At 43.1% G+C, this 57,671-nt stretch carries 42 protein-coding genes and 2 rRNA genes (1 of these 44 running past the window's edge); 16 read left to right on the top strand and 28 right to left on the bottom strand.

The window, feature by feature from the left end; all coding sequences use genetic code 11:
- The 10 genes from BACPLE_RS06590 to BACPLE_RS06545 all read right to left on the bottom strand — a co-directional run.
- Positions 1-444: the 5' portion of a glycoside hydrolase family 97 catalytic domain-containing protein gene (locus tag BACPLE_RS06590; RefSeq protein ID WP_040312544.1), read on the bottom strand. It extends 2,280 nt beyond the left edge of the window; 444 of the gene's 2,724 nt are visible here — the first part of the coding sequence; its start codon is at positions 442-444; the stop codon falls past the left edge of the window.
- Positions 445-584: 140 nt separating this feature from the next.
- Positions 585-1,493 carry a DMT family transporter gene (locus tag BACPLE_RS06585; protein WP_007560097.1) on the bottom strand — a complete coding sequence of 303 codons (909 nt, stop codon included), beginning with the start codon at positions 1,491-1,493 and terminating at the stop codon, positions 585-587.
- Complete coding sequence (locus BACPLE_RS06580) at positions 1,490-2,863, bottom strand: aminopeptidase P family protein (RefSeq protein WP_007560095.1); 1,374 nt, start codon at positions 2,861-2,863, stop codon at positions 1,490-1,492. The genes BACPLE_RS06585 and BACPLE_RS06580 overlap by 4 nt, the downstream gene beginning before the upstream one ends.
- 13 nt (positions 2,864-2,876) lie before the next feature.
- A complete protein-coding gene (locus tag BACPLE_RS06575; RefSeq protein WP_007560093.1) occupies positions 2,877-4,229 on the bottom strand; it encodes a DUF6055 domain-containing protein in 1,353 nt (450 codons plus the stop codon).
- Complete coding sequence (locus BACPLE_RS06570) at positions 4,226-6,229, bottom strand: DUF4859 domain-containing protein (RefSeq protein WP_007560091.1); 2,004 nt, start codon at positions 6,227-6,229, stop codon at positions 4,226-4,228. The genes BACPLE_RS06575 and BACPLE_RS06570 overlap by 4 nt, the downstream gene beginning before the upstream one ends.
- A gap of 129 nt (positions 6,230-6,358) precedes the next feature.
- Positions 6,359-7,354 (bottom strand): DUF4859 domain-containing protein, encoded by a 996-nt coding sequence (locus tag BACPLE_RS06565; RefSeq protein WP_007560089.1) that lies wholly within the window; start codon positions 7,352-7,354, stop codon positions 6,359-6,361.
- Positions 7,355-7,408: 54 nt separating this feature from the next.
- Positions 7,409-9,073, bottom strand: coding sequence for a RagB/SusD family nutrient uptake outer membrane protein (locus BACPLE_RS06560; RefSeq protein WP_007560088.1), 1,665 nt, complete (start codon positions 9,071-9,073; stop codon positions 7,409-7,411).
- 12 nt (positions 9,074-9,085) lie between these two features.
- Positions 9,086-12,124 (bottom strand): SusC/RagA family TonB-linked outer membrane protein, encoded by a 3,039-nt coding sequence (locus tag BACPLE_RS06555; protein WP_040312543.1) that lies wholly within the window; start codon positions 12,122-12,124, stop codon positions 9,086-9,088.
- A gap of 26 nt (positions 12,125-12,150) precedes the next feature.
- On the bottom strand, positions 12,151-14,589 hold the full coding sequence (locus tag BACPLE_RS06550; protein ID WP_040312549.1) for a glycoside hydrolase family 127 protein: 2,439 nt from the start codon (positions 14,587-14,589) through the stop codon (positions 12,151-12,153).
- A 202-nt stretch (positions 14,590-14,791) separates the two neighbouring features.
- Complete coding sequence (locus BACPLE_RS06545) at positions 14,792-16,021, bottom strand: glycoside hydrolase family 27 protein (protein ID WP_050792070.1); 1,230 nt, start codon at positions 16,019-16,021, stop codon at positions 14,792-14,794.
- Positions 16,022-16,438: 417 nt separating this feature from the next.
- On the opposite strand from BACPLE_RS06545, the gene BACPLE_RS06540 reads away from it, so the two are divergent.
- Genes BACPLE_RS06540 through BACPLE_RS06515 form a run of 6 tightly spaced genes read left to right on the top strand, consistent with a single transcriptional unit; the run spans position 16,439 to position 23,633 of the window.
- On the top strand, positions 16,439-20,407 hold the full coding sequence (locus tag BACPLE_RS06540; protein WP_007560081.1) for a hybrid sensor histidine kinase/response regulator transcription factor: 3,969 nt from the start codon (positions 16,439-16,441) through the stop codon (positions 20,405-20,407).
- Between the two features lie 41 nt (positions 20,408-20,448).
- Entirely contained in the window at positions 20,449-21,681 is a 1,233-nt protein-coding gene (locus BACPLE_RS06535; RefSeq protein ID WP_007560079.1) for a 3-phosphoshikimate 1-carboxyvinyltransferase, read from the top strand.
- A gap of 11 nt (positions 21,682-21,692) precedes the next feature.
- Positions 21,693-22,112, top strand: coding sequence for a hypothetical protein (locus BACPLE_RS06530; protein ID WP_007560077.1), 420 nt, complete (start codon positions 21,693-21,695; stop codon positions 22,110-22,112).
- Between the two features lie 14 nt (positions 22,113-22,126).
- Positions 22,127-22,948 (top strand): metal ABC transporter permease, encoded by an 822-nt coding sequence (locus tag BACPLE_RS06525; RefSeq protein WP_007560075.1) that lies wholly within the window; start codon positions 22,127-22,129, stop codon positions 22,946-22,948.
- Between the two features lie 32 nt (positions 22,949-22,980).
- Positions 22,981-23,409 (top strand): tRNA (adenosine(37)-N6)-threonylcarbamoyltransferase complex ATPase subunit type 1 TsaE, encoded by a 429-nt coding sequence (gene tsaE / locus BACPLE_RS06520; RefSeq protein ID WP_007560073.1) that lies wholly within the window; start codon positions 22,981-22,983, stop codon positions 23,407-23,409.
- A gap of 2 nt (positions 23,410-23,411) precedes the next feature.
- Complete coding sequence (locus tag BACPLE_RS06515) at positions 23,412-23,633, top strand: immunity 17 family protein (RefSeq protein WP_007560071.1); 222 nt, start codon at positions 23,412-23,414, stop codon at positions 23,631-23,633.
- Between the two features lie 74 nt (positions 23,634-23,707).
- On the opposite strand, the gene BACPLE_RS06510 is transcribed toward BACPLE_RS06515, so the two are convergent.
- The gene (locus BACPLE_RS06510; protein ID WP_007560069.1) at positions 23,708-24,310 is read right to left on the bottom strand and encodes a ribonuclease HII; all 603 of its coding nucleotides are present in this window, start codon (positions 24,308-24,310) and stop codon (positions 23,708-23,710) included.
- Between the two features lie 130 nt (positions 24,311-24,440).
- Here BACPLE_RS06510 and BACPLE_RS06505 point away from each other — a divergent pair, with 130 nt between their 5' ends.
- Complete coding sequence (locus tag BACPLE_RS06505) at positions 24,441-25,022, top strand: DUF3109 family protein (RefSeq protein WP_007560067.1); 582 nt, start codon at positions 24,441-24,443, stop codon at positions 25,020-25,022.
- A gap of 64 nt (positions 25,023-25,086) precedes the next feature.
- Here BACPLE_RS06505 and BACPLE_RS06500 read toward each other — a convergent pair whose 3' ends face one another.
- The 3 genes from BACPLE_RS06500 to dxs all read right to left on the bottom strand — a co-directional run bounded on the left by BACPLE_RS06500 (position 25,087) and on the right by dxs (position 29,771).
- Positions 25,087-26,463, bottom strand: coding sequence for a FimB/Mfa2 family fimbrial subunit (locus tag BACPLE_RS06500; RefSeq protein ID WP_007560066.1), 1,377 nt, complete (start codon positions 26,461-26,463; stop codon positions 25,087-25,089).
- Positions 26,464-26,529: 66 nt separating this feature from the next.
- Positions 26,530-27,867 (bottom strand): Trk system potassium transporter TrkA, encoded by a 1,338-nt coding sequence (trkA, locus tag BACPLE_RS06495; protein ID WP_007560064.1) that lies wholly within the window; start codon positions 27,865-27,867, stop codon positions 26,530-26,532.
- Positions 27,864-29,771, bottom strand: a complete 1,908-nt coding sequence (gene dxs, locus BACPLE_RS06490) for a 1-deoxy-D-xylulose-5-phosphate synthase (RefSeq protein WP_040312541.1) — start codon at positions 29,769-29,771, stop codon at positions 27,864-27,866. Before dxs ends, trkA begins: the two co-directional genes overlap by 4 nt.
- Positions 29,772-29,854: 83 nt before the next feature.
- On the opposite strand from dxs, the gene BACPLE_RS06485 reads away from it, so the two are divergent.
- On the top strand, positions 29,855-30,841 hold the full coding sequence (locus tag BACPLE_RS06485; RefSeq protein ID WP_007560060.1) for a GSCFA domain-containing protein: 987 nt from the start codon (positions 29,855-29,857) through the stop codon (positions 30,839-30,841).
- On the top strand, positions 30,817-33,282 hold the full coding sequence (locus BACPLE_RS06480) for a bifunctional UDP-N-acetylmuramoyl-tripeptide:D-alanyl-D-alanine ligase/alanine racemase (protein ID WP_007560058.1): 2,466 nt from the start codon (positions 30,817-30,819) through the stop codon (positions 33,280-33,282). The genes BACPLE_RS06485 and BACPLE_RS06480 overlap by 25 nt, the downstream gene beginning before the upstream one ends.
- 91 nt (positions 33,283-33,373) lie before the next feature.
- Here BACPLE_RS06480 and BACPLE_RS06475 read toward each other — a convergent pair whose 3' ends face one another.
- From BACPLE_RS06475 to topA, 8 genes are all read right to left on the bottom strand, one after another.
- Positions 33,374-33,976: a LysO family transporter gene (locus BACPLE_RS06475; protein WP_007560056.1), complete on the bottom strand. Its 603-nt coding sequence runs from the start codon at positions 33,974-33,976 to the stop codon at positions 33,374-33,376.
- On the bottom strand, positions 33,973-34,251 hold the full coding sequence (locus BACPLE_RS06470; protein ID WP_007560055.1) for a LysO family transporter: 279 nt from the start codon (positions 34,249-34,251) through the stop codon (positions 33,973-33,975). The genes BACPLE_RS06475 and BACPLE_RS06470 overlap by 4 nt, the downstream gene beginning before the upstream one ends.
- A 189-nt stretch (positions 34,252-34,440) precedes the next feature.
- Positions 34,441-34,920 (bottom strand): hypothetical protein, encoded by a 480-nt coding sequence (locus BACPLE_RS06465; protein ID WP_007560053.1) that lies wholly within the window; start codon positions 34,918-34,920, stop codon positions 34,441-34,443.
- Entirely contained in the window at positions 34,910-35,419 is a 510-nt protein-coding gene (locus BACPLE_RS06460; RefSeq protein ID WP_007560051.1) for an RNA polymerase sigma factor, read from the bottom strand. Before BACPLE_RS06460 ends, BACPLE_RS06465 begins: the two co-directional genes overlap by 11 nt.
- A 65-nt stretch (positions 35,420-35,484) precedes the next feature.
- Entirely contained in the window at positions 35,485-36,258 is a 774-nt protein-coding gene (argB, locus tag BACPLE_RS06455) for an acetylglutamate kinase (RefSeq protein ID WP_007560049.1), read from the bottom strand.
- A gap of 17 nt (positions 36,259-36,275) precedes the next feature.
- Positions 36,276-38,168 (bottom strand): biosynthetic arginine decarboxylase, encoded by a 1,893-nt coding sequence (gene speA / locus BACPLE_RS06450; protein WP_007560048.1) that lies wholly within the window; start codon positions 38,166-38,168, stop codon positions 36,276-36,278.
- 31 nt (positions 38,169-38,199) lie between these two features.
- A complete protein-coding gene (locus tag BACPLE_RS06445; RefSeq protein ID WP_007560045.1) occupies positions 38,200-38,724 on the bottom strand; it encodes a shikimate kinase in 525 nt (174 codons plus the stop codon).
- A complete protein-coding gene (gene topA, locus BACPLE_RS06440; protein ID WP_007560043.1) occupies positions 38,721-41,054 on the bottom strand; it encodes a type I DNA topoisomerase in 2,334 nt (777 codons plus the stop codon). The genes BACPLE_RS06445 and topA overlap by 4 nt, the downstream gene beginning before the upstream one ends.
- 125 nt (positions 41,055-41,179) lie before the next feature.
- Here topA and BACPLE_RS06435 point away from each other — a divergent pair, with 125 nt between their 5' ends.
- The 5 genes from BACPLE_RS06435 to BACPLE_RS06415 all read left to right on the top strand — a co-directional run bounded on the left by BACPLE_RS06435 (position 41,180) and on the right by BACPLE_RS06415 (position 49,023).
- Positions 41,180-41,590, top strand: a complete 411-nt coding sequence (locus BACPLE_RS06435) for a P-loop NTPase family protein (protein WP_007560041.1) — start codon at positions 41,180-41,182, stop codon at positions 41,588-41,590.
- Between the two features lie 454 nt (positions 41,591-42,044).
- On the top strand, positions 42,045-43,436 hold the full coding sequence (locus tag BACPLE_RS06430; protein WP_007560038.1) for a PTS galactitol transporter subunit IIC: 1,392 nt from the start codon (positions 42,045-42,047) through the stop codon (positions 43,434-43,436).
- Positions 43,437-43,460: 24 nt separating this feature from the next.
- Entirely contained in the window at positions 43,461-44,381 is a 921-nt protein-coding gene (gene kduI / locus BACPLE_RS06425; RefSeq protein WP_007560036.1) for a 5-dehydro-4-deoxy-D-glucuronate isomerase, read from the top strand.
- Between the two features lie 219 nt (positions 44,382-44,600).
- Positions 44,601-46,058 (top strand): MFS transporter, encoded by a 1,458-nt coding sequence (locus tag BACPLE_RS06420; RefSeq protein WP_040312540.1) that lies wholly within the window; start codon positions 44,601-44,603, stop codon positions 46,056-46,058.
- A gap of 97 nt (positions 46,059-46,155) precedes the next feature.
- Positions 46,156-49,023: an exo-beta-1,4-galactosidase gene (locus BACPLE_RS06415; protein WP_007560033.1), complete on the top strand. Its 2,868-nt coding sequence runs from the start codon at positions 46,156-46,158 to the stop codon at positions 49,021-49,023.
- Positions 49,024-49,081: 58 nt separating this feature from the next.
- Here the strand turns inward: BACPLE_RS06415 and BACPLE_RS06410 are convergent, their stop codons facing one another.
- On the bottom strand, positions 49,082-51,139 hold the full coding sequence (locus BACPLE_RS06410) for an HD family phosphohydrolase (RefSeq protein ID WP_007560030.1): 2,058 nt from the start codon (positions 51,137-51,139) through the stop codon (positions 49,082-49,084).
- An 85-nt stretch (positions 51,140-51,224) separates the two neighbouring features.
- On the opposite strand from BACPLE_RS06410, the gene gltX reads away from it, so the two are divergent.
- Entirely contained in the window at positions 51,225-52,742 is a 1,518-nt protein-coding gene (gene gltX / locus BACPLE_RS06405; protein WP_007560028.1) for a glutamate--tRNA ligase, read from the top strand.
- Positions 52,743-52,750: 8 nt separating this feature from the next.
- Positions 52,751-53,971, top strand: a complete 1,221-nt coding sequence (locus BACPLE_RS06400; RefSeq protein ID WP_007560025.1) for a 3-deoxy-D-manno-octulosonic acid transferase — start codon at positions 52,751-52,753, stop codon at positions 53,969-53,971.
- Between the two features lie 90 nt (positions 53,972-54,061).
- Here BACPLE_RS06400 and BACPLE_RS06395 read toward each other — a convergent pair whose 3' ends face one another.
- From BACPLE_RS06395 to BACPLE_RS19615, 5 genes are all read right to left on the bottom strand, one after another.
- Positions 54,062-54,442 (bottom strand): GntR family transcriptional regulator, encoded by a 381-nt coding sequence (locus BACPLE_RS06395; protein WP_007560023.1) that lies wholly within the window; start codon positions 54,440-54,442, stop codon positions 54,062-54,064.
- On the bottom strand, positions 54,439-55,320 hold the full coding sequence (locus tag BACPLE_RS06390) for a hypothetical protein (RefSeq protein WP_007560021.1): 882 nt from the start codon (positions 55,318-55,320) through the stop codon (positions 54,439-54,441). Before BACPLE_RS06390 ends, BACPLE_RS06395 begins: the two co-directional genes overlap by 4 nt.
- Before the next feature lie 10 nt (positions 55,321-55,330).
- On the bottom strand, positions 55,331-56,170 hold the full coding sequence (locus BACPLE_RS06385) for an ABC transporter ATP-binding protein (RefSeq protein ID WP_007560019.1): 840 nt from the start codon (positions 56,168-56,170) through the stop codon (positions 55,331-55,333).
- 490 nt (positions 56,171-56,660) lie between these two features.
- Positions 56,661-56,769: ribosomal RNA gene (rrf, locus tag BACPLE_RS06375) — 5S ribosomal RNA — on the bottom strand.
- 106 nt (positions 56,770-56,875) lie between these two features.
- Positions 56,876-57,671 (bottom strand): 23S ribosomal RNA (locus BACPLE_RS19615); the annotation flags it as partial.

Genomic DNA, 57,671 nt, shown 5'->3' with positions numbered 1-57,671 from the left:
AATTTCATTTTTGATAATCAAATTCTCCTTGGAAGAGGTATAAAAACGATAAGCCACTCCTTCGTTGTAGACACGGAAATACACTCCATAGTCACCTCTCAGCTTCAAGTTCATTTCATTGCAAACTGCCTGAAACGACTTGAAGCGATAAAAAGGTGCATCAATGTCCTGAAAAATCTTTTTGGTTTTGGCAGAAATCACTTTTGCCCCACCTGCCAAAGCAGGTGTCTTTCCTTCTCGAATTAACCCTAATCTACTATCAACAACAATAAGAGAGTCTTTATGATATACAGAATAATTCAGTCCGTCCGAACCCGCAGAGATTTCCACTTTCAACTGCTTGTCGGGCGACTGCACCACATATACTTTATTTCCAGCAGCCATCATGGAAAGACAGCCGCAAAGCCATAAAACAGCACTTACGATTAACGATGCATTTTTCATATCATAGAATATTTTTCCAATTGCAAAGAAAAAAGATAAATGAATAACTCTCTGCCATTGAAGTCTGAAACGATAACAATATTATCCCAAAATCGCCCCTCCTGTACTCAGGAGAGGCGATTCTATACTATTTTTTCATCCTATTGGACGATTTTTGCCTGATTGGGAGTCTTTACGAAATACTGATTGAATACGATTCCCAGCACAATCATCACCAGTCCGATGTAGGTAGTAAACACAATCTGCTCGCCCAGCACAACAGAAATGAAGAACAATGACATGAAGGGCGACAGGTAACACAACTGGTTTATCAAAGCCGGATTGGAAGTTTTCCGCATGGCCAGTCCAAAGAAAATAAAAGGAATTCCCATCTCAAATCCTCCAACATACATGCCCGACAACACACCGGTCAGCGAGCTCAAGTTCAACCCACAGAATAAAGCTCCTACTGACAAATAAACCGAGCCAAACAAGAAGGTCAGAAACAAAACCACACTACCATCCGTCTGTACTTTATTCCGGTTGTTCAGCATCCAGTAAGTAGCCCACAACACGGCACTCAGTGCTGCCAGCAGAAACCCCTCGGTTGATACGCTCATCTCTCCGTTAAATCCGGTACCGATTGAAATCAATGCAACTCCAGCCAAAGAAACAAACATACCGATGTATTTCTTCTTAGGTATAGGTTGTCCGGCAAACAAAGCCAACAAAATCAACAGCACAATCGGCCAGGCATAGTTAATAGGCTGCGCCACCTGCGCGGGAAGCAAGTCGTATGCCTTGAACAGCACCAAGTAATACGCCACCGGATTCAGCAGTCCCAATCCGGCATAATACAACCATTGTTTCCCCGTCAGATTCCCAAGCAATCTCCATTTCCGTTGTGCAGTCAGCAACACCGCAAATATCACCAGTGAAGTCAGACTGGCTACCCACAACATCTCGAAATGCGTCAGATAACGCAAGGCCATCTTGAAAGCCGTGGCCACCGTCGACCAGCTTAACACCGCCACGCAGGCACACGCAATCGCTTTACTATCGTTCGTCATCTCATTGCCTCCACTTCTTCCGTTGTCAAAGGAATCTTTTTACCCAGTCTCCGCGCTCCGGTAGCCGTAATCAGGTAATCCTCCTCATTACGCAGCCCCGTAAAGTCCCGGTAACTTTCCAGTTTCTCATAATTGATGAAATCGGTAAAACGATGCTCTGCTTTCCAGTAATCCATCAGTTCCGGAATAAAATAGATACCCGGCTCAATGGTCAACACAAAACCCGGTTCCAGCTTACGAGCCAAGCGCAACGACTTACGCCCGAACTGCGTACTCTTAGGCTGTCCGTCATAGCCTACCCATACCTCCCCGAGGTTTTCCATATCATGTACATCCAGTCCCATCATGTGTCCCAGTCCGCAAGGGAAGAACATGGCATGCGCCCCCTGTTCTACCGCATCTGCCGGATTTCCTTTCATCAGTCCCAGCCCTTTCAAGCCTTCACAAATTACCTGGCAGGACAAATCATACACATCACGGAAATACACACCGGGCTTCAAGGCATTCACCGCCGCCTGATGCGCAGCCACCTGAATGTCGTAAATATCCTTCTGACGACTGGTAAATTTCTTTCCTGCACAGATGGTAGAAGACATATCACCTGCATACCCCATGGCCGTCTCAGCTCCAGCATCCACCAGCAACATATCTCCTTCCTTTACCGTATGCCCGTGATAATGATTATGAAGAGTCTGTCCGCATACCGTAGCAATGGTCGGGAAAGACAAGTTACATCCATGCGCCTGAGCCACTGCTTCCAATGCCGCAGCCACCTCATGCTCCTTCATCCCGACACGCAGCACACGCATTGCCTCCAGATGCATTTCAGCCGTCACATCACATGCACGCTCAATCTCCGCAATCTCTTCTTCCGTCTTATAATTTCGCAGATTCACAATTCCCTTGATAAACGGAACAGAAGGCATCTCTGCTCCCGGCTTTACCCCTAACAGGTCCATCAGCTTCAAGCGATGCTCTGCCCGATAAGGCGGAAGATAATGCACCGTACGCTTCTGTGCCACCACCTTCTCTACATACTTCTTCAGTTCAGCCAGTGGCAAGGTTTCCGTCACTCCTACCCGCTGTGCCTTCTCGTGTAAAGTTGGCTGCGTTCCCATCCACACAATATGATCAATGGTCAGTTCATCACCAAAGATGATTTCACGGCCTTCGTCAATGTCAATCACAGCCGCCAGACCAGCGTATGACAAACCCCAGAAATAGAGAAATGAGGAATCCTGACGATAATTATACGTGTTGTCTTCATAATTCATTCCACACTCGTCATTTCCTAAAAAGAGTAATAAACCGGAGCCTACGCTCTCCTTCAATTGCCGCCTGCGAGCGACATACGTTTCTTTTGCAAACATACCCCAATAAAAATTAGTTCTTTAAATCCGTTCCTTTCAGTCTGATGCGATAAGGCCACTGTGCATCTTTTTCCCCACTTTCCGGTGAAGGATTCATCCAATGCTCCTCCGGTGCTCCCATCACTACGAGCCACAAATATACTAACTTCTCGTTTTCAGGCACCTTAAAAGTGAGTTTTCCTTTCTTATCGGCAGACATTTCACCATATATACTCTTCCCGTCGGCTTTGACGGCTACAAACCCATATCGCCAACCAGCCTTTTCCGGATGTACCGATACATATCCGTTTTGCTTTCCATTTAATCCTTCAAACTGCAACTCCACCTTTGTACCCGGTTCTGGCACCCTCAACGGAATGGCATTGAATCCATAATTTTCCGGACAATTTTCGGCTGCCACCTGATACCATCCATCCGATTGGGCTGTCAACTTGCAAGTATACTTATTCGCATAGGGGCGCGTATTCTTCCACACTCTGTCAAAATCCCAGTTAATCAAATGCCGGCAGGCATCAAACATCTCATCACAGAAAGCTTCCTGCGACAATCCCGTCATGCGTTTGTAAGTCATCACCGGATCTTCCCCCCTCTTACCTTGTCGGAAAAGCTCTGCAATAATCGGGCGTCCTCGTTTCATTCCCCAATATTCCAGGATATACGGAGAATGATAAATATTCTCAAGATGCAGATAAGCCTTGTGCGTCAACTTTGTAAAAGCTTCCCAGTGATAGCGTTCATCTGTCTGCCAGTCCGGATTTACCTGCCATAACATCCACTGCGATGCCATTTCGAAGAAACCGGAGCCACCCCATGCCTCTCCTTCTCCATCACACGAAATTTGTGCCTGAAAGCTATGTCCTAATTCATGTGCCACGCAGTTCAATTTCTCATCCTGTATACGATTGGGAGCCGCCCATAGTGCACCAATCTGCTGGTCATAATCACCTCCGTAGGCTGTTCCTTCCAGCGAATAATTAATCATCACCATCATCCGGTAACGGTCGCTTTTCGAACCAGGTTTTGTGAACTGTAAAGAGTCGCGGAAGAACGTATAGAAGTATTCCAGTTTATCCGTCAGGTTATTCAAATCTACATGCATGTCATGCCCTTCCAATTGAGGAGGATTGGCCAGATCGTTGCCGAAACCTTTCTCCCAGAACACTACCACATTATCCGTACAGCACATACGGTGATAGCTCCATTTAGATTCCGGATTCTGAAGGTCCATCCCCTGCAAATCTTTGGGGATGTAAATTTCTTTTCCTCTCAACTTATTGTTACATAAATCAACGGGACATACCGATTGAGAAAAAGCGGCAGTAAAAACTGCCGCTAAAAAACATGTCCCTATTAGTCGTTTGTTCATTTGATATCAATATTAAAGACTAAAGTTATTACATATTGTTGTCCGCCCTTTGTATAGACCAAGGCTTCTTTCACCATATAATTATCACCCGAAACTAATTTTCCCGGATATTGTCCGACAGAAAAACTAAAGTTTTTCGCGTCATATTCCACATAGACCTTACTGTCATTATCACTTCCCCATCCAATGGGATTGCCAAGACTATCGAACCAGAACCCATACCCATTAGCAGTCGTATTATAATCCAAACTACCATCCGGCTTCACGGCAGCAAAAGCTATCTTTCCTTCCTGAGGTTCGGTCTTTGCTGATAACATGTTCGAAGTCAGTTGTGAGGGTTGCATAGCAAGCGCCTGTGCTATTTTCGTAAGATCTCCATTTTCAGAAATACTGACAGAAGCCCCATTATAATCGGCATCACTTGCTGCAAATGTAACATTATACATCAGTGTCAAATCCTGAGGTTCAGCATCCGGGTCGATTGTAATATTTCCCAACAAATCTGTATTCTCAAATTTCACCTTATACGGGAACTGCTCATCAGTCAACTCCTTTTCATCCCACGGATGAACCACATAATTCTGTGGTGTAGCCTGCACTATAAAATACAAACTCTGTGTACCAGCCGGAACAGTGAAGGAAACACGTCCGCTCTTATCGGAATGTGCTTCGCCATACTCCCGACTTCCATCCTGTTTCAAAGCTACAAAACCATACATCCATCCCATATTTCCGGCACTACCTGCCGTATTGTATTTCGTGGTTGTACCCTTCACTGTTTCCGATTCCATATATTCACCCGGATCACCCGAAGCCAGTGTTGCACCAGGTTCCAGCCCTACAAAATCAGCCGCTACTACCATATTGCCAGCATCTGGCACATTTAAAGGAATCACATTAAAGCCTGTAGCCTCCGGACAATTGGCATAAGCCACCTGATAATATTCACCACTCGTATAGAAAGTAGTATGATAACGTCCGAGGTACCCCTCTGAATACTCACGTACTCCATCAATATCAAAGGTTGCCATCCTGCTGGCATAATCATACAGTTCCTTTTTAGTTTTACTCCAGTCACCATTGCAATACAACCGTGTATAAGCCGAAATGGCATCCTCCGGATAGACAGACTCTCTCCAAATATTACCGATTGTCTCAATACCGTGTTTCATAGTCCAATAAGACTGCAACCAATAACTGGCATAACGCATCCATTCATTTTCAAAATGACGATGATTATTATTCAACCAGACATCAAAGTTATAAGAGGTAAACATCTCCTCCGGATAATCCTGAAACGACTGCCACTGCGCGCATTGTTCCCAGAAGGCATTTCCACCATTGCTTCCTTCATATCCATAGCGGAAACCCGACTTAAGGTCATCATTTCCTCCCTGACATAACTTATCACAATACACCTGATACTGGAAACTATGCCCGATTTCATGCGCAATAGTAGAGCCTACAGGCTGGCATGTACTCGGGTTTACCCACAAGGCCCCGATGGTATTGTCATATCCGGAGCCAGTGGCGAGCCATTCTTCCTGATACAACAAATATATTTCCATCTTATAACGGTCCAAAAATGATTTTCCCTGTCCAGTTTCAGTAAATTTCAGTTTCTCCACATTGGTCCGATAGAATAATTCCGCCTTTTCCAAAAGGTCATCTATATCTACTCTCAGATTAGCAGGTACCGTTTCTGCATTAGGGTCATCTCCAAATCCAGCTTCCCAGAATACGAAGAAATGCTCACTTTGTTTGGAGCGGAACCACGACCATTTTGCATCACTCCGGAGCATATCTATCCCTTCAAATTCAGCCGGCTTGTAATATTTATCAAAGTCCTCTATTTCTGATTCATCCATGACCTGACCATCCGGAATATTCTCTACCGGCTTTTCATCTGTAGGCAATGAATCTTGTTTACATCCCCCCACGCAAAGAAAGAGCCCCAAGAAACTCCAAATGACAAATAATTTTTGAACTATATTTCTCATAAATTCTCAAAGAAAATATAACAAAACTCATCCTAAATGAAGAAACGCATCAAAATAACCTTATCAGAATTTTTCTGAGGTTTCTACCATTTAAGATGAGTTTATATCAATAATACCTAAATTCTTATATTATTGAATAGTCCAAGTTACAATTAAACGGAAGAACTTAGAGACATCATTTGTATTTACCCATCCTACCGTAAATTGTCCATTAGTACCCGATGGAAGATCTGCATTATAACCAATGCCACATGCTTCATCATCACTGTAATATTCTATGTATGACGCAAAACCATCTACACCCCAATTGATATAATCACCTGCAGCATCCATCCAATAGCCTGGAGCATTGGCCGTATAGTGTTCACCCATATCTTTTACAGCACCTGTAGTGACATCAAATAAACTAAATTTAATTTCATTGTTCTCTGCAGCAGCAGAAATGAAATCAGCGTATGACATATCAAAAACTGCTTCAATATTTTCCTGATAGTCAGACAGATTTACGGTATGTGCTGCACCTTCTGCAAAAGTTAAAGATAAAACAGCAACAGTCGGGTCCGTCACACTGGCATTCAACGTAAAGCGTACATAATTATCATAATCCGGTCCGTTTTTAGCAAATCCAACTTCTAATGCCAACACCGTACCAGCTGCAATTCCACCTTCCGTTAACTCAAAAACCAACTCCTTATTGGTCTTATCCAACACAACTGATGCTTTGCATGCCGCATCATCCTGCGCACAAGGTTGGTTTGCTGAATTGAAATACCATCCTGCATCATCTTTATTGTAAGCTGTTTTCATCCATTGATTACGTGTCGTATTAATTGGATAGAAAACGGTTTCCCCCGTACTCAATCCATCAATCACAGCATCTACACTCATACCCATTTTTTCTTCAAACTTTGCAGCATAGTCTGAAAGTTTTACAGTATACGAATGTTCTCCATTTACCTCCAAGGCACCAGTAACAGAGATCTGAGCTTCTGTATCAATCTTTAAATAAGGATTCTCATTCTCCCCATATACATGTTTTGAGGTAGCATCATTGTAATCGTCACTACATGCTGTAAATGCGAGCAACGAACAGCAGCAAAATGCTAATAATATATTCTTTTTCATGATAAATCTTTTAAAACTGTTACTCCTATAAAATAATAGTCCAAATCTTCATTCTTAATAACCTTCATTTTGTTTCAGGTTAATATTACCATCTATTGCACTCTTTGGAATCGGGAATATATCGCAATGATTATCATTAATATCTGTTTTACGATCTTTACAGAACCAAGATTTGCCATTGAACACATTCTGTCCGTTCGTCATACGGAAACGAATCAGGTCTTGACGACGGTGATGCTCTGCCACAAATTCCCATGCCAAATCATCCAGCAATCCACCTAGAACAATATCATTACCTCCGTCTTCAGTAGTTACCCAGTTATCTGTTTCATCTTGTTTAGCAATATTTTCATAATGGCCATATTTATATACACTACCACCTTTCAACTGAGCTACCGTACGAGTTGCCTTATCCGGATCAGTAGATTTAAAGGCACGTTCACGTACTCGAGTTACCAAATCAGCTGCATCTTGCTCGGTTTCACCATTGTATCCACCTAAGCGCAACAGACATTCAGCTTTCATCATCAATACATCCGCATAACGGAAGAAAGGAACATCGTCATAAGATGTACCCCAGTCACCCTCCTTAATCTCATATTTAACCATTCGATAGCCTTCCATCGGATAACAACCAGGATTATCAATACTACGAAGATTCCATGTATAGTCCAAACGAGTACCATCTACAAGAATAGGTTCTCCATATTGGTCAACTTGAGGTCCACCAATCCAAGTATCTGTAAATCGAGTATCATCCTCATCGTATGTATCAAGGAATTGGCTTAAAGCGCCACCTCCACCTGTAGCCCATCCTGTAAATCCAAATGTGGCACGTCCGGCTTCATTCATCCAGAGGTTGGCAAAATAGTTTCCTCCAGCATACAGATATTCAAACGGAATACCAAAGATAATTTCAGAACAATCAGATATATCTTCCTTAAAATTATCCGAATATGCTGGTGCTAATGAGAATTTGTTAGAAGAAATAATCACATTCAATTCGTCAATACATTTCTTATAATAAGAATCATCAGAATGATCATTAAACCATGCGTTATGATTTAAATACATTTTAGCTTTTATCATACGCACAGCATAATTACTCAGTTCATTCATTGTAGACTCTGTACCACACAACTCTTGCACATCTTCTAATTCTCCCATAATAAAATCCCACATCTGTTGGGGTGTAGCCTGTTCAGGCTGCCAACCATCCTCATGCTCAAATTGAGTATCCAAAGGAATATTACGGAAAGCATCAAATAACAGATAATAGTATAAAGCACGATAAGCCCGCAACTGAGCAACAGACGACTCAGCAGCTTGAACAGCCTCGTCAGCCAAAAGTCTATTACAAGCATTGATTCCGGCATAGGCATTAGACCATAGTCCACTTAAATGATATAGCTCTTGATGGAAATCGTGCTTATGAAGATTGATATACAAGTCTCCCCATCCTACTCCAATACGAAGGGGAATACACCATAAATCTGTACAAATATCCAAATCTGCATAACCATACCATGCCCAATATACATCACGTAAAGAAGAATAAACAGGAGCAAACATACTTGATGCATCATTTTCAGTAAATTCATACTTTTCGGATGCAATCTGGCTGTAAATTGTTTCGCTCAAATCGGTACAGCTGTTCAAAGAGAACATACCTACACCTATCACAGAGCCCAATAAAGACTTATATAGATTTAGTTTCATATCGCTTCAATATTAGAAAGTTAAGTTTAAACCAAATGTAAACGAACGAATAGATGGATATTTATCACGTGCATCAATACCTGCATAAGTAGGATACCAGTTTGACAACTCCGGATCCAATCCAGAATAACCGGTTATACAGAACAGATTGTCACCAGACAAATAAGCACGTACTCCCTTAATATATTTATTACTCTTCTTTATCGGGAAGGTATACCCAATAGTAAGATTAGTCAGCTTCAGGAAGTCACCATCTTCCAGATAATAACTAACAAAAGTCTGTGCTTGTGAAGATGACAATGTATATTGTCCGCCGTAAGGAGCATCCTCTACTGACTTCAAACGGTTATAAGCAATCGAGTTGTTTTCGTAATATGCTCTCGGTTCATTTAAAATCTTGAAACCTAACTGACTAGTAAACTGCATGCTTAAATCCCAGTTCTTATATGTAAAGGTGTTATTCCATCCCAGATAGAATTTTGGCAGTCCATTACCTAAATATTGCTTGTAAGCATCATCTGTGGCGTATGCTGTTGTGAACTCAACAACCTCTCCATCAGGTTTTTCAATTAAGAACAAACCATTTTCAGATACACCAACAGATTTCAATCCCCAGAATTCTCCGAGTGGCCGTCCTTCTTCCATACGGTGTGTAGTAGTACTAATAGGCTCTCCCAAACCACCAACATTCATATAAGATTCTGTTTCATACAATTCATTAGACAAACTCAACAGTTTACTTTCATTATGTGATAAAGTAACAACCGTTTTCCATTCAAAATCTTTAGTACGTACAGGCACTGCATTAACCGCAATTTCAAAACCTCTATTACGTACAGAACCGCCATTAGCAAAAGTTGTATTATACAAGTTGGGAGGAGTAGGCACACTATACCAGAACAGCAAATCTGTTGTTTTCTTGTTGTATACATCAATAGAACCACCCAAACGGTCATCCAACACACTCCAGTCCAAACCCACATTAAATTCTGTTGATTTTTCCCATTTCAAGTCCGGGTTAGGATTTGAAGCTACAGAAAGCCCAGGCAACCACTCACCGGAAGCGTTATCATAGTAATAAGAGCTTCCATAATTATATGTTGTTAAAGACATATAGGAACTACTCGGAATTACACCGGTGATACCGAAACCAGCACGCAGTTTCAAGTTATTCAACCAAGTAAGACCTTCCATGAATTCTTCATTGCTGATGGTCCAACCTAAAGAAGCAGAAGGGAATGTACCCCATTTATTGTCTGCTCCAAATTTAGAAGACCCTTCCCGGCGCACACTTACCAGCAGATTATAACGGTTATCATACGCATAACTTACACGAGCAAAGAAACCAATCAAAGTATTATCTTCCGCACTACTACCCATTCCTGCTTTTCCATCCTTCAATGCCTGACCAATACCCAGGTTATACCACTGATAAAAATCTGTAGGGAAATTATAGTTGTTGGCATAGTTTTGCTCATACTTGTAATACTGATAACTATAGCCCACCATAGCATTCATACGATGCTTGCCCACATTCAAATCATATTTAGAAGTAATTTCCAGATTATTCTGATAACTTTCACTGTTTGTATGATAAGCATATCCCGTCCATTCGCTCAACTTGTTACCATAATAATCGGACGTATTATATCCTTTATCGTGAGCTCCAAAACGGCTGGTTGCAAGCATCAAGTTAGTCTGCCAACCTTTTATAGGTTCAAATGTAATATTACCGGTAGCACGAGTTTCTTCGTATGTATAATTACCCAGACGTTCCTCCAACATTCCTACAGGATTGTAATAATAACTAACATTAAAGTCTTCATTATATGTACCATCCTCATTATAAATTGGAGCTGTCGGGTTACGCGCGATTGCCTGACGATAAATATTTGACTGGTCTGTAGCTGTAGCATTGGTTGCACTGTTTTTATGCCATTTTTTGACCATATTCAAATTTACCTTCAACATATCGTTGAACATCCAGTGAGAAACATCAAAACGCATGCGTATATCTTCTGCGTACGTATTCATAATCACACCGTCTTCTTTACGATAAGTAAAATCTGCAGAATAGGTGGTTTGTTTAGTACCTCCTGTAATGTTAAAGTTATGATTGTGGGTAAAACCGGTACGGCTGATGGCATCCAACCAATCGGTATCATACCCTTTGTCTGTAAAGTTTGTTTTTCCGGCACGTACATCTTCTGCTGTCATAAAGTCCAGTTTCTTGCCAAACTGAGAAGCAGAAACATAGCCAGAATAAGAAGCTGTAGTGTGTGCTTCACGTCTACCTGTCTTTGTAGTAATCAAAATCACACCATTCGCACCACGGGTACCATAGATAGCTGCTGCAGAAGCATCCTTCAATACATCAATAGATTCAATGTTTTCAGGAGCGACTGTACTCAAATCACCTTCTACTCCATCTATCAGAATCAAAGGAGTTGTACTACCGTTTACAGAGATGACACCACGCAAACGAATTGAAGAGGTAGCATTCGGATCTCCTGAACCTTTTGCAATACTCAAACCAGCCACCTTACCTTTAATCAAATCGGCAGCATCGCCTACCTTACCCACTGTAAAGTCTTCTGCTTTTACAGAAGCAATCGCACTGGTCACATCGCCTTTACGCTGCGTACCGTAACCGATTACGACTACTTCATCCATCACTTCTGTATCTTCTTTCAAGGTAATGACAGCCCCCGCCTTCAACTGACTGACAGGTATTTCCTGACTCTTATAACCAATGTAACTAACCTGAAGTATCGCTTTCGCAGAAACATTCAGACTAAATTTTCCATCAAAATCGGTAATCGTACCATTGGTGGTACCTTTTTCCATCACATTCGCCCCAATAATGGACTCACCTTTTGAATCAACCACCTTACCAGAGATAGCCTTTTGCTGCAAGACAGTCTCCACAACCGGTGCTCCAACAGATTCCGCATAGGTTGCCATAGGTAGACAACCTGCAGAAAGCACTACACATGCCGACACTTTTACAAATGCACGACTAAACAACATGCGATTTAACTGTGTATTCATTTCGTTTGTATTTAAGGGTTAATAAATTACTCTACTTTCCATTCTATAATACCTCCTGACGCTCCTTTCTGAAGCTGTGCCGAGATTTTCAATCCGGTAGTCTGAACCGGCTTGAAATTAACTACGTTGTATTTGTCTTTTTCTACTCCATATTTATCACTTGTTTCTACTTCTTTCCAACTGTTTCCAGACTTGTAATACAGTGTCCAACTTTGCGGTACACGGAAATCACCGTCGTAATGATCAAAATCCAGCCAGTAAACTTCCACTTTCGATACGGTGTAAGGCTTGTCAAACTCGTAGGCCAGAGACTCCACCGTACCATTCTTCAACCACCAGTAGAAATAGGGCTTAGAAGTATCAGAAGAACGTTTCGGCTCCCACTGGTCGTTCACACCCCACGCGTAAGACATCACAGCAGCTGACTCAGGCGCATCTTTCTGGATTGCAGCCTGAATGGTGAATGTCTGTGCCTTCGAAGCAATGGTCGGCTCGGGAGTTGGAGTTGCATATTCTTTTGATTCCGGAATCCAAACTTCCATCTGGTCAGCTCCGCGGTTGTTCCATGTAGAATAAGGGATAGCCTTGAATGCGACATCTTTTACTGTACCGTCCTTTTCAACTTCCTTCGCAGTGCCTTTCAATACCATCACCCCATTCAACAGATTAGCATCGTAAGAAGCTTCTATCGGAGTGTCATTCGGAATAAATTTATTGAATACGATGCTGTCAGGCTGATCTTTTCCTTCCAGACAGAACATAATCGGTCCACGTTCCAATGCTACCATTCCTCGGTCTACTTCCACTTTATCGTTAGCTTTGATGCGGCGAACATCCATCGGCATTTCCAATTCAATCACATCACCTGCCTTCCATGTACGTACGATGGTTTCGTAGCCGTCACCTTCTGCTCCACGTGTAGCCGAGCCGTTTACCTTCAATGTATATTTCTTGGCCGCATCGGTATATGCATACAGGTCAGAAGCTACAGGAGCCGCTTTTGTCCATCCCGGGATACGGAGACGGATGGCAAACTTGCCTTCTTTTTCAGGAGTAACCTTGATGGTTACCTTTCCGTTCCACGGATATTCGGTTGTCTGTTCCAATGTTACTTTATTATCTGCGGTCTGCATTTCTGCCTTACCCTGAATATAGAGGTTCACATAAATATCATTCTGCTGAGTAGCATACGCATAGCTTGGCACAGAAGCCATAAAGCGGGTTACATTACCCGGACAGCAGGCACAGCCAAACCAGCGCTGACGTTCATGTTCGCCCATTGATTCCAGCGGATTGTCATAAAAGAATTTGTCACCGCTCAGAGAAACACCTGAAATCACGCCGTTATACAAGGCACGTTCCAACACATCCACATACTTGGAATCACCTGTAGCCAAAAACATACGGTAGTTCCAGTATACATTGGCAATAGCTGCACAAGTTTCACAATAAGCAGTATGATTCTGCAACTCGTAATTCGGTCCGAAACCTTCTCCCTGCGCTCTGGAACCCATACCTCCGGTGATATACAATTTCTTGCTCACTAGGTTATCCCACAAACGGGTCAACGCATGAAAATAAGCCGTATCGTTTGTCAGGGCTGCCACATCAGCTACACCTGAATAAAGGTATCCGGCACGTACCGCATGACCGACAATTTCATCCTGCTGGAGAATAGGTTTATGATCCTGACTATATTCATTCAGTTTATGACCGTCTGTTCCACGTCCGGTTTCTTCTACAAAATAACGGGCCATGTCAAGGTATTTCTTGTCACCCGTTACCTTATATAATTTACATAATGCCATTTCTACGATAGGATGACCTGAGGGTACATGCTTCTGCCCTTCACCCGGTCCAAATACCTTGCAAACCAAGTCGGCATTCTTGATAGCCACATCAAGGAATGTGCGTTTACCCGTAGCCCGATAATGTGCTACGGCAGCTTCATACATGTGGCCGCTGTTGTACAACTCATGACTGTTCAGCTTTTCCCATTTGGAACGTCCCCACCAGCCAGAAAGTCGGTAACACTTGTTTGTCACGCAGGTAGTCAGGTATCCATCCGGCTCCTGAGCTGCTGCAATAATATTGATTACACTATCCAGATAATGATCAAGCTGAGGGTCATACTTCACCGCCAATGAATAAGACGCTCCTTCTATTACCTTATACGGGTCAGTATCATCAAAAGAAAAATCACCACGATGTTCTCCTTTCTTTAATCCGCCTGCAATAGCAAAGTTATCGAAACGTCCATTCTTTTCACATTCCTTAAAAGCGGAAGGAATAGAAACCGTACGGTTTGTTTCAATACGGGGCAACCAAAAGCCATCGTTAATATGCACTTGAGTAAACGGTACTTCCTGAATTGGAGCATCAGGTTGCTGGTAGGCCGGTTTCGTGCAGGAAGTGATTCCCAGCACAGCGACACCACTCATCAATATTAAAAGCTTGTTCTTCATATTATATAAATTGGGTTCTTTATTCATTATTCATTTATCACAAATGTAGAATTTTAAAGACAGGAAGGATATAAATATCATCCATTCCACTACCAAAATAGTCGGTACATTGTACTCACTAAATACAATCTAACACACTTTTATTCAATTAGTTATAGGATTATATTAGATTTTTTTGATATGTTTCAGGACTATTTTATCATTACTTTATTGACAATCGTACCATCAATGCTCCATGAGGTGCAATCTCATATTTCGTATTGTCTTTAGTAGTTCCTATATTCTGATGCTTCCACAAATCACGAATCACATACTCATTTTTACGCATATTCACCTGGTCCGCAAAATAAATGGTTTGTTTATGCCAATCATAATTCAGTTTCCAGACACTCTCTGTACGATTTAAGAAACAAACAGCTAATTCTCCATTTGCCAAAGGTTTTGCCCAAATTTCCTTTTCGCCCATATCCATAAATCTACGAGCCTGCTGCCCCAACTTATCTTGATTTACAGCAATCACTTCTTTATTAGTCAATATTTCTTTAGTTTCAGTATCCATTTTTCGCAAATCATTACCAGCCATCAAGGGAGTAGCCAGCATGCACCACATAGAAAAATGAGTCATATATTCATCCCGAGTCATACCACCATTTCCTATTTCCAACATTTCAGCATCATTCCAGTGCCCCGGTCCAGCATACGGATATAAGTCAGCCATAATATCGATAATATCCAACACGCCGACACCTCCCCAATCAAACTTACACTGATAACAATCCCGAATATCAGGAGTAACACGCCACATATGTCCGATTCCTTTTCCCCACTTCCAGGGCTGATTTTCTCCCCATTCACAAATACTAAACACAATGGGACGACCACTTAACTTAATGGCATCACTCATTGTCTGATAAGCGGCCCTAGCATTCTGACCTTCATTGGAACACCAGTCATATTTCAAATAGTCTACCCCCCAAGCAGCATATTGCCGGGCATCCTGAAACTGGTATCCCCGACTTCCCGGACGTCCCTGACAAGTATAGGACCCCGCACACGAATAAATTCCAAGTTTCAATCCTTTGCTATGTATATAATCAGCCAAAGCCTTTATCCCATTCGGGAAACGTACAGGATCAGGGATAATGTTTCCCAAAGAATCTCTTCCTACCTGCCAACAGTCGTCAATCACAATATACTCATACCCGGCATCTTTCATTCCTGATTCCACCATTGCATCGGCCATTTCCTTCATCAAACTTTCACTTACATCACAACCAAATTTATTCCAGCTATTCCATCCCATAGGTGGTGTTTGTGCCAAAGAGTTAAATACAGAATCAGGAAGAGCCTTAGCTTCTCCAAAAAACATCTGGGCATGTATATTACATCCGCATAATAGCGCCAGCCCAAATAGAGTTTCTCTCAGTTTCATATACATTCAAGGTTTTAAGTTATACTATATTTCTGACAAGAAACAAAAGTACGGTTAACCTCCTCAAACAAGCAGAACAATTGTATATTATGATAGAAAAATAGTCTAACCCACCTTTCTTATTTCACACACATCTTTCTATTTTTTATGTTTTTCACAACGGAGCCCTACGTTTTCCTAATCAAAACCCTACGTTTCTCGCAGCAGAAACATAGGGTTTCCTTATGAGAAACGTAAAATACTAATGAATCTTTTCCAAAAATGAAAGGTAAACTTACTCAAATTCCCTCTTACCTGCCCTACCTACAAGAAGAATGTTATGAATTAGATTTTTAAATTATTTTTCTATACTATTTTATACGTTTTATTCGTATGTTTTAATCATCTTTGTAAGAATTAAAAAAGAAAACGATACATATGAAAGCCCTTTACTGCCTAATAATTTGCTTATCAATCCACTTGGGTGGATATTCTATATTACCTGTACAATTTCATTTTCGCCATTACAATATTGAAAACGGAATCTCAGCAAACAATATCTCAGCTTTACTTCAAGACCAAAAAGGATATATCTGGATAGGAACAGAAAATGGATTAAGCCGATTTGATGGAAACCAATTTACCTTCTATCAAAAAACAAATCCACTTTATTCCAATTTTTATGCAAATTCAATCAACACCATTTGTGAAACCAGTTCTAATGAATTATGGTTAGGAACAGAAAATGGAATATTTATTTACAATCAGGTTAAAGATACATTTACTCCATTTACCAAACAAACAAATGACAAAACCTCAATCACTTCCTGGGTCACACATATTATCCAAGATAAGGTAGGAAATATTTGGATTGCCACGCACAAACAAGGCATCTTTTTATATAATACACAAACCAACAAACTCACACAATTTGAGGTACCACAAAATGATAATATTGTAATCCGTATACTTAATGACAAGCAAAATAGCATATGGATATCAGGCCCTTATCAACTTTGCAAACTAAATAAAGTAAACAATACATTTGAAACTTATACTATTGAAGGAGAAACAAAAGGTGTCTACTCTATGGCACTATGGGAAGACAGTTCACACTATATTTGGATGGGAACCTGGGATAAGGGCCTTTGGAAACTCGACCCACAAACAAAGCAAGTAAAAAAATACCTAGTAGGAGAAAATGGAAAAAGTATATTGCATATCCATTCTCTCCTTGAGTATTCTCCAGAACTTCTGTTTATAGGTTCAGACGATGGACTGACAATATTTAATCCAGTCACTAACGAAAGCTTTCTCTATGATAACTATGGAGAAAATGAAAAATCATTATCCGATAAATTTATCTATCCAATGTTAAAAGACCAAGAAGGAGGTGTATGGATTGGTACTTATTACAATGGAGTAAATTACCTCCCCCCCTACTGTGGACAATTCAACGGCTATTCCGAATCCAGCGACATTCCTTACTTCAACAGCCGGATTATCAGCCGTTTTTGTGAGGGAGAAAATGGAAATATCTGGATTGCATCAGATGATTCAGGACTAAGCTGTTTCAATCCTTCCACAATGCAATTTTTAGATTTTAGCGGAAGAGAAAAGTTGAATAAACATAACTTACACGCACTCTGCATGGTAGGCAAGGATTTATGGATAGGTACATACGGAGACGGAATACAAATCCTAAATACGCAAACCGGAGGAATAAGGAACTATAGCACTTCAAACGGACTAGATGAAAATAGCATCTACTCTATTTTTAAAGACAGTCAAGGACAAATCTGGACAGGCTCAATGAATGGAATTTGTCAATACAATGCACAAAAACAACATTTTACTCCTATCAGACATTTAGAGGCACTCGTTATTGAAATTATAGAGGATATCAAAGGCAATCTTTGGATTGCCACTCTTGGGGAAGGGATATTTCGCTATTCTCCACAGAAAAACAAGGAATGGAAAAAATATGGGCCAAAGCAAGGTCTGAACGGAGTCAACATCAATCATCTTTGTATCAATCAAGAAAATAAATTATGGGCGGCAACTAACGAAGGATTATATCTATACAACCCTCTTAAAGATATATTCGAATACCAACCTCTTAAAATACCCAACGAGTGTATCAATGCCATTTTGGAAGGAGAAGACTGCCTGTGGCTTACCACTGCCAAAGGACTGGTGAAATATACTCCGGCTACACAAGAAACTCAGATTTTCACCAAAAGCGATGGGCTGCAAAGTGAAGCATTCATCATGGCTTCCGCATTAAAAACACGTAATGGTGAATTTTATATCGGAAGTATCAACGGTTTCAACACCTTCTATCCTCATCAATTGAAACTCAATACACAAAAGCCCAATGTAGTACTAACCAGTCTGGAGATTTTCAATAAAAAAATTGAGACACAAAAAGACGGTATATTACCGGAAACAATTGACCACCTGAAAGAAATCCACCTGTCACATGCTGATAATGTCATTACACTGAATTATGCGGCATTAAGCTATTGCACTCCACAGAAAAATCAATATGCCTACATGCTGGAAGGATTTGACAAAGGCTGGAACTATGTAGGTTCACAGCACAGCACTACCTATACCAACCTTCCGGCAGGTACGTATACCTTTAGAGTGAAAGCTTCAAACAATGACAATATATGGAACGAAGAAGGTACTTCCATCCGTATCATTGTACATCCGCCCTTCTATCTGTCTCTACCTTTCAAGATTGGCTATGTGCTGCTGTTCCTACTTGCTTTAGGACTTTTGCTACGCTACGTCATACGACGCAGTGAAAAGAAGCATGCCAAAGCCATTGACGAACTGAACAGTAAAAAGGAAATAGAAATCCACGAAGCTAAAATTAATTTCTTTACCATGATTGCACACGAGATACGTACACCGGTATCACTCATCATCGGACCGTTGGAAAAAATCATGCAATCAACCCATATTCCTATTAACGAACGTCAGGAACTGGAGATTATCGACCGTAACAGCCAACGATTGCTGTATCTGGTAAATCAGTTACTGGATTTCCGGAAAGTGGAACAAAAAGAAATACGAATGAAGTTCACTTCACAGTCCATCAAAGAGCTGATGCAGGCCGTGTGTGAACGTTTCTCACCAACACTTCAACAAAATGGAGTTAGCTTCTCCGTTACTTATCCTGATGAACATTTCCACGCGGATGTAGATAAAGAAGCACTTACCAAGGTGCTAAGCAACCTGTTGACCAACGCCAACAAATATACACAAAGCATGATTGAGGTCCGCTTTCAAGAACATCCCGAAAGACAGACCTTTTCCATCGAAGTAAAAGACAATGGAAAAGGAATGAACGAAGAGGAACTGAAAAAAATTTTCAAACCTTTCTATCAGGCTTCTGAGAACAAACCGGGAACCGGTATCGGACTCAGTATCGTAAAGGGAATAGTAGAAGCACACCATGGTCAGGTCAACGTGACCTCTCAGCCGGGAAAGGGTTCTTCGTTCATTATTACTCTTCCCAGAAAACAAGAAAATCTAGTGACAGAAGAGGAAGAAAATCAAGCGACCAATCCGATTCCAGAGGATATTATACCTGAACAGAATGACACAGCTGCCACATCACAAAAAGTACTTCCCATCATGCTGATTGTGGATGATAATGAAGACATGCTGAACTTCCTCTCTTCTCACTTCCAAACCAGCTATACCATTGTGACAGCAGTAGATGGAGTGGATGCGCTCAACAAGCTAAAGGAACAGGAAGTGGCCCTGATTATCAGTGACTGGATGATGCCGAACATGAATGGAATTGATTTGTGTAAAGCGGTACGAAACAACCAACTGACCAGTCACATTCCGTTTATCCTGCTTACGGCAAAGACCGATACAGAAGCCAAGATTACAAGTATGAATTGTGGTGCAGATGCCTATATCGAGAAACCGTTCTCATTACAATACCTGGAAGCATGCATAAAGAATTTGTTAGAACTGCGTTTGCAGTTACGACAAAAATTCTCACAAATGCCGACGGTTTCCATCAATTCCATTGCGGCCAACCAGAACGATAAGGTATTTTTGGAGAAGATGAATCACCTGATTGAAGAGAATCTGAACAACGAAGAACTGTCGGTCGACTTCTTAGCTGAAAAACTGTGTATCAGCCGTTCCGGATTGTTTGTGAAAATCAAGGGACTGGCCAATACAACGCCGAATGAAATGATTCAGATTATCCGACTGAAGAAAGCGGCTTCCCTCTTGCTGGAAAAACAGTACCGTATTAATGAGGTAAGCTACATGGTGGGATTCAATAATCCGTCTTATTTCAGCAAATGTTTCCAGAAACAATTCGGAATGAAACCGGGAGAGTATATAGCCAGTCATGCACATAAAGCAGAATGAAAATTTTGTGTATCTTTGCGTCACAAAGATTTGATTAAACCATGAAGTGTATAGAAATCACCCCACCGGCTGACATACAGACTTGTATTCAGTTACCTTCTTCTAAAAGTATCTGCAACAGGGCACTTATCATCAATGCACTGGCGGCCAGTACATGCCGTCCGGAAAATCTGTCGGACTGCGATGATACGCGCGTGATGATAGAAGCATTGACACACATGCCGGAAACGATTGACATCATGGCTGCAGGTACGGCCATGCGTTTTCTGACTGCTTATTTGTCCGTAACTCCCGGCACACATATACTGACAGGAACCGAACGGATGAGACAACGCCCTATCAAGATTTTAGTGGATGCTCTGACGAGTCTGGGGGCACAGATTGAATACACGGAAAATGAAGGTTATCCCCCGTTAAAGATTACGGGAAAGGCTTTGGAAGGACATTCACTCTGCCTTCCGGGAAATGTCAGTTCGCAATATATCTCGGCCTTGCTGATGATAGGACCGATGCTGGCACACGGATTGAATCTGGAACTGGAAGGAGAAATCATTTCACGCCCTTATATCAACCTGACCCTGAAAGTGATGAAAGATTTTGGGGCAAAAGCTGAATGGACATCCGACCATACCTTGCAGGTGGCTCCACACCCTTACCATCCTATTCCTTACTACGTGGAAAGTGACTGGAGTGCGGCTTCCTACTGGTATGAAATCGTGGCGTTATCCAAGCATGAAGCCGTCGTAACGCTTCCCGGACTGTTTGCACAGAGTCCGCAGGGGGATGCCAAAGTGGCTGAGTTGTTTGAGCAGTTGGGTGTCTGCACGCAAAGAGAAGGAAACAGCGTGACACTAAAGAAAACACATCCGCATACCGACCGGATGGAATATAATTTCGTAAATCAACCTGACCTGGCACAAACCTTCGTAGTGACTTGCGCCATGTTGGGAATACCATTCCGTTTCTCTGGACTACAAAGCCTGAAAATCAAGGAAACCGACCGAATGGCTGCCTTAATTGCCGAAATGCGTAAATTAGGTTATGTGCTGGAAGAAAGTGAAGGTTCTGTACTTTCATGGACCGGTACCCGATGTACTCCAGATGAATCACCTGCCATCGACACGTATGAGGATCATCGCATGGCCATGGCTTTCGCACCGGCTGCTCTTTGTAATAGTACATTGCGCATCCGCAATCCGCATGTCGTATCTAAATCTTATCCCCGGTTCTGGAATGATTTACTGACGGCTGGTTTTCATATCACCCAACTTTAATCTGATTCATTATGTGGATTCTTGTCATTATTTTAATTGGAGTAGTTATTTTCGGATTAATAGCCGGATTCTTCTATAACCGCTCTATCCAGAAGAAAATAGAACGGGGAGAACTGAAAGAAGCTCCCGAAATAAAAACCGTGGACGAAGAATGCTGCGGACAGCATCAAATCTGTGAAAAAGAGAGCCTGCTGGCAGCTGTCAGCAAACAAATAGAATATTACGACGATGAGGAACTGGACCGCTTCAAGGGACATCCGTCGGATAATTACACGGAAGAGGAAATCAATGAGTTTCGGGAAATTATGTACACCATGAAGGAGGAAGAGGTAGCCGGATGGTGCCGCAGCCTGCAACTCCGCGGAATAGAAATCCCTGACGAACTGAAAGATGAACTGTTCCTGATTGTCGGAGAACGTCGTTTTCACTAAGCTACGATTCATCAATGAATGTATTAGAACTATTTCATTATACTTTTTTCCAACATGCCCTGCTGGGAAGTCTGTTTGCCAGCATTGCCTGTGGAATTATAGGCACGTATATCGTCACCCGCCGACTGGTGTTTATCAGTGGAGGAATTACGCATGCCTCTTTCGGAGGAATCGGTATCGGCTTGTATGCAGGTATCTCACCGATTTTAAGTGCAGCCATATTCTCTGTGTTGTCAGCTTTCGGTGTGGAATGGCTCAGCAAGCGCAGTGACATGCGTGAGGATTCTGCCATTGCGGTGTTCTGGACGTTCGGTATGGCAGTAGGTATCATCTTCAGCTTCTTGGCTCCCGGATTCACGCCCGACCTGTCGTCATTCCTGTTCGGCAATATTCTGACTATCAACCGGAGTGACATTACACTGCTGGCTATCTTGAGCGTAGCACTTATTCTATTCTTTACGTTGTTTCTAAGGCCTATCACAGCCATTGCTTTTGACCGGGAATTTGCCCGTTCACAGCGTATTCCTGTGGCTGCTTTCGAATATACACTCATGGCTTTCATCGCCCTGACCATCGTAGCTTGCTTACGTATGGTAGGTATTGTACTGGCTATTTCTCTGCTCACGCTTCCGCAGATGACGGCCAATCTCTTTACCTATAGTTTTAAGCGTATTATCTGGCTGTCGGTCGGCATTGGTTACGTGGGCTGTTTAGGAGGTCTGTTACTTTCCTACCAGCTTCGGGTGCCTTCGGGGGCAGCAATCATATTTATCTCAATTTTAATTTACGTGGGAGCCAAGTTGATTTGCATGCTACGCAAAAAAGCGGCTCATTAAGAATATCGGAATCAAATTAAAATCACAGTATTATGGAAATAAAAATCAACTCACTGGACAATATCCATGAAGCTGCCAAAGAATTCATCGCAGCGATGGGAGACAATACGGTCTTTGCCTTTTATGGTAAAATGGGAGCCGGAAAGACTACATTCATCAAGGCCGTATGTGAAGAATTGGGCGTAACGGATGTCATCAACTCACCGACATTTGCCATTGTCAACGAATACCGCTCAGATGAAAACGGAGAACTGATTTACCACTTTGACTTCTACCGTATCAAAAAGCTGGAAGAAGTGTATGACATGGGATATGAAGATTATTTCTACAGTGGCGCTCTCTGCTTTATTGAATGGCCGGAACTGATTGAGGAACTGCTTCCGGGCAATGCAGTAAACGTGTACATTGAAGAAAAAGAAGACGGTACACGCACAGTCCGTTTCGACGAGAATAACGCATAAAAATGGGAATACACTATTTTATACAAGGGCTATTTGTCCTGGTTGGACTTTTGTCTGTACTGGCGGCCATCTGCAACTGGAACTGGTTTTTCACGGCACAGAACACACAGTTCATCGTGAGAAACGTAGGACGGAAACAGACACGCTGGTTTTATGCCCTAATTGGCATACTGATGATGGGAACGGGAATCTTTTTCTTCCTGTCCATTCAGGGTACGGTGTAAAAACAAACAGAGTTTTCAACAGCTTGTTAATAACTTTCTCCGGTTATTAACAGGCTGTTTTATTTTTCCACATCTCAGAAATCAAGGGAAAGCTGACCGTCGCCCAGCAAATTAAAGCTCATACGGTGATAGGGAGTCGTACCGTAGGCAGCAATGGCAGCCCGGTGTTTTTTAGTGGGATAACCTTTGTTACCCTTCCAGTCGTACATGGGATATTCCTCATGCAGACGGTTCATGTAATCATCACGGTAGGTCTTTGCCAAGATGGAAGCAGCAGCTATGGAAAGATACTTCCCGTCTCCTTTCACTATAGTGGTATGCGGAATTCCCGGATAAGGATTGAATCGGTTCCCGTCAATCAGCAGATGCTGAGGAGTAACCTTCAACTGAGATACGGCTCTGTGCATGGCCAGAAAGGAAGCATTCAAAATATTAATCTTATCTATTTCCTCGGGTGTCACTACTCCCACAGCCCAGGCCGTAGCTTCTTTCTCGATTACGGTACGCAACTCATAACGCTGTTTCTCCGTCAGTTTCTTGGAATCATTGAGCATTTCATTCTGAAATCCAGGAGGAAGAATGACGGCTGCTGCATAGACGGCTCCCGCCAGACAACCACGACCGGCCTCATCGCAACCGGCTTCTATCAGTTCTTTATGTAAATAGGGTAACAGCATATATGAATCATTCTATTTTTTCGGACTGCAAAGGTAGTGCTTTTTTCAAGTGTGGCCATTTATTTTCAGCAGAAGTTATCCCTGTGTTATTCACCGATTTTCGTATCTTTGTCGCACTAAACAGAAACTTATGGTACAGATTGACGACGTAATAGTAAGCCTGGATGTATTCCGGGAAAAATTTCTATGTGACTTGCACGCCTGCAAAGGAGAATGCTGTATTGAAGGGGATGCAGGTGCACCCGTAGAACTGGAAGAAGTGGAGAAACTGGAGGAAGTGCTGCCCGTAATCTGGGACGATCTGGCTCCGGAAGCTCAGGAGGTAATCAAACGTCAGGGTGTAGTCTACACAGACGAAGAAGGTGATCTGGTTACTTCTATCGTCAACGGAAAAGACTGCGTATTTACCTGCTACGATGAGAAAGGCTATTGTTATTGTGCCATCGAAAAAGCATACCGGGAAGGGAAATGTAACTTCTACAAACCGATTTCCTGCCACCTGTATCCGATACGCATAGGAGATTACGGCCCGTATAAGGCAGTCAACTACCACCGATGGGATGTATGTAAAGCCGCAGTTTTGTTGGGAAAGAAAGAAAACCTGCCGGTTTATAAATTTCTGAAAGAGCCATTGATTCGCAAATTCGGTAACGAATGGTATCAGGAGCTGGAAAATGTAGCCAAGGAACTGGAAGCACAGCATCTGATTTAAAACAATAAGAATCCCGCCATAAGACGCTCTCTCATGAGAGCTCTGTGGCGGGATTTTTCGTATCTTATTTTGCTTTTTCTACACGTACTTTTTTCACCAGACGCAAGGCATAGTCTACGGTTTCTCCAGATTTCACAATTTGAGTATTATAGAAGCAAAAGGTAGAATTAAAGTCATTGCACAAATAGCGGCAATCATACTTATTGAAACGGTCTAATCCGTTTTCCGCCAACATATCACTAAGTTCTACAATCGTATCATCATACTGGTCGCGGAATTCTTTGGCTTCTTCTGTGGTAAAAGTTCTCCAGCCTGATATTCCATCCTCCTCATAAGCTTCAGAAACAGATATGGCCTCTGCTTTTTTCAATAACCATTGTCGGGGAGAAACAAGCGTAGCCAATACCTCATTCGTGGAAAGAGATTCTACCTTCCATACGAAAAAAGGTCCCCAAACAGTTTCTGATTCAGGTAATACTTCGGAAACAATTACGTCGGTATCCTCCTCTGTATCTTGCCCGTCATCTTCGTCCTCGTTGCCTTCCGTACCTTCTCCTCCATCAGGAGCATCCGGCTCTTCCCACTCTCCTTCTTCTGTCATATTCTCAAAGGGGAACTCTTCCGATACCTCCGGTGTCCAGCCGGCTATCTGAGTGTTTCCTTCCAAAGATATTTCCCCATCGCCCGTACTGATAAAACGATAAGGCCTTCCGGCTTCCAACGGATAATTAAAGAAATAGCCATATACCGTTTCCTCGGATGCAGTTTGAATATTCAAAGAAAGATGGGTTTGCAAGCCTTCTGAAGGTAATACATATATTGGTCCGGCTTTCCAAACTCCTTTTACTTTTTCACATGGTATGGAAGCAAACTGTCCGTCATTACTCAACGCACCCTCCAAAGATATTCCGGAACTGACGGGAGAAATACGGGCTTCTACCGAAATTGCCTCATCAGGAACTCCCCCAAAAAATAAATACAAAGCAGCTACTGCATAGGAAAGAGAAACCGATACTTTTACATCATTCTGCAATTTGACCACATTTTTTCCTATTACCAAAGGGGTTTTAGCATAATTCCCTTCAGAAAAAGCTAGAAATTGCTTGGAATTCAAAGCCATCGGAGGAAGATAGTCTCCTGAAGACAAGCCAGATATAACCGAAAACACATACTCCCCTTTTGGCATGGAAAGTGCAGGCCATTCCGGTTGGCTCAAGACTTCCTCCTCCCAAGAAACAGCTCCCTGAGAATCAAAAAAATAAAGATGTAAGGGATACAACGAAGTAAACAGCTGGGCATTGGACAAGGTTACATCAACTCCGTACGGACCAGATGTTTCGGTTTCTTCACTTTCTTCTACCTGATAAGAGCCACATCCTGCCAAAAAGAACAAGCAGGCCAGCATAACAAAAAACGATTGAGTCTGATAGCGCAATTCCATAGTCTTTTTCTTTTGATTAACGCAATCAAACTCAATCGTCTACCTTTACAGCCTAATTATTTGCTGTTAAAAATATTTTTCTAGTTTCTTAATCATCATTCCCAGACAGAAAACTACGACATGATCGTTTTCCTGAATCATCGTATTACCTGTTACCAGAATACCTTCCCCATTACGAATCAATCCACCGATTGTTGCCCCTTTAGGCAACCCTAAATCTTTCACTGGCTGCTTGGTTATCTTTGCCCCTGGCTTGACCGTAAACTCAGCCACATCGGCATTGGCGAAAGTCAGACATTTTACGTTTGAGACATCAGCATCCAACATCATCTGGTAAATATGACTGGCAGCAATAAACTTCTTATTGATTACCGTACCAATATCCAAACTCTCGGCCATACTGATGTAATCCACATTCTCCACTTCGGCCACCGTCTTGGTTACCCCCATTCGCTTAGCTGCCAAGCAAGCCAGAATATTGGTTTCGGAATTACCCGTTAAAGCAACAAAAGCTTCGGTATTTTTTATACCTTCCTCCATCAGCAGCTGAATGTCACGACCGTCCCCGTTAATTACCATTACTCCATCATCTACCAGCTCGGTCAGACGATTGCAACGGGCAATATTGCTCTCAATGATTTTGGCCTTCATGTAATCGGGCATGTATTGCACTGTACGTACGGCTATGCGGCTTCCTCCCATAATCATCACGTTACGGACATCAGCTTCATTTTCTTTTCCAGAAATCTTACGAATATAAGGAATATACTTTTTCGTCGTGGTAAAATAGACAATGTCATTCAACTTTATCACATCATCTCCACGTGGAATGATTGTTTCGTTTCCTCTCTTAATGGCTACAATGTGGAAAGGAATGTTTCTTCCTCCCAGTTCATGTAAAGGAACATTCAGGATTTCTGCCTTTTCGCGCATTTTAGTTCCTAACAAGACCAATGCTCCTCCGGCAAATTCCCACCACTGACGAATCCAGCTCATTTTTACGGCATCCACAATATCGCGGGCCGCCAGCATCTCCGGATAAATCAGCGAATGCACCCCCAGCTTGGCAAAGAACTCTTTATGCTTAGGCAGCAGATATTCATAGTTGTCAATACGAGCCACGGTTTTCTTGGCCCCTAAACTTGTAGCCAGCATACAGGCCGTCATATTGCGACTTTCATCAGGCATAACTCCGATGAACAAATCGGCCCCAGCTACTCCGGCTTCTTTTAATCCATTAATCGAAGTGGGCGAAAGATTGACAGTCATAAGGTCCAGGTTGTTTCCCATAGCACTCAACTTGCTCTCGTCTTCATCCATCAGGATAATATCCTGCTTTTCACCCGACAACAGTTTAGCCAAGTGAGTTCCTACGGCACCTGCACCAGCTATAATAATTTTCATAAATTCATTATCTGTGTAATTGAACTAAATATCCCCTTTTCATCCAGACCGCAAATGGCATACAAATCATTGACTGGTCCGTGTTGTACAAAAGCATCGGGAAGTCCCAATCGCTGCACACACGGTTTGTAACCATGGTCACACAAGAATTCAAGTACAGCACTTCCCATGCCGCCATTGCGTACTCCGTCTTCTATGGTCAGTACTCGCGTAAATTTCTGTCCTACTTCATGCAGCAAATCTTCATCCAACGGTTTCAAGAAACGCAAGTCGTAATGTGCGATGCTACATCCCAGCTCTTTTTCTGCAGAAGCAATAGCTGCTGCAGCTTTATTCCCGATCGGACCAATCGTAATCACCGCCAAGTCATTACCGTCTTTCAATTTACGCCCTTTACCTACTTCTACAGCTTCCAGCGGACACTCCCAATCTGTCAGTACTCCTCGTCCGCGAGGATAACGGATGGCAAAAGGTCCTTTATCGGGCAACTGAGCCGTGTACATCAGCTTTCGCAGCTCATGTTCATCGTACGGAGAAGCAATTGTCAGGTTAGGTATCGGCCGCAAATAAGCCATATCAAAGGCTCCATGATGCGTTGGTCCATCTTCACCCACCAATCCGGCGCGATCCAGACAAAGTACCACATTCAACTTCTGAATAGCTACATCATGAATTATATTATCGTATGCACGCTGCATGAACGAAGAATACACATTACAGAAAGGCAAAAGCCCGTCTTTCGCCATTCCTCCAGAAAAAGTTACAGCATGTCCTTCCGCAATTCCTACGTCAAACACACGATCGGGCATTTCCTTCATCATAATATTCATGGAACATCCGGAAGGCATGGCGGGAGTTACCCCCACAATTTTCTCATTCTTACGGGCTAACTCCAGCAGCGTATTTCCAAATACGTCCTGAAACAACGGCGGCATACCACTTGTATCTGAAACGATACGTTCTCCCGTCTCCTTGTCAAAAATACCGGGTGCATGCCACAAGGTTGCTGCTTCTTCAGCTGGTTTAAAGCCCTTTCCCTTACGGGTATGTATGTGCAACAACTTAGGCCCTTTCATATCCTTTATTTCTTTCAGAACCTTTGTCAAAGCAGTGACATCGTGTCCGTCCACTGGACCGAAATAACGGATATTTAGTCCTTCAAAGATATTCTGTTGCTGCATCAGCATGGACTTCAGGCTATTGTTGAAGCGTATCAGGCTCTTACGCCGTTCATCGTTCAAGATTCCCCAGCGATAAAGTTTTCTCGACAAAGCATTTCTCAAACGGTTATATCCCTCGGAGGTATGCAGATTCAACAAATACTGCTTCATTCCACCCACACTACGGTCGATGGCCATATTGTTATCGTTCAGAATAATCAACAAATTATTAGGAGTAGAAGAAGCGTTGTTCAATCCTTCAAAAGCCAGACCGCCACTCATGGAACCGTCGCCAATAACAGCCACCACATGACGGTTATCTTCTCCTTTCCGCGCGGCTGCCACTGCCATACCCAATGCAGCCGAAATAGAATTCGACGCATGTCCACACGTAAAAGTGTCATACTCACTTTCTGCAGGAGAAGGGAAAGGACAAATACCATTCAACTTACGATTGGTACAGAAACGGTCACGACGGCCAGTCAGAATCTTATGTCCGTATGCCTGATGTCCTACATCCCAAACAATACGGTCGTAAGGAGTCTGGTACACATAATGAAGAGCCACAGTCAACTCTATCACTCCCAAACTGGAACCAAAATGTCCCGGATTACGAGACAATTCATCTATAATCTTATTTCTAAGCTGATTACAGACCTCTGGCAACGCTTCGACAGAAAGTTTCCGTAAATCCTCTGGGCTATCTATCTTATTCAGCAAATCGTATGAAGTCGTCTGTTCCATCCTGTTCCTCATTAACTTTAATCGCACAAAAATAGCATAAATATATATAATGTACTTACATTTGCAGTAAATTTTCTCTTGCCATGGAATTCAGAACCAAAGTTGAACTACCCGCCAAAGGCCCCAAAATTCAGCATACTGACCGGCTGATGATATGGGGTTCCTGTTTTTCCGAACATATCGGAAACTTGCTGGCCGAACATAAATTCAGTTGCGACGTGAACCCTTTCGGGGTTTTATATAACCCCATGTCAATAGCGACTTCCATACAATGCTTGTTAAAAAAAGCCCTCTACAGGGAAAAGGATTTACGTGAGGAGCAAGGAATATGGTACAGCCTGATGCACCACAGTACCTTTTCGTCTCACGAAGCGAAAGATTGTCTACAAAAAATCAATCAGCGCATCGCACAAGGGCATGAGCATCTGAATCAAGCCGACTGGATTATTTTCACATGGGGTTCATCCTTCGTCTATACCTGGAAAGAAAATGGAGAAATTATAGGAAACTGTCATAAGCTTCCTTCCCGGTTATTTGAACGTAAGATGGTCAGTGTCGATGAAATAACTGCCATCTATTTACCTTTATTACAGGAACTGAAAGCAGTACGTCCGAATCTACAATGTCTATTTACTGTCAGCCCGATACGTCACCTCAAAGACGGTTTGCATGGAAACCAGCTCAGTAAGGCGAATTTACTCATCGCAATTGACCAGATTTGTCGTCAGATGGATTTCTGCCACTATTTCCCTTCTTACGAGATTATGATAGATGAGCTGCGTGATTATCGTTTCTATGCTGACGATATGATGCATCCCAGTCCGCTTGCCATTCAATACATCTGGGAATGTTTCTGCAATTGCTATTTTACACCTTCTACTCTCTCCTTCCTGAAAGAATGGAACAAAATACGTCAGGGACTGGCTCACCGTCCTTTTAATCCTGAATCAGAAGCCTACCAAACCTTTTTAAGTCAAATACTGTTAAAGATAGAGGACTTAAAAGAAAAATTACCGTACTTAGATGTTCAAAAGGAAATAAAGTTATGTCAAGCACAATTGAAGAAATAACCGCCATTTTAGGGGCAAAACGTACAGGAACTACCTCCTCTACAATCGACTGGATTCTAACTGACAGCCGGTCATTGTGTTTTCCGGAAGAGACGCTGTTCTTTGCCTTAAAGACAAAACGCAATGACGGACATAAATATATCCCAGATCTTTACCAGAAAGGGGTACGTAATTTCGTAATCAACGAAATACCGGAAGCGGCCTCATCATATACTGATGCAAATTTCCTGATTGTACCCAACCCGCTGAAAAGCTTACAACGTCTGGCATCCAAACACAGAGAACAATTTCAGGTGCCGGTGATTGGTATCACGGGAAGTAATGGAAAGACTGTGGTAAAAGAATGGCTATACCAGATACTAAGTCCAGACCGTACCATCACCCGTTCTCCAAGAAGCTATAACTCACAAATCGGAGTGCCTCTTTCCGTATGGCTGATGAATGAACACACGGAATTGGGAATCTTTGAAGCCGGTATTTCCGAAATGGGTGAGATGGAAGCATTACGTCCTATTATCCAACCCACTATCGGTATTCTGACCAACATAGGAGGAGCACACCAGGAAAACTTCTCTTCCGTACAAGACAAGTGTATGGAAAAACTGCAGTTGTTCAAGGACTGCGACGTGATTGTGTACAACGGTGACAACGAACTTATCACCAGCTGTGTAACCAAATCACTGTTCACAGCCCGTGAAATTGCCTGGTCAACCAAAGACTCCGAACGCCCACTTTTCATTGAGAAAATCCTAAAAGACGATACGGGAACCACCATCAAATACCGCTACTTAGGATTCTTCAAGGAATACCGTATCCCATTCATTGACGATGCATCCATTGAAAACTCACTCAACTGTCTGGCCGTAGCACTTTACCTCATGGTACCCCCTGAAACAATTGCTGAACGCATGCTTCATCTGGAACCCATAGCTATGCGACTGGAAGTAAAAGAGGGTAAGAACGGTTGTACGTTAATTAATGACAGTTATAATTCAGATTTTGCCTCGCTCGACATCGCACTCGATTTTATGATGAGACGCTCGGAAGATAAGAACCGGGAGCGTACACTCATCCTGTCGGACATGCTGGAAAGTGGACAAACAAGCAAACTATTATACAGACAAGTAGCCGACCTGGTACATAGCCGGAAAGTAGACCATATTATCGGAGTCGGCGAAGAAATCTCTGCTGCAGCCAATCGGTTTGAAATACAGAAAGACTTTTTTGCCAATACTTCCGAACTTTTAAATTCCGGTTTGCTGAACCAGTTGCATAACGAAGATATTCTGATAAAAGGGGCACGTGTATTCCACTTCGATGACATTACGGATGCGTTGGAACTGAAGGTACACGAAACCATTTTGGAAATCAACCTAAACGCACTGGTAGACAACCTGAACTACTACCGTAACAAGCTGAAACCGGAGACTAAAATCGTTTGTATGGTAAAAGCCTCAGCTTATGGGGCCGGTTCATTTGAAATTGCCAAGACACTGGAAGACCAGCGAGTAGACTATCTGGCAGTAGCTGTGGCCGATGAAGGAGCCGATTTGCGTAAAGCAGGTATCAACAGTTCCATCATCATCATGAATCCGGAAATCACGGCTTTCAAAACGATGTTTGATTACCGTCTGGAACCAGAAGTATACAGTTTCCATCTATTGGAAGAACTTATCAAAGCTGCGGAACGTGAAGGAGTCAGCAATTTCCCGATTCATATCAAGATTGATACAGGTATGCATCGGTTAGGATTTGCTCCAAGCGAAATCCCGCAACTCGTACAGCGCCTGCAGAAACAGAGTGCGGTCATCCCTCGTTCCGTATTCTCTCACCTAGTAGGCAGTGATGCAGAACGCTTTGATGCCTTCACACGCCATCAGATAGAAACCTTCGAAGCTGCTTCGACCACGCTTCAGGAAGGTTTCAAGCACAAAATTATTCGCCATATCTGTAACACAGCAGGTATTGAGCGTTATCCGGGTGCACAGTTCGACATGGTCCGCCTTGGAATCGGATTATATGGAGTAGATCCGTTTACCAACAAGATGCTGCACAATGTCACTACCCTGAAAACAACTATCCTGCAAATCCACGAGGTACCGGCAGATGAAACTGTAGGCTACAGCCGCAAAGGCGTGCTGACACGTGATTCACGCATTGCAGCCATCCCCATCGGATATGCCGACGGATTAAACCGCCATCTGGGTAACGGACATGCTTACTGTCTGGTGAACGGACAGAAAGCCCCCTACGTAGGAAATATCTGTATGGATGTATGTATGATTGATGTAACGGATATTGATTGTAAGGAAGGTGACAAAGCCATTATCTTCGGCGATGACCTCCCGGTAACAGTACTTTCCGATATACTGGAAACGATTCCGTATGAAATCCTGACCAGCGTGTCAAACCGTGTAAAGAGAGTCTACTACCAAGATTAATCTTCTATCTCATTCATAACAATACGGCCCTCAACGAAGAAATTAATCATCTTACGTCGAGGGCCGTATTTTATTCCTAAAAGACGATTCATCAAATAGAACAAAAGAATGTGACCAGGAACGGTACACTGAAATCCGTCACAAAACCATGGAATATGGAAACTACCACAAACTGCTGCCCTGAGCAACGAGTAATGATAGGCAATGTAGTATCCATAGTAGTAGCCCCTCCAGCCGATATAGGGGCCAGATTACCAAACCAACGCACCAGCAGAGGAGCGCAAAGTAAAGTAATAATCTCACGCATAATGTTGGAAAGCAGAGCAATGGTACCCAGCTCCGGTCCCTTATACTGCGTAATAAAAATACTGGAAAGAGAATAATATCCGAACCCTGCTCCCACAGCCATACAATCAGAAGCACTGCGATGAGGAAGCATTAAGCTTACCAGAGCTGCGGCAGAAACAGTGCCCAATATAGTAGCTACCGGAAGAAAGACTAGACGTGGATTTAGCGAACGAAAATTCTTCAATGTCTGCGGATCATGTCCCACACTCAATCCTACACTAAACATCAGGGCGCATAAAGCATAGAAACTGATATTACTTTTACTTATATCAAAAGGAATCAGATGAAAAAGGCCACACAATGTGCCCAGAATAAAAAAGCCAATAATAATCAAACTTCCTTTCATGCCTTTTCTCCTTTCTTTTTATACAGTAAGTACCATAATCCCCAGGCCAGAATACAGCTGCCCAGCACACAAGCTAATGTAATCACAAAAGCCTCTACCCCCAAAGTGGCAAGTCCCTCTACAATCTGTCGATTACCTCCGACCTCTATTCCCAGCAGAAACAACAATGCCCAAATTAACAAGGTAATGACTTTACCAATCCACGAAAACTCCTGACGGCGAAGGAGAAATCCTATCAACATCCCCCCTAGCATAACTCCAATAACTGTAAACATGTGTTCTTATCTGAATTTTGCGGCAAAAATAGCGAAATATTCCAAATAAAAAAGGACTACTGCTCACGCGGTAATCCTTTTTTATTTAGTTAGTAATTTAATTTTGAGAGAATTGAAACTTCACAGCCTCGTTGTTGTTTTAAGTTTTAATAAGCACTAACTATTTATATAAAAGCAAATGAAAATGTTCTATCTATTACTGTTTTCTTCCAGTCTGGGCTTGGAAGATGTTTCCCGAATCAGCGTCTTCACCGAATCACCTTCATAGGCAACCTGCGGATTTGCCTGACGGTTCTCAAACTGATCATGCACATATACAATACCGGAGGAACTTCCCTCGTCTGTCGCATGTTTCACTACTCCTCCTAATGTGAAAAGCAGCAACATCATAGCCGCAGCCTTAAACAGAGGCATAAAACGTGAATAAAGCGTCAGCTTTCTGGCTTTTACTACCGGACGTTCAATTTCTGCAAGCACACGCTTGTCAAAATCATCACCCAGTTTCATCTCGGCAGCTTCTTCCTGGTAAGTAAACAAAGAACGATAGCGGCGCAAATGAGCAGGAAGTTCTTTCTGCTGAAAGAAAATCCGAAGAATCTGTTCTTCCTCTACTGAGGTTTCACAGTTCCAATAGCGTTCCAAAAGTTGTTCAATGTACTTATAGTCCATAATCGTTAATCTCACTGTATTTTAATTTGATGCGTTGTCGGGCTCTGAAAAGATTTACTTTCACTTGCTCTTCCGTAATCCCCAACACATCAGCAATTTCCTTATAACTCTTACCTTCAATATCCCTAAGCTGAACAATGGTCCGTTGCTTTTCCGGAAGTTCATTCACCAGCCTGTGTACCAACTGGAACTGTTCGTTCCGTTCAAACTGGCTTTCGGGAGTCTGTGCATCCGGCATTTCCTGCGTTTCCGGTGTCAAGGTCAGATTCTGGGCCTCTTTTTTCTGACTTCGGTCAATAGCTAAATTCCGAACTACTGTCAGACAATAGGCTTCTATGGATTCCAACTCTCCCCACTCGTCGCGCTTGTTCCACACCTTAATCAGTGCATCCTGAACAATATCTTCCGCCTCTGCCCGGTTGAACGTAATACGCAAGGCCAACCTGAAAAGCTTATCTTTCAGCGGCAGAATATTGTCACGAAAACTGATCTCTTGCATGGCTCTCTATACTAATGACGGGTGAGTTTCATAAAAGTTACACCCACCCGCCAATTTTTTTTGAATTATTTTCTGATAATTGTTCCGGAATCTTTGTGAATTGCTGATGCTAAGGTTATTACGACCTGCGATACTCCGGCATCCAAGGCTGAAAAAGAATTTTCCAGTTTAGGAATCATACCACCTTGCACGATTCCTTCCTCCACATATTGCTTGAACAAATCGGGAGTCAGCACCGGAATTACGCTGTCGTCATCGTTTTCATCGCGTAGCACCCCTTTCTTTTCAAAGCAGTACACCAATGTCACATCAAAATACTCGGCCAAAGCCTTTGCAGTTTCTCCGGCAATGGTATCGGCATTCGTATTCAGAAGATTTCCATTCCCGTCATGCGTCAATGGTGCCATCACTGGTACAATCTGACGATGAATCAGGTCAGCCAGGGCCTTTCCGTCTACTTTCTCTACATCTCCTACGTAACCGTAATCGATGTCTTTCACCGGACGTTTCACCGAACGAATTACATTCATATCTGCTCCTGTCAAACCTACGGCATTCACACCTTTTGCCTGCAAGCCGGCCACAATATTCTTGTTGACAAGTCCGCCGTAAACCATCGTTACCACCTTCAAGGTTTCTGCATCGGTAATACGACGTCCATTTACCATCTGGCTTTCAATTCCCAACTGTGAAGCAATACGAGTGGCAGAGCGGCCTCCTCCATGCACCAGCACCTTATAGCCAGACAGAGATGAAAAATCATCGAGCAACTGATTCAATGTATCAGGTTCCTCTACGATTTTTCCTCCTACTTTTATAACTGTCAGTTTTTCTTTCATAATTCTGCTTTCTTAAATTACTCCAGATAAGTATATCCATACAATCCGGAACGATAATTTGCCAGGAATTCCTTTCCTTCCTCCAGCGAGATACGTCCTTCTTTCACAGACTTCGTCACCCAGGTTTCCAGGGTACGTACCAGTTTCTTCGGGTTATACTGCACGTAGTCGAGTACTTCGGCCACGGTTTCTCCATCAATCACCTGGTCAATGCTGTAACCTTTCTCATCCACACTAACATGTACGGCATTGGTATCGCCAAACAAGTTGTGCATATCTCCCAGAATTTCCTGGTAAGCTCCCACCAGGAACACACCGATATAATACGATTCCTTTGCCTTGATGGTATGTACAGGCAAGTCGTGTGCCACGTTACGGCTGGTCACGAAGTTGGCAATCTTCCCATCCGAGTCGCAAGTAATATCCTGCAAAGTAGCCGTACGGTCAGGACGTTCATCCAGACGCTGAATCGGCATGATGGGGAAAATCTGGTCAATCGCCCAGGAATCCGGCAACGACTGGAACAGAGAGAAATTACAGAAATATTTATCAGCCAACAGCTTGTCCAAATTGCGGAATTCATCCGGTGCGTGTTTCAAGCCCGATGCAATCTGGTTAATCTCACGTGTAACCGACCAGTACATACGTTCAATCTGTGCACGCGTCTTCAAATCGACAATACCGTGGCTGAACAAGTCCAACGATTCTTCACGAATCTGCTGGGCATCATGCCATGCTTCCAGCATACGGCTCTGATTCAGGTTATCCCAAATCTGATAAAGTTCCTGCACGAGTTCATGATCGTCTGCACTCACCTCAAAGTCTTCGTCCATAGAAGGCAGTGAAGCCGTTTCCAGCACCTCAAAAATCAACACCGAATGATGGGCAGTCAGTGAACGGCCACTTTCTGTAATAATATTCGGATGCGGAATATTATTTTTGTTGCTGGCATCCACCATGATGGATATAGAGTCGTTCACATATTCCTGGATGGAATAGTTCACGCTACTTTCACTATTAGCAGAGCGGGTACCGTCGTAATCCACTCCCAGTCCTCCACCTATATCTACGAATTCTACCGGGAAGCCTAGCTGATGCAACTGCACATAGAACTGAGAAGCCTCGCGCAATGCAGTCTTGATACGACGTATCTTTGTCACCTGACTACCTATGTGGAAATGAATCAGCTTCAGGCAATCTTGCATTTCTTTCTTTTCCAGAAAATCAAGAGCCTCGAGCAACTCACTGGAAGTCAATCCGAACTTGCTGGCATCCCCTCCACTTTCTTCCCACTTTCCGCTACCGGAAGAAGCTAATTTGATACGAATACCAATATTCGGACGTACATTCAGCTGCTTGGCCATCTTGGCAATCAATCGAAGCTCGTTCAACTTTTCTACCACCAGGAAAATACGTTTACCCATTTTCTGCGCCAGCAAAGCCAGTTCAATATAGCTTTCATCCTTATAGCCGTTGCAGATAATCAGTGAATCTGAATCCGTATTAATGGCAATTACAGCATGAAGTTCCGGTTTTGAACCGGCCTCCAGTCCTAAATTAAATTTCTTTCCATGACTGATAATTTCCTCCACTACCGGTCTCATCTGATTTACCTTAATCGGGTAAATAATGAAGTTTTGAGCCTGATAGCCATATTCTTCAGAAGCTTGTGTAAAGCAATTGGAGATTTTCTCAATCCGGTTGTCCAGAATATCCGGAAAACGTACCAGCATAGGAGCAGTTACGTCCCTCAACTGCAACTCGTCTACCAGTTCCTTCAAATCGACGGCTACTCCGTCTTTTCGTGGAGTTACTACCACATGACCTTTGTCATTGATACTAAAGTATGAAACGCCCCACCCCGTGATGTTGTAGAGCTCTTCAGAGTCTTCAATACGCCATTTTCTCATTTCACTACATAAAGTCTAGATTTATACTTCTTTAATTTATCAATTCATTCAAGCGGCTTACCGCTCTGTCAATCTGTGCATAACTTTCAAGTTCTTCTGCGTTGAAACGCCATTTGGCCTTAGAATAATAAGGAAGTCTTTTTTCCAACGCAGAAGTAATGACCTGCATTAGCTCTTCGTCCGTTTTATTCGCCAACAGCGGACGCTTGGCCTTTGCTATTTTTAAACGACGGAACAGTACTTCCGGACATACATCCAGAAATACTGTTTCGCCTGTATGATTCATATAGTCCATGTTATCGAAAAAGCAAGGAGTGCCTCCTCCGCATGCAATCAATACATTTTCAAATTCTCCCGCCTCGTGCAGCATCTTCTGCTCCAGCAAGCGGAAGCCTTCTTCTCCCCTTTCCGCAAACAAGTCGGAAATGGATTTATGCATGCGTTCCTCGATGTACCAGTCGAGGTCGACAAACTGTAGTCCGGTAGCCGCACTGTAAGCCTTGCCCAGTGTGGTTTTTCCCGAACCCATATAGCCAATCAGGAAAACTCTTTTCATTTCTTTGCCTTCGCCTTTGCTCCTTTCGCCTTGCGCATCTCGGCTTTCTGAGCCTGCAATTCAATCACCTTGAAGCAAGCATCCAAGTTCAAGTCTGCCGGATTCACGTTTTCAGGAATCTTATAATTTTTCTTCTGGTAAGCAATGTAAGGTCCGTAACGACCATTCAGAATCTGCATATCGGGATTCTCAGGGAACTGCTTGATAATTTTCTGTGCTTCTTTTTCTTTCTTCTCGGACAACATCTGTACGGCTTCTTCAAAAGTTACAGCCATCGGATCCATCTCCTTCGGAATAGACACATACTCATTACCATGACGCACATAGGGACCAAAACGACCAACTCCTACTGAAACAGCATTTCCATCGAGTTCACCCAACACACGCGGTAACTTAAACAAATCAAGTGCCTCTTCCAGTGTAATTGTCTCCAGTGAATGCTCCTTATTCAGCTGAGCAAATTTAGGCTTCTCTTCATCGTCAGAAGAGCCAATCTGTACCACTGGTCCAAAACGTCCGATTTTCACCGATACGGGCTTACCGCTCTTCGGATCAGTTCCCAGCATACGCTCACCTACTTTATGTTCAGTCTTCGTAGCCAATGTAGTTTCTACCAGCGGGTGGAAGTTCTCATAGAACACCTCCATCAAATCAGTCCACTTCTTTTCCCCTTCGGCCACTTCGTCGAATTCCTTTTCTACGCTGGCCGTAAAGTTATAGTCCATAATTTTCGGGAAATACTGCATCAGGAAGTCGTTAACCACACAACCTACATCGGTAGGAATCAGTTTGGATTTCTCACTTCCGCTCATTTCCGTCTGTACAGTTTCCTTTATATCTTTTCCCGTCAGTTTCAACAATGAATACTCACGTTTCACTCCTTCCTTGTTACCTTTCTCTACATATCCTCTTTGCTGAATAGTGGAAATCGTAGGAGCGTATGTAGACGGACGGCCAATACCCAGTTCCTCCAGCTTACGCACCAGACTAGCTTCTGTATAACGTGCCGGAGCCTGACTGAAACGCTGTACAGCAGCAATTTCTTCACGCTGCAGAACCTCTCCAACCTCCATTTTAGGAAGCCCGGTGGCATCTTCCTGTTCCACATCCTCATCAAATGACTCCTTGTAGACCTTCAAAAAGCCATCGAATGTGACTACTTCGCCCACAGCCTGGAATTCATCTTCACAGCCACTAACCGAAATGGTTGCTGTCGTCTTTTCCAATTCTGCATCGGCCATCTGTGAAGCCAGCGTGCGTTTCCATATCAATTCATACAAACGTACCTCCTGTGAACTTCCTTCAATAGATTCATTTGACATATATGTCGGGCGAATTGCCTCATGCGCTTCCTGAGCTCCTTTGGTTTTTGTGGCATACTGACGTGTATGTACATAGCGCTCACCCATCAGAGAAAGAATGGTATCCCGGCTTGTAGACAAGGCCAGTTCAGAAAGATTTACCGAGTCGGTACGCATGTAAGTAATCAATCCGCTTTCGTACAGACGCTGCGCAATCATCATGGTCTGTGCCACGGTATACCCAAGCTTACGGGCAGCTTCCTGCTGGAGTGTGGAAGTGGTAAAAGGAGGTGCCGGCGACTTTTTAACCGGTCGTGTAGTAATATCTTTTATTTTAAAGGTAGCATCCTTGCATTTCTCAAGGAAACGCTGTGCCTCTTCTTTTGTTTTGAATCGTTTCCCGAGCGTAGCACGAACCACCGCCCCTTCTGCGTCCTTAAATATAGCAACTACTTTATAAGAAGCTTCACAAGTAAACGCATTGATTTCACGTTCGCGCTCTACAATCAGACGTACGGCAACCGACTGTACTCGTCCAGCCGAAAGAGCTGGCTTGATTTTACGCCAAAGCACCGGTGAAAGTTCAAATCCCACGATGCGGTCGAGTACACGACGAGCCTGCTGGGCATTGACCAAATCAATGTTGATATGACGCGGATGCTCTATAGCCTTCAATATAGCCGTCTTCGTAATTTCATGGAATACAATCCGTCGTGTCTTTTCAGGATCCAGATTTAATACCTCAAACAAGTGCCAGGAAATAGCTTCTCCTTCACGGTCCTCATCGGATGCGAGCCACACCATGTCGGCCTTGGCAGCTTCTTCTTTTAACTCTGCCACCAGTTTTTTCTTATCTTCCGGTATTTCATAAATCGGATTGAAATGATCTTTTATATCAATACTGAACGCTTTTTGCTTCAAGTCACGGATATGACCATAACTTGACAATACTTTATAACCCTCCCCCAAAAACTTTTCAATCGTCTTAGCTTTTGCCGGAGACTCCACTATGACCAGGTTATTTTGCATGATATTCTGTATTCCGTTTTTATATAATTCCGTGACAAATGTAGAAAAAAAATTATAACATACACGATAAACAAACTGAAAATAACTTACTTTGCAGGGGAATATACTTTATAACTACCTTAATTATGAACAATAAAAGTATCAACAGCAACAAACAATTCATGATAGGAAACGGAATACTGGCCTTCGGGGTATTCTTTATCGTATGCCTTTTCTTGTATCTGGGCTTTCGCAACCAGTCTAAGAGTAATGACAAGGAAAAAGCATTTGCCGGAATTTATACGGTAGAAATAGCTGACTCCTTTACCGGAGACAGTCTTTCGGTATATATCAATGACAGTCTACTATTTAATTCAAGCATCGGAAATACTGCCATCAAATTTCAAGTGAAACGCTTTGCGGAAGAAAGCACACTGATGGTGGTAGATAATCACACCGATGAAATTACTCCCTTCAACCTGAATCCAGAGGGTAGCCAGATTGCAGTGGAAAAGAAAAACGGCAAAATTTTTATTCAAGAAACAGCAAATGAGTAAAGGGATAAATTAAATATGCCACGTAGTTTATTGGCAAACCCTTCATTACTTTACTATGTTTCTCAATGCAAAACCCAATGTTTCCCTCACCGGAAACGTATGGTTTTGCATTGAGAGACGTACGTTTCCGAGCAAAGAAATACAAAAAACGCCCCAAGCTGAATAAAAAATTCCTTCTACGTTTCTTACTTTTCTCCTTTTACATTTCAATCATATTTTTAATTCTTTTTATTTTCTGGTCAGAAATCTCTCCTTCTTCAAATTGAAACAAATCAAACAAGGTTTCTTAGAGAAAGTCTATCCGTGTGCGTAAACGAAAAAAATGTTATTAAATCAGCAAAGTTTCGAAAATAACGGATTTTCAATTGGAAATTAGAATAAAAGGCTGTACTTTTGGGTCGAAATCATTTATTTTTAACCTAAATCCACATTTTTAAAGGACAAAAGAAAAGACATGGAACAAGTATTTAGCTATATCATCGGGCTCGGAGCAGCCGTGATGATGCCTATTCTGTTTACCATTCTGGGAGTATGTATCGGAATTAACTTCGGCAAGGCACTGAAAAGCGGTTTGCTGGTCGGAGTCGGATTCGTCGGACTTTCTGTTGTAACAGCTCTTTTGACCAGCAGTTTGGGAGAGCCGTTGAAAAAGGTAACGGAAATCTACGGACTGGAACTGGGTATCTTTGACATGGGATGGCCTGCTGCAGCTTCGGTAGCTTATAACACTTCTGTCGGTGCATTCATCATCCCTGTATGTTTGGGAGTAAACATTGTCATGCTATTGACTAAAACGACCAAAACTGTTAACATCGACTTATGGAACTACTGGCATTTTGCTTTCATTGGAGCAGTAGTTTATTTTGCGACAGAAAATATCTGGTGGGGATTCTTCTCTGCAATTATCTGTTACATCATCACCCTGATTATGGCCGACCTGACTTGCAAGCAGTTCCAGTCATATTACGATAAAATGGACGGTATCTCTATTCCACAGCCCTTCTGTCAGGGATTCGTTCCTTTCGCCCTTGTTATCAATAAAGCCTTGGATATGATTCCGGGATTCGATAAACTGAACATTGATGCAGAAGGCATGAAAAAAAAGTTCGGTATCATGGGAGAACCATTGTTCCTTGGAGTAGTAGTAGGTTGTGGTATCGGTGCTCTGGCCTGCAAGAACAGTCAGGAGCTGGTTGACGGAATTCCAGCTATCCTGGGTCTGGGTATCAAAATGGGAGCAGTAATGGAGCTTATTCCACGTATCACTTCTTTATTTATCGAAGGTTTGCGTCCGATTTCTGATGCAACCCGTGAACTGATTGCCCGCAAGTTTAAAAACAGCGCAAGCCTCAACATCGGTATGAGCCCGGCACTGGTTATTGGTCACCCGACTACACTGGTAGTTTCTTTGCTGCTCATTCCCGTAGCTTTGTTCCTGTCAGTAGTATTACCCAACAACCAGTTCTTACCGTTAGCTTCATTGGCCGGTATGTTCTACTTGTTCCCTGCCGTACTACCTATTACAAAAGGTAACGTACTGAAAACCTTCCTGATTGGTTTGGTTGCACTGATTGTAGGTCTGTATTTCGTAACAGACTTGGCTCCATTCTTTACACAAGCTGCGCAGGATGTGTTTGTCAGAACAAACGATCCGGCCGTACAGATTCCGGAAGGATTCCAGGGAGGTGCACTTGACTTTGCCTCCAGTATCTTCTCATGGGTGATATTCCATGCGGTCTACAACTTCAAGATTGTGGGTTCAAGCATACTGGTTATCCTCACACTGGCAATGGCTATCTACAACCGTCGCCGCATTATCAAGGAAGCAAAACACATTGAAGAATAAAAACCAATAAATAAACAAACGCTTATGAAAAAATTAGCTATGGCTATGATGCTGGGCGTAGCAGCTCTTTCTGCTAATGCTCAGGTTAACTACCGGATGCAGACTGCATGCAATCCGCAAGACGTAAAGACATACGACACACAGAGACTGCGCAGCAGCTTTATGATGGAGAAAGTGTTGGTAGCTGATGAGATCAACGTAACTTACTCTATGTACGATCGTTTCATCTTTGGTGGTGCAATGCCGGTAAATAAAGAATTATCACTGGACACTATCGATCCGCTGAAAGCTCCTTACTTCTTGTTTAACCGTGAATTAGGTGTCATCAACATCGGTGGCGACGGTATCGTAACTGTAGACGGAAAGGAATATGAGTTGAAATTCAAGGAAGCTCTCTACGTAGGACGTGGCAACCAGAAAGTAACTTTCAAGAGCAAGGATGCCAGCAAACCGGCTAAGTTCTACATCAACTCTGCCATTGCGCACAAGGAATACAAGACTCAGTGGATTACCATCGACGGACGTAAAGGTTCTTTGAAAGCTAACTCAATGGCTGCCGGAAAGATGGAAGAAAGTAACGACCGTGTCATCAACCAGCTGATTGTAAAGAACGTACTGCAGGAAGGTCCTTGCCAGTTGCAGATGGGTCTGACAGAACTGAAGCCAGGAAGCGTATGGAACACCATGCCTGCTCACACTCACAGCCGTCGTATCGAAGCTTATTTCTATTTCAATGTGCCTGAAGGCAACATGATTTGCCACCTGATGGGAGAACCGCAGGAAGAACGCCTGGTATGGCTTGCCAACGAACAAGCTATCATGTCACCGGAATGGTCTATCCACGCTGCAGCCGGAACAAGCAACTACATGTTCATCTGGGGTATGGCAGGTGAGAACCTTGACTACGGAGACATGGACAAAATTAAATACACTGAAATGAAATAACACATACTTCCCTATCGGGGGTATATCCTAATACACAAATTCCACAGACTTACACAGAATTTCTTAAACCAAGAATCTGCCAAGTATGTGGAATTTGTCATTTCATTGTGGTTGTAAACACACCTGACCAATTAATGCAGGTTTTTCGCCAATATTTACAGGCTTTTCGCTTGTAAGAAAATTATCTTTGTGCCAAAACAAACTAATCTAATATCATATATGAGTACAACCAAAACATCGAGCGAAACAATGAGCAACTACCGATGGATTATTTGCTCTATGCTCTTTTTCGCCACAGCGGTCAATTATCTAGACCGCCAAGTTCTGTCACTTACGTGGAAAGACTTTATTGCACCGGAGTTCCACTGGACAGACACACACTACGGAACTATTACTGCTATCTTTTCAATTGTCTACGCCATTGCCAACCTTTTTGCCGGACGATTTGTAGACTGGCTGGGAAGTAAAAAGGGATATCTCTGGGCCATTGCCATCTGGTCGCTCGGCGCCTGCTTGCACGCACTTTGCGGATGGGCTACAGAAATGAGTCTGGGACTTAAGGATGTCAATGAAATGATTGCAGCTTCAGGTGCACTTACTTCTACCATTGCCATCACCAGCGTGTACTATTTCATTGCAGCACGCATCGTGCTGGCCGTAGGTGAATCGGGCAACTTTCCCGCAGCCATTAAAGTCACCGCTGAATACTTCCCCAAAAAAGACCGTGCCTTTGCGACATCTATCTTTAATGCCGGATCTACCATCGGTGCCCTCATAGCCCCTGTCAGTATTCCCCCACTTGCCAGCTATTTCAAAAGTATTGGTGTAGGTAACGGATGGGAAATGGCTTTTATCGTAATTGGTGCACTGGGATTTATCTGGATGGGACTCTGGATGTTCATGTACAAAAAGCCACAAGAAAACCCACAGGTAAATGCTGCCGAGCTTGCCTATATCCAGCAGGATAAAAAGAATGAGGAAGCAGACGTTCACACAGAAGACGAGCCCAAAATCTCCCTCTGGCAATGTTTCAAGTTCCGTCAGACCTGGGCCATTATCTTTGGAAAATTCCTGACAGACGGAGTCTGGTGGTTCTTCCTTTTCTGGACCCCTGCCTATATCTCCGACGTATATGGATTCTCTTCAGACAGCGCAACAGCTCAGTTGCTGATATTCGTATTGTATGCCATTACCATGCTTTCCATTTACGGAGGGAAATTGCCTACTATCATTATCAACAAAACAGGAAAGAATCCATACGCAGCCCGCATGCAGGCTATGCTGATATTTGCCGTATTCCCGCTATTCGCACTTTTTGCACAACCTTTGGGAAATTTTTCTTATTGGTTCCCCATCATCATTATCGGTATCGCAGGTGCCGCTCATCAATCCTGGTCGGCCAACATTTACTCTGTAGGAAGTGACATGTTCCCAAAGAGTGCCGTAGCTACCATCATCGGCATTGGAGGAATGGCAGGCGGTGTAGGAGCATTCCTCATCAATATGTGCTCAGGAATCTTGTTTGACTATGCGGCAGAAACCCAAATGGTATTCTTAGGCTTTGAAGGAAAAGAAGCCGGATACTTCATCATTTTCTGTATCTGTGCCGTAGCCTACCTCATAGCATGGTGTGTAATGAAAGCCCTTGTGCCTAAATATAAATTGATTAAGGTATAAATACACAATATTCCAGCTATTTGAAGAATTATCGAGGGATATGTAAGTACCAAACCTTACATTTGCCTCGATAATTTTTTTATAGTTACTGGTATTTATGAGAAAACACATTTTTGTTTTTTATCTCCTGCTTATCACCCAATTGCTTCATGCACAGAATGTCATTGATTTGGCTGGAGAATGGTCTTTTCAGATTGACAAAGAAAATAAAGGAATTGACGAGAAATGGTACGCCCATCCTCTTAACGACAAAATCAACCTGCCCGGTTCTATGCCGGAAAAACTGAAAGGAGAACGCCCTTCATTGCAAACCCAATGGACAGGATCACTTTACGACAGTTCTTTCTATTATAACCCGGAACTGGAAATGTTCCGACGCACAGGGAATGTAAAGTTTCCCTTCTTCCTTACTCCTGAGCGACGTTATGTAGGAGCTGCCTGGTATAAACGGGAAATACACATACCTTCGTCTTGGAAAGGCAAACGCGTGATGCTGTTTCTGGAACGTCCACATATTGAAACAACAGTCTGGATAAACAACCAGCGTATAGGTTCGCAAAACAGCCTGAGTACACCTCATGAGTATGATATTACTGCAGCCGTCCGTCCCGGAACATCAACACTTACTCTACGCATCGACAATCACGACAACTGTGCCAAAGTAGGTCAAAACTCCCATAGCATCACAGACCACACGCAAGGAAATTGGAACGGTGTGGTAGGTCGCATGTATCTCTATGTTCTTCCTGAAATATCCTTTAAAGACATTCAGGTATTTCCGGAGCCCGACAAACAACAGGCCCGTGTACGTATGGTCATACAAGGCCATAAAAGTCCTGTAAAACTTTCCTTGAAGGCCGAAAGTTTTAACAGTGGCATTCCTCATCATGTACCGGAAATCACACAAGCCTTCTCCAAAAACGACTTAAAGGATACCCTTGAGATGGTCTTGCCCATGGGAAAAGATGTACAATTATGGGACGAATTCCATCCGACACTCTATAAATTGACAGCCACGCTTACACAAGCAAATCAGAGTGACACACGAGAAGTAGAATTTGGTATGCGTACATTCACAATCCAGGGACGCTGGTTTTATGTAAATGGAAGAAAAACCATGCTGCGAGGTACCGTAGAGAATTGTGACTTCCCGCTGACTGGCTATCCTCCAATGGATGTAGAAAGCTGGGAGCGTGTATTCCGTATCTGTCGGAAATATGGCCTCAATCACATGCGGTTTCACTCTTATTGTCCGCCGGAAGCAGCCTTTAAAGCGGCCGACCGCGTAGGATTTTATCTGCAACCAGAGGGACCAAGCTGGCCAAATCATGACGTCCGTCTGGGACAAGGCCAGTACATTGACCAATACCTGCTGGAAGAAACTATCCGTATGACGCAAAGATACGGGAACTACGCCTCTTTCTGCATGCTGGCCTGCGGAAATGAACCCTCAGGAAACTGGGTTCCATGGGTTTCTCGCTTTGTGGATTATTGGAAAGCCAAAGATTCACGCCGGGTATATACCGGTGCTTCCGTAGGTGGAGGATGGGCATGGCAACCTAAAAGTCAGTACCACGTAAAAGCTGGAGTAAGAGGATTGAACTGGAAAAGCAAGCGTCCGGAAACAATGACTGATTTCCGGGAATATCTTGACACGGTTAAACAACCGTTTGTTTCACACGAAACCGGACAATGGTGTGTATTCCCCAATTTCAATGAAATCAAAAAATATACGGGAGTCAACAAAGCAGGCAACTTTGAAATATTCCAACACCTTCTGCACACGCACGGCATGGAAGGCAAAGGGCAAGATTTCATGATGGCTTCAGGAAAATTACAGGCACTATGCTATAAACATGAAATCGAGCGTACCCTGCGTACCCCAGACTATGCAGGATTCCAGTTGCTGGCTCTGAATGACTATTCCGGACAAGGTACGGCATTAGTAGGTATTCTGGATGTCTTCTTTGAAGAAAAAGGTTATATAAGTGCCGAAGAATGGCGCCGGTTTTGTGCGCCGACTGTCCCGCTCTTGCGTACAGAAAAGTTCGTATATACCACTAACGAAACGTTTCATGCCAATATAGAGATCGCTCATTTCGGAGCAGAACCGCTTCAGGCAGCAAAAGTAAGCTACCGCATAACTGATGCATACGGAAAAGTCTATTCACACGGTGTCATCGGTCAGACGGATATTCCAATCGGTAACCTGAATCATATCGGACAGGTTGATTTTCCGTTGAAAGATATTCCATCGGCTATGAAACTTAATATAGAGGTACAAGTGGAAGGAACAGACGCAGTTAATGACTGGGATTTCTGGGTATATCCTGAAAGCGTGGACTTCGCATCTGATGAAACCATATATCAGACAGACACACTAGACAACAAAGCACGTGAAATACTGGAAAAGGGAGGAAAAGTGCTTATCAAGGCAGGAAAGAAAGTAACATATGGCAAAGAAGTCGTACAGTACTTTACCCCAGTATTCTGGAACACTTCCTGGTTCAAGATGCGCCCACCCCATACGACCGGTATCCTGCTTAACCCTCACCATCCTCTTTTCCGGGAGTTCCCGACCGAATATCATAGCAACCTGCAATGGTGGGAATTATTGAACCGTGCACCAGTCATGCAATTTTCTGATTTCGGGAAAGACTTCCAGCCACTTATCCAAAGTATTGATACGTGGTTTATCAGTCGCAAAATCGGAGTGTTATTCGAAGCCAATGTATTAAATGGCAAACTGATTATGACCACATTGGATTTGGATAGTGCACCGGAAAAACGAATAGTAGCCCGGCAATTAAAGAAATCAATACTTGATTACATGAATTCGGATAATTTCCATCCTGAACAAAGAGTGGAAATTCAGCAGGTTCAAGAGTTATTTACAAAGGTCGCAGGTTCACCGATGTTGTACACGAAAGACTCTCCAGACGAATTAAAACCTAAAATAAAATAAGAGATACAGAAAAGCCACAGAATATTTTACTCTGTGGCTTTTCTTATTTCCTAACTGCCTATTTCTTCAATTCCGGATAACTGATGCGAGTATGATACATCGTTTTCAGTTTTTCCTTAAACACGGCTTTCACGGTAGCAATGTCCTTAAACGTAATCGGACATTCCTTGAAGTACCCGTCCTGTACCTGACTGTCGATAATCTTTTCCACCAAAGCAGAGATGCTTTCTTCTGTGTACTCAGCCAGACTTCGTGAAGCTGCTTCTACCGAGTCTGCCATCATCAGAATGGCCTGTTCCTTTGTAAAAGGATTGGGCCCTGGATAACGGAAGGCTTCCTTGTCTACTTCTTCTCCGGGATGTTCGTTCTGATATGAAATATAGAAATACTTAGTCAAACCTTTTCCGTGATGAGTACAGATAAAATCTTTTATTACCTGTGGAAGATCGTGCTTGTCGGCCAGTCTCATGCCATCGGTCACGTGACTGATTACAATCTGTGCGCTCTGCTTGTAGCTCAACTGGTCATGAGGATTCACACCCGACTGATTTTCGGTAAAGAAAGCCGGATTCAGCATCTTCCCGATGTCGTGATACATAGCTCCCGTACGTACCAGCTGGCTATTGGCTCCAATACGGTTAGCAGCAGCTGCTGTCAGATTGGCTAACTGAAGAGAATGCTGGAACGTGCCAGGTGCTACTTCCGACATCTCACGCATCAATTTATTATTGATATTGGATAACTCTACCAATGTAACATTAGAGGTAAATCCGAACATCTTTTCCAGGATAAACAGCAAAGGATAAGTAAACAGCAACAACAGACCGTTAATGATAAAATTGACATACATATGCGTACTCAATTGTGCCACATCACTGACATGTATCAAATCAAGTGCAAGATACATCAGTGCATATGCACAAGCTACAACTAACGCACTACGCAGCAATTGCGAACGTTGGGAAAGTTCCCGCAGACTATAGATACCGGCCATACCAGCGGCTGTTTGCAACAATATAAATTCGTGCGGTGTGCGTAGACAAATCGAACAAAGCAGAATCGTTATGATATGAGCTACAAACGCCGTTCGTGAATCCAGAAAGATACGAATAATCAAAGGTATCATAGCAAACGGCACAATGTAAACACTCATAAATGCATGTTCCACCATGACAGAAGATAGTACCGGAAAAGCTACAATAATGACAAAAAGTAGTGCCAGCGTCCGACGCTTTTCATAATAGTCATTTCGGAACAATTCCAGATAAATCATGAAACAGCCTATCAGCAAAGCTACAAAAAGCGTTTGCCCCAGCAAGGTAAGACGCTTCTCTGCCACTGTCTCACTACGTTTGTTCCACTCTTTCTCCAATGATTTCAGAATATTATACGTATGACTGTCGATAATCTCTCCACGGTCAATGATTTTCTGTCCGTTCATCACAAATCCATTCGCCCAAGAAAGATCAGAAAGCAAATCCTGCTTTGCAGCCTCTGACTTGGAAGCATCATACGAAAGGTTAGGTGCAATGTATTCATTCAGATTACACCGTTGCAATAACAAGCGCTGATAATGTACTGTATCTGAATAAATCAATGTTTCGTATGCCGTTTTAAAGCTATAAAGACTGTTTACCTCCACCTGGTTTGCCGTATTTTTGTCTACCAACTGGATGGAACATACACTATCTTTACGCAACTTTTCCCAATCATTGGGTGCAAAGACTCCTTTCTCATACACTACTTTCAGTAACCGCTCAATATGATGCTGATATGCTGGAGCAGGGATAATACGGTGCAGACTATCAGTATACGCCTTCTTGAACTGCTGAATCATTCGGTCGGCTACCGTCTTATCCATTTGATAATACGGACTATACAAACGCATGATACTGTCTTGCTCCCGCTGCACTTCGGCATCATCTTTGTAAATCGGGAAATCGAACGAAGCTTGAAGCAGTCCGTACTTCCAAGGTTTATTAATGTCAAATTGATAATTAAAACGTCCCTCCCGTGGCAAGAAATACACAATTACACACACTGTTACCACGAAAATGGCCAGTTTATATAACAGTCCTTTATAAGAAAACTGTTTCTCAGTTTGTAAACTTTTCATGTTAAAAAGATATTTTGCGTGCAAAATAAGAAAAAAACGGGAAAATTAGATTAATTTTGCGGCGTATTTTTAGATAAAAACCACAATGTCAGAAAGAAAAGTAAGAGTCCGTTTTGCACCAAGTCCCACAGGTGCATTGCATATCGGCGGCGTACGTACCGCTTTGTACAATTATCTGTTTGCTCGTCAGCATGGCGGGGAACTGATTTTCCGTATTGAAGATACTGACTCACACCGTTTCGTTCCGGGTGCTGAGGAATACATTATCGAGTCATTCAAATGGTTAGGCATCCAGTTTGACGAAGGTGTCAGCTTTGGAGGAAACTATGGTCCGTACCGCCAGTCGGAGCGCCGTGACATTTACAAGAAATATGTACAGGTGTTGCTCGATAACGGAAAGGCTTACATCGCTTTTGATACACCGGAAGAACTGGAAGCTAAACGTCAGGAAATTCCGAATTTCCAGTATGACGCTTCTACACGTACTTCCATGCGCAACTCTTTGACTCTACCGAAAGAAGAAGTGGACAAACTGATTGCAGAAGGCAAACAATATGTAGTTCGTTTCAAGATTGAGCCGAACGAAGACGTACATGTACACGACCTGATTCGTGGAGAGGTAGTTATCAACTCTTCTATCCTCGATGATAAAGTGTTATATAAATCAGCTGATGAGCTGCCTACTTACCATTTGGCTAACATCGTTGACGACCACCTGATGGAAGTATCACATGTAATTCGTGGAGAAGAATGGCTGCCTTCAGCTCCGCTACACGTATTGCTGTACCGTGCTTTCGGCTGGGAAGATACGATGCCGGAATTCGCTCACCTGCCATTGCTGTTGAAACCGGACGGAAACGGTAAACTGAGCAAGCGCGACGGTGACCGTTTGGGATTCCCTGTATTCCCATTGGAATGGCATGACCCGAAAACAGGAGAAGTTTCTTCCGGATACCGTGAATCAGGCTATCTACCGGAAGCAGTTATCAACTTCCTGGCTTTGCTAGGATGGAATCCGGGTAATGACCAGGAAATCATGTCAATGGATGAACTCATCAAATTGTTCGACCTGCATCGTTGCAGCAAAGCTGGTGCTAAATTCGACTATGAAAAGGGAAAATGGTTCAACCATGAATATATCCTGATGAAGAGTGACGAAGAAATCGCACAGTTGTTTATGCCGATTCTGAAGGAACATGGCATCGAAGCTCCGATGGATAAGGTGGTTACCGTAGTCGGACTGATGAAAGGCCGTGTAAGCTTTATCAAGGAATTGTGGGATACCTGCAAGTTCTTCTTCGTTGCTCCAACAGAATATGATGAAAAGACAGTGAAAAAACGCTGGAAAGAAGATTCAGCTGAACGCATGACCGAACTGGCTGCACTGCTGGAATCATTGGACGATTTCTCACTGGCTCACCAGGAAGAAGTAGTCATGAAATGGATTGAAGATAAAGGCTACCACTTGGGTAACATCATGAATGCTTTCCGACTGACACTGGTAGGAGAAGGCAAAGGTCCTCACATGTTTGACATCTCGGCTGTATTAGGAAAAGAAGAAACAGTGGCTCGTATGCGCCGTGCAGTAGAGGTTCTCAAATAAGCTAAGACATGATTTATAATCTTATCATCGCTCTTTATACAAGTGCAGTCAGACTGGCTGCACTTTTTAATAAGAAAGTGACCCTGATGGTCAAAGGAGAAAAGGAATCTTTTGACATTCTGGAAAAACAGATTATCCGCGGAGAAAAATACCTGTGGTTTCACGCAGCTTCTTTAGGGGAATTTGAACAAGGACGCCCGCTGATAGAAGAAATTCGGAAAACCTATCCGCAGTACAAGATTCTCCAGACTTTCTTCTCGCCTTCCGGATACGAAGTACGGAAGAACTATAAAGGAGCAGACATTGTCTGCTATCTTCCGCTGGACACGCCGGGCAACGTAAAGCGTTTTCTGGATCTGGCCCAGCCTTATATGGCCTTCTTCATCAAGTATGAATTCTGGCAGAACTATTTGAACGAGCTTCAACGACGAAATATTCCGGTTTACAGTGTTTCTTCCATTTTCCGGAAAGAACAGATTTTCTTCCGCTGGTATGGTAAAAGTTACCGAAAGGTGCTGAACACATTTACTCATCTGTTCGTGCAGGATGAAGCGTCTGTACAATTACTTCGCACCATCGGTATTACTAACACCACTGTAGTAGGTGATACACGTTTTGACCGGGTATTGGAAATCTGCCGTCAGACTAAAGAACTTCCATTGGTAGAGAAATTCAAAGGAAACCATACTGCTTTTGTAGCCGGCAGTTCCTGGGGACCGGACGAGGATATTTTCATTCCTTATCTCAATGCGCATCCGGAAGTAAAGCTGATCATTGCGCCACACGTGATTGATGAAAGCCATTTGAAGGAAATCATCGGCAAGCTGAACCGTACCGTAGTGCGTTACACGCAGGCTACGGAAGAAAAGGTGAAAGAAGCCGATTGCCTGCTGATTGACTGTTTCGGTTTGTTATCTTCCATTTATCGCTATGGAGAAATTGCCTATATCGGAGGTGGATTCGGCGTAGGTATCCACAATGTACTGGAAGCTGCTGTATATGGTATGCCGGTCATTTTCGGTCCGAACAACAAACGGTTCCGTGAAGCTCAGGGCTTGCTTCAATGCAAGGGTGGCTTTGAAATACAAGGAGCGGAGGACTTCAAAAAGATTATGGACAACTTCCTGAATAACTATGAAGCCTTGGACAAGGCTGGGAAAAAAGCCGGAAACTATGTACGAGACAATGCCGGTGCCTTGGAAAAGATTATGCATACAGTGACTTTATAAGTCGCAGAATCATACAATAAAACGGAGCTGAAGCAAAGAGAATCTATCCCTCTTACTTCAGCTCCGTTTTTCATTATTATCTTCTATTGTTTATCCCTGAGACTTCATCCGTTCTTTTTTATAGTGCTCAAATAGTTCAGATAAAGTTTCCATCGGAATATGCAGCAGATACATTTCCTTGAATACATCGGGTAATACTTGCTGGAGGAAAGCAGCCTTCCGAAGTTCAATAATCTTCTGAGCAGCTCCAGTTGACACAAAATATCCCAAACCCCGCTTATTGTAAATAATACCCTGAGTCTGCAGATAATCATACGTACGAACTACCGTATTCGCATTTACCTCCACTATTCCTGCATATTCTCGTACCGACAGGATACGTCCTTCTTCTTCATACACTTCCTGAAGAATCTCATCCATGATACGGTCGGCTATCTGCAAATAAATCGGTTTATTCTCTTTAAAAGTCATAGGCGCCACAGTTTTCGTTTAACAACTTCTGAACGAGTAAACAACCGATAAGACAGCCACCAGTTGAACACAGTAAACAGAAGAAAGACAACTGAAATAATGGTTAACAATCCATTTACAGTTTGTGGAGTGTCTTGATAGTGTTCCTGCATCCAATCTGAAAAGCGAGTTAAAAAACCTCCTTCTGCCAGATTCGCAAATAAGATTCCTCCTAAAATAGTTACAACCAAACAAGCCCCTATTGTTTTCAGGAAAGGATGTTTGTACCAAAAGCTTCCTCCCAAAATGAAAAGTGAATGATTCCATAAGCAGAATATCCATACAAGTAGCTGCATCAGCCACCAGGAATAGACCGGTTCTCCTGTTGCATCTACCGAAGCATGAGCCCATCTCAGGGAGAATACTTCCACTAACATCGGCTGGCTATACACAGCCGGTAAATCAAACACAGGCAACAACAGATAATGGGTAAGTTCCAAAGCCAGCAAGGCAACCAGAATCATCAATACAGTGCCTATTGTCACAAACAAGGCACGAGAGAAGAACTTCTCTAATTTCGTAGCCGGAAGTAATAAATAAGAAATACGTTTTTCCTTATTATCCATGCATCTCATGATGCGGGAAGCATAATATATCATTGCCACACTAACCACCATACCAATTATCCCCAACATATTGCCGCAAAATCGCTCAAAAGAATAGACTTCAGGATAACCTTCTTCCGTCCAGCGTTCTGCCGACCATAAAAAGCCCAACATCGGGAAAAAGCAGGCTGCAAAAATACCCAGCAAACCATAAAGGTTACTTTTCCAGTTCTCTATCAAATCGCGTCGCATGATATGCTGTACGCGTGTCATACTAAAAGTTGTCTCCATCATGTCGTGTCATTTATTTATCGTTAAAAATAGCTTGTATTTTCTCACGTTTCGTCAGCAGGGCATTGAACAGCAACTCCAGATTCAACGGACTTTCTTCACCCGAAAGGTTAGGCCATATCACACTGTTTCCATGCACGGATGGCTGTACAAAAAGCGCGTCATCCGTCGGTTCATTCATGCCCTGCTCCGCAAACAACAGTTTATCGGTAATATCTACTACCGAACGGTTCAGCAACACCTCATTCCCATTAATCACTACCACCTGGTCCAGCAAACGGTCAATATCCCGTACCTGATGAGTAGATACCACTACCGATTTCTCTTCCGTCATTCCTGAAGCTATTACTTTCCGGAATTGACTTTTAGAAGGAATGTCCAATCCGTTGGTAGGTTCATCCATCAGAAGCAAGGAGGTATTGGCTGCCAGCGCAAAACACATATAAGCCTTTTTCTTCTGCCCCATGGACAACTCTCCCAAATGAATGTCCTCATTCAAATCAAAATCGGCCAGACATGTCCGCAACAACTCCTGGCTGAAACGGGGATAAAACGGTGCATTCACTTTCACAAACTGTTTCAGACTCAAATTAGGTAAAGTAAATTCTTCTGGAACCAAATACATATCCTCCAAGGTTACCGGTAGACGCTTTTGGACATCTACCCCTTTCATCCATACAAAACCACTTTGTGGACGTAACAAACCACTCATCAAATAAAGTAAAGTAGATTTTCCGGTTCCATTTTTTCCCAAGAGACCAATTACCTTTCCAGCCTCCATTTTCAATGAGAAATCTTGAAAAACGGAAGCTTTCTTTCCATAACTGAAGGTTACCCCTTCGATTTTTATCATAGACGTGTTCATGTTGTAAATAAATTATATTAGTGTATTAGCTTATTAGTACACTGCAAATGTAATTCTTTTTCTTTAATCTGCAAGCATCAACAAAACTTTTAACAGATAAAATGAATTATCTCCAATAGTTTTAATTCTTAGAATTACAGGAATAGAAGTTATCAGCCCGATGGTTCAGATTCATGTTCCCCGAAACAAGTTCCTTTCCAGAGACATTTCCGCCCGTTCTGAGCGTATCCGGAGCTTCCGATGAAGAATGACTCTCCTTTTCGGAGAAAATGTCTCCTACCGCATTTCTGAAAGCCGTCCGGGTGAGCGGTAAAGAAGCAAAGGATAGCAAGGGGAAAAAGCAAGGAAAGAAAGAAACCGTCAGCAAAAAACGGAAGCGGCCTGCCGCGGAAGGAGCGGAAACGGACGCAGGCACAGACGCACGGACAGTACGGACACAAAAAAACCCTGAAGTATCTCTACCTCAGGGTCTCTGTTAAGACGGCGACTACCTACTCTCCCACTTGCGCAGTACCATCGGCGTGACGAAGCTTAACTTCTCTGTTCGGAATGGGAAGAGGTGGAACCTTCGTGCAATAGTCACCTGAATATCATTTATGTATTCATGACTCACAAGCAAGCAATTTCAGCACTTCTTTCATGCTAAACGTATATATCATCCTTCCGATGAATTTTCCATCCGCTCCGCGCGGATAAGGAAAGCTGACGGGCAATTAGTAATGCTCGGCTTTGCTGTCTCCAGCTTTACACCTGCATCCTATCAACGTTGTCGTCTTCAACGACCCTGAGAAATCTAATCTTGTGGCCGGCTTCGCACTTAGATGCTTTCAGCGCTTATCCGATCCCGACTTAGATACCCGGCGATGCGCCTGGCGGCACAACCGGTAAACCAGAGGTCGGTCCAACACGGTCCTCTCGTACTAGTGTCAGAGCCACGCAAATTTCATACGCCCACGATAGATAGAGACCGAACTGTCTCACGACGTTCTGAACCCAGCTCGCGTGCCACTTTAATGGGCGAACAGCCCAACCCTTGGGACCTTCTCCAGCCCCAGGATGTGACGAGCCGACATCGAGGTGCCAAACCACTCCGTCGATATGAGCTCTTGGGAGGGATCAGCCTGTTATCCCCGGAGTACCTTTTATCCTTTGAGCGATGTCCCTTCCATACGGAAACACCGGATCACTATGCTCTAGTTTCCTACCTGCTCGACTTGTCTGTCTCCCAGTCAAGCGCCCTTCTGCCATTACACTCTGCGGACGGTTACCGATCGTCCTGAGGGCACCTTTAGAAGCCTCCGTTACGCTTTTGGAGGCGACCACCCCAGTCAAACTACCCACCAAGCAATGTCCTTCAACCCGAAGTTAGAACTCAAACAAACGAAGGGTCGTATTTCAACAGCGGCTCCACAAACACTGGCGTGCCTGCTTCAAAGCCTCCGACCTATCCTACACATCGCGTGCCCAAATTCAATGCTAAGCTATCTGA

Source organism: Phocaeicola plebeius DSM 17135, from assembly GCF_000187895.1.
Lineage (GTDB): Bacteria > Bacteroidota > Bacteroidia > Bacteroidales > Bacteroidaceae > Phocaeicola > Phocaeicola plebeius.
This window is presented reverse-complemented; position numbering and strand designations above follow the sequence as displayed.

What these genes read in the sequence shown, in the direction of transcription:
- BACPLE_RS06570 (WP_007560091.1), bottom strand. Translation starts at nt 6,229, where the DNA reads ATGAGAAATATAGTTCAAAAATTATTTGTCATTTGGAGTTTCTTGGGG.
- BACPLE_RS06385 (WP_007560019.1), bottom strand. Translation starts at nt 56,170, where the DNA reads ATGATAAAAATCGAAGGGGTAACCTTCAGTTATGGAAAGAAAGCTTCC.
- BACPLE_RS06575 (WP_007560093.1), bottom strand. Translation starts at nt 4,229, where the DNA reads ATGAACAAACGACTAATAGGGACATGTTTTTTAGCGGCAGTTTTTACT.
- BACPLE_RS06545 (WP_050792070.1), bottom strand. Translation starts at nt 16,021, where the DNA reads ATGAAACTGAGAGAAACTCTATTTGGGCTGGCGCTATTATGCGGATGT.
- BACPLE_RS06530 (WP_007560077.1), top strand. Translation starts at nt 21,693, where the DNA reads ATGTGGATTCTTGTCATTATTTTAATTGGAGTAGTTATTTTCGGATTA.
- BACPLE_RS06515 (WP_007560071.1), top strand. Translation starts at nt 23,412, where the DNA reads ATGGGAATACACTATTTTATACAAGGGCTATTTGTCCTGGTTGGACTT.
- BACPLE_RS06415 (WP_007560033.1), top strand. Translation starts at nt 46,156, where the DNA reads ATGAGAAAACACATTTTTGTTTTTTATCTCCTGCTTATCACCCAATTG.
- trkA (WP_007560064.1), bottom strand. Translation starts at nt 27,867, where the DNA reads ATGAAAATTATTATAGCTGGTGCAGGTGCCGTAGGAACTCACTTGGCT.
- BACPLE_RS06550 (WP_040312549.1), bottom strand. Translation starts at nt 14,589, where the DNA reads ATGAAGAACAAGCTTTTAATATTGATGAGTGGTGTCGCTGTGCTGGGA.
- BACPLE_RS06460 (WP_007560051.1), bottom strand. Translation starts at nt 35,419, where the DNA reads ATGCAAGAGATCAGTTTTCGTGACAATATTCTGCCGCTGAAAGATAAG.
- speA (WP_007560048.1), bottom strand. Translation starts at nt 38,168, where the DNA reads ATGAGAAAATGGCGTATTGAAGACTCTGAAGAGCTCTACAACATCACG.
- BACPLE_RS06445 (WP_007560045.1), bottom strand. Translation starts at nt 38,724, where the DNA reads ATGAAAAGAGTTTTCCTGATTGGCTATATGGGTTCGGGAAAAACCACA.
- BACPLE_RS06435 (WP_007560041.1), top strand. Translation starts at nt 41,180, where the DNA reads ATGAACAATAAAAGTATCAACAGCAACAAACAATTCATGATAGGAAAC.
- BACPLE_RS06410 (WP_007560030.1), bottom strand. Translation starts at nt 51,139, where the DNA reads ATGAAAAGTTTACAAACTGAGAAACAGTTTTCTTATAAAGGACTGTTA.
- BACPLE_RS06560 (WP_007560088.1), bottom strand. Translation starts at nt 9,073, where the DNA reads ATGAAACTAAATCTATATAAGTCTTTATTGGGCTCTGTGATAGGTGTA.
- tsaE (WP_007560073.1), top strand. Translation starts at nt 22,981, where the DNA reads ATGGAAATAAAAATCAACTCACTGGACAATATCCATGAAGCTGCCAAA.
- BACPLE_RS06420 (WP_040312540.1), top strand. Translation starts at nt 44,601, where the DNA reads ATGAGTACAACCAAAACATCGAGCGAAACAATGAGCAACTACCGATGG.
- BACPLE_RS06525 (WP_007560075.1), top strand. Translation starts at nt 22,127, where the DNA reads ATGAATGTATTAGAACTATTTCATTATACTTTTTTCCAACATGCCCTG.
- dxs (WP_040312541.1), bottom strand. Translation starts at nt 29,771, where the DNA reads ATGGAACAGACGACTTCATACGATTTGCTGAATAAGATAGATAGCCCA.
- BACPLE_RS06470 (WP_007560055.1), bottom strand. Translation starts at nt 34,251, where the DNA reads ATGTTTACAGTTATTGGAGTTATGCTAGGGGGGATGTTGATAGGATTT.
- BACPLE_RS06555 (WP_040312543.1), bottom strand. Translation starts at nt 12,124, where the DNA reads ATGAATACACAGTTAAATCGCATGTTGTTTAGTCGTGCATTTGTAAAA.
- BACPLE_RS06540 (WP_007560081.1), top strand. Translation starts at nt 16,439, where the DNA reads ATGAAAGCCCTTTACTGCCTAATAATTTGCTTATCAATCCACTTGGGT.
- BACPLE_RS06510 (WP_007560069.1), bottom strand. Translation starts at nt 24,310, where the DNA reads ATGCTGTTACCCTATTTACATAAAGAACTGATAGAAGCCGGTTGCGAT.
- BACPLE_RS06585 (WP_007560097.1), bottom strand. Translation starts at nt 1,493, where the DNA reads ATGACGAACGATAGTAAAGCGATTGCGTGTGCCTGCGTGGCGGTGTTA.
- BACPLE_RS06535 (WP_007560079.1), top strand. Translation starts at nt 20,449, where the DNA reads ATGAAGTGTATAGAAATCACCCCACCGGCTGACATACAGACTTGTATT.
- kduI (WP_007560036.1), top strand. Translation starts at nt 43,461, where the DNA reads ATGAAAAAATTAGCTATGGCTATGATGCTGGGCGTAGCAGCTCTTTCT.
- BACPLE_RS06475 (WP_007560056.1), bottom strand. Translation starts at nt 33,976, where the DNA reads ATGAAAGGAAGTTTGATTATTATTGGCTTTTTTATTCTGGGCACATTG.
- BACPLE_RS06430 (WP_007560038.1), top strand. Translation starts at nt 42,045, where the DNA reads ATGGAACAAGTATTTAGCTATATCATCGGGCTCGGAGCAGCCGTGATG.
- topA (WP_007560043.1), bottom strand. Translation starts at nt 41,054, where the DNA reads ATGCAAAATAACCTGGTCATAGTGGAGTCTCCGGCAAAAGCTAAGACG.
- BACPLE_RS06505 (WP_007560067.1), top strand. Translation starts at nt 24,441, where the DNA reads ATGGTACAGATTGACGACGTAATAGTAAGCCTGGATGTATTCCGGGAA.
- BACPLE_RS06390 (WP_007560021.1), bottom strand. Translation starts at nt 55,320, where the DNA reads ATGATGGAGACAACTTTTAGTATGACACGCGTACAGCATATCATGCGA.
- BACPLE_RS06485 (WP_007560060.1), top strand. Translation starts at nt 29,855, where the DNA reads ATGGAATTCAGAACCAAAGTTGAACTACCCGCCAAAGGCCCCAAAATT.
- BACPLE_RS06465 (WP_007560053.1), bottom strand. Translation starts at nt 34,920, where the DNA reads ATGGACTATAAGTACATTGAACAACTTTTGGAACGCTATTGGAACTGT.
- BACPLE_RS06580 (WP_007560095.1), bottom strand. Translation starts at nt 2,863, where the DNA reads ATGTTTGCAAAAGAAACGTATGTCGCTCGCAGGCGGCAATTGAAGGAG.
- gltX (WP_007560028.1), top strand. Translation starts at nt 51,225, where the DNA reads ATGTCAGAAAGAAAAGTAAGAGTCCGTTTTGCACCAAGTCCCACAGGT.
- BACPLE_RS06480 (WP_007560058.1), top strand. Translation starts at nt 30,817, where the DNA reads ATGTCAAGCACAATTGAAGAAATAACCGCCATTTTAGGGGCAAAACGT.
- BACPLE_RS06400 (WP_007560025.1), top strand. Translation starts at nt 52,751, where the DNA reads ATGATTTATAATCTTATCATCGCTCTTTATACAAGTGCAGTCAGACTG.
- BACPLE_RS06565 (WP_007560089.1), bottom strand. Translation starts at nt 7,354, where the DNA reads ATGAAAAAGAATATATTATTAGCATTTTGCTGCTGTTCGTTGCTCGCA.
- argB (WP_007560049.1), bottom strand. Translation starts at nt 36,258, where the DNA reads ATGAAAGAAAAACTGACAGTTATAAAAGTAGGAGGAAAAATCGTAGAG.
- BACPLE_RS06395 (WP_007560023.1), bottom strand. Translation starts at nt 54,442, where the DNA reads ATGACTTTTAAAGAGAATAAACCGATTTATTTGCAGATAGCCGACCGT.
- BACPLE_RS06500 (WP_007560066.1), bottom strand. Translation starts at nt 26,463, where the DNA reads ATGGAATTGCGCTATCAGACTCAATCGTTTTTTGTTATGCTGGCCTGC.